The sequence below is a fragment of the Spirosoma oryzicola genome (genome assembly GCF_021233055.1).
Taxonomy (GTDB): Bacteria; Bacteroidota; Bacteroidia; order Cytophagales; family Spirosomataceae; genus Spirosoma; species Spirosoma oryzicola.
In genome coordinates, this window is sequence record NZ_CP089538.1 from 4,071,874 (window position 1) to 4,129,544 (window position 57,671).

At 51.4% G+C, this 57,671-nt stretch carries 46 protein-coding genes and 1 riboswitch (2 of these 47 only partly in view); of the genes, 22 read left to right on the forward strand and 24 right to left on the reverse strand.

Features of this window, described 5'->3' with window-relative positions; genetic code table 11:
- A protein-coding gene (locus LQ777_RS17235; protein WP_232559175.1) for a serine hydrolase domain-containing protein crosses the window boundary here: on the forward strand, positions 1-60 show its final stretch. It extends 2,940 nt beyond the left edge of the window; only the last 60 of its 3,000 coding nucleotides appear in the window; its start codon lies beyond the left edge, outside the window; the stop codon is at positions 58-60.
- A complete protein-coding gene (locus LQ777_RS17240) occupies positions 57-512 on the forward strand; it encodes a DinB family protein (protein WP_232559176.1) in 456 nt (151 codons plus the stop codon). Before LQ777_RS17235 ends, LQ777_RS17240 begins: the two co-directional genes overlap by 4 nt.
- Before the next feature lie 90 nt (positions 513-602).
- Here LQ777_RS17240 and LQ777_RS17245 read toward each other — a convergent pair whose 3' ends face one another.
- Both LQ777_RS17245 and LQ777_RS17250 read right to left on the reverse strand, forming a co-directional pair.
- Entirely contained in the window at positions 603-2,495 is a 1,893-nt protein-coding gene (locus tag LQ777_RS17245) for an amidophosphoribosyltransferase (RefSeq protein WP_232559177.1), read from the reverse strand.
- A gap of 167 nt (positions 2,496-2,662) precedes the next feature.
- Positions 2,663-3,232, reverse strand: a complete 570-nt coding sequence (locus LQ777_RS17250) for a hypothetical protein (RefSeq protein ID WP_232559178.1) — start codon at positions 3,230-3,232, stop codon at positions 2,663-2,665.
- A gap of 217 nt (positions 3,233-3,449) precedes the next feature.
- Between LQ777_RS17250 and lpdA the strand changes: the two genes are divergently transcribed.
- Together lpdA and LQ777_RS17260 are read left to right on the forward strand one after the other, a co-directional pair.
- On the forward strand, positions 3,450-4,850 hold the full coding sequence (lpdA, locus tag LQ777_RS17255; protein ID WP_232559179.1) for a dihydrolipoyl dehydrogenase: 1,401 nt from the start codon (positions 3,450-3,452) through the stop codon (positions 4,848-4,850).
- Positions 4,851-4,941: 91 nt separating this feature from the next.
- Positions 4,942-6,306, forward strand: coding sequence for a M28 family peptidase (locus LQ777_RS17260; protein WP_232559180.1), 1,365 nt, complete (start codon positions 4,942-4,944; stop codon positions 6,304-6,306).
- A 66-nt stretch (positions 6,307-6,372) separates the two neighbouring features.
- Here the strand turns inward: LQ777_RS17260 and LQ777_RS17265 are convergent, their stop codons facing one another.
- The 4 genes from LQ777_RS17265 to LQ777_RS17280 form a co-directional block, all read right to left on the reverse strand.
- Positions 6,373-7,521, reverse strand: a complete 1,149-nt coding sequence (locus tag LQ777_RS17265) for a BamA/TamA family outer membrane protein (protein ID WP_232559181.1) — start codon at positions 7,519-7,521, stop codon at positions 6,373-6,375.
- 128 nt (positions 7,522-7,649) lie between these two features.
- On the reverse strand, positions 7,650-9,320 hold the full coding sequence (locus LQ777_RS17270) for a hypothetical protein (protein WP_232559182.1): 1,671 nt from the start codon (positions 9,318-9,320) through the stop codon (positions 7,650-7,652).
- 76 nt (positions 9,321-9,396) lie between these two features.
- The gene (locus LQ777_RS17275; protein WP_232559183.1) at positions 9,397-9,888 is read right to left on the reverse strand and encodes an NADH-quinone oxidoreductase subunit C; all 492 of its coding nucleotides are present in this window, start codon (positions 9,886-9,888) and stop codon (positions 9,397-9,399) included.
- An 8-nt stretch (positions 9,889-9,896) separates the two neighbouring features.
- Positions 9,897-11,861, reverse strand: coding sequence for a M1 family metallopeptidase (locus LQ777_RS17280; protein ID WP_232559184.1), 1,965 nt, complete (start codon positions 11,859-11,861; stop codon positions 9,897-9,899).
- A 383-nt stretch (positions 11,862-12,244) separates the two neighbouring features.
- Between LQ777_RS17280 and eno the strand changes: the two genes are divergently transcribed.
- From eno to gpmI, 4 genes are all read left to right on the forward strand, one after another.
- Positions 12,245-13,525, forward strand: coding sequence for a phosphopyruvate hydratase (eno, locus tag LQ777_RS17285; RefSeq protein WP_232559185.1), 1,281 nt, complete (start codon positions 12,245-12,247; stop codon positions 13,523-13,525).
- 281 nt (positions 13,526-13,806) lie between these two features.
- Complete coding sequence (locus tag LQ777_RS17290) at positions 13,807-14,118, forward strand: FtsB family cell division protein (protein WP_232559186.1); 312 nt, start codon at positions 13,807-13,809, stop codon at positions 14,116-14,118.
- 71 nt (positions 14,119-14,189) lie between these two features.
- Positions 14,190-14,693 carry a low molecular weight protein-tyrosine-phosphatase gene (locus tag LQ777_RS17295; RefSeq protein WP_232559187.1) on the forward strand — a complete coding sequence of 168 codons (504 nt, stop codon included), beginning with the start codon at positions 14,190-14,192 and terminating at the stop codon, positions 14,691-14,693.
- A gap of 44 nt (positions 14,694-14,737) precedes the next feature.
- Positions 14,738-16,309 (forward strand): 2,3-bisphosphoglycerate-independent phosphoglycerate mutase, encoded by a 1,572-nt coding sequence (gene gpmI, locus LQ777_RS17300; protein WP_232559188.1) that lies wholly within the window; start codon positions 14,738-14,740, stop codon positions 16,307-16,309.
- Between the two features lie 64 nt (positions 16,310-16,373).
- Here gpmI and odhB read toward each other — a convergent pair whose 3' ends face one another.
- The 3 genes from odhB to mce form a co-directional block, all read right to left on the reverse strand.
- Positions 16,374-18,005, reverse strand: a complete 1,632-nt coding sequence (odhB, locus tag LQ777_RS17305) for a 2-oxoglutarate dehydrogenase complex dihydrolipoyllysine-residue succinyltransferase (protein ID WP_232559189.1) — start codon at positions 18,003-18,005, stop codon at positions 16,374-16,376.
- A gap of 92 nt (positions 18,006-18,097) precedes the next feature.
- Complete coding sequence (locus LQ777_RS17310; protein WP_232559190.1) at positions 18,098-20,878, reverse strand: 2-oxoglutarate dehydrogenase E1 component; 2,781 nt, start codon at positions 20,876-20,878, stop codon at positions 18,098-18,100.
- Between the two features lie 230 nt (positions 20,879-21,108).
- Positions 21,109-21,513, reverse strand: coding sequence for a methylmalonyl-CoA epimerase (gene mce, locus LQ777_RS17315; protein ID WP_232559191.1), 405 nt, complete (start codon positions 21,511-21,513; stop codon positions 21,109-21,111).
- A 106-nt stretch (positions 21,514-21,619) separates the two neighbouring features.
- Between mce and LQ777_RS17320 the strand changes: the two genes are divergently transcribed.
- Positions 21,620-21,946: a HesB/IscA family protein gene (locus LQ777_RS17320; protein WP_232559192.1), complete on the forward strand. Its 327-nt coding sequence runs from the start codon at positions 21,620-21,622 to the stop codon at positions 21,944-21,946.
- Between the two features lie 89 nt (positions 21,947-22,035).
- Here the strand turns inward: LQ777_RS17320 and LQ777_RS17325 are convergent, their stop codons facing one another.
- The 6 genes from LQ777_RS17325 to LQ777_RS17350 form a co-directional block, all read right to left on the reverse strand.
- A complete protein-coding gene (locus LQ777_RS17325; RefSeq protein WP_232559193.1) occupies positions 22,036-23,064 on the reverse strand; it encodes a methionine synthase in 1,029 nt (342 codons plus the stop codon).
- Between the two features lie 81 nt (positions 23,065-23,145).
- A complete protein-coding gene (locus LQ777_RS17330; RefSeq protein ID WP_232559194.1) occupies positions 23,146-23,649 on the reverse strand; it encodes a GNAT family N-acetyltransferase in 504 nt (167 codons plus the stop codon).
- A complete protein-coding gene (locus LQ777_RS17335) occupies positions 23,646-24,455 on the reverse strand; it encodes a sugar isomerase domain-containing protein (protein WP_232559195.1) in 810 nt (269 codons plus the stop codon). The genes LQ777_RS17330 and LQ777_RS17335 overlap by 4 nt, the downstream gene beginning before the upstream one ends.
- 18 nt (positions 24,456-24,473) lie before the next feature.
- Positions 24,474-25,364, reverse strand: a complete 891-nt coding sequence (locus LQ777_RS17340) for an ROK family protein (RefSeq protein WP_232559196.1) — start codon at positions 25,362-25,364, stop codon at positions 24,474-24,476.
- Between the two features lie 81 nt (positions 25,365-25,445).
- Positions 25,446-26,228 (reverse strand): SDR family NAD(P)-dependent oxidoreductase, encoded by a 783-nt coding sequence (locus tag LQ777_RS17345; protein ID WP_232559197.1) that lies wholly within the window; start codon positions 26,226-26,228, stop codon positions 25,446-25,448.
- A gap of 231 nt (positions 26,229-26,459) precedes the next feature.
- A complete protein-coding gene (locus LQ777_RS17350) occupies positions 26,460-27,653 on the reverse strand; it encodes a Gfo/Idh/MocA family protein (RefSeq protein ID WP_232559198.1) in 1,194 nt (397 codons plus the stop codon).
- A 71-nt stretch (positions 27,654-27,724) separates the two neighbouring features.
- Here LQ777_RS17350 and pnuC point away from each other — a divergent pair, with 71 nt between their 5' ends.
- The 3 genes from pnuC (at position 27,725) to LQ777_RS17365 (ending at position 29,460) form a co-directional block, all read left to right on the forward strand.
- Positions 27,725-28,405: a nicotinamide riboside transporter PnuC gene (gene pnuC, locus LQ777_RS17355; RefSeq protein WP_232559199.1), complete on the forward strand. Its 681-nt coding sequence runs from the start codon at positions 27,725-27,727 to the stop codon at positions 28,403-28,405.
- 66 nt (positions 28,406-28,471) lie between these two features.
- The gene (locus LQ777_RS17360; protein WP_232559200.1) at positions 28,472-28,885 is read left to right on the forward strand and encodes a lipocalin-like domain-containing protein; all 414 of its coding nucleotides are present in this window, start codon (positions 28,472-28,474) and stop codon (positions 28,883-28,885) included.
- A gap of 266 nt (positions 28,886-29,151) precedes the next feature.
- Positions 29,152-29,460 carry an isoamylase early set domain-containing protein gene (locus tag LQ777_RS17365; protein ID WP_232559201.1) on the forward strand — a complete coding sequence of 103 codons (309 nt, stop codon included), beginning with the start codon at positions 29,152-29,154 and terminating at the stop codon, positions 29,458-29,460.
- Positions 29,461-29,564: 104 nt separating this feature from the next.
- On the opposite strand, the gene LQ777_RS17370 is transcribed toward LQ777_RS17365, so the two are convergent.
- The 4 genes from LQ777_RS17370 to LQ777_RS17385 all read right to left on the reverse strand — a co-directional run bounded on the left by LQ777_RS17370 (position 29,565) and on the right by LQ777_RS17385 (position 36,243).
- Positions 29,565-30,500 (reverse strand): hydroxypyruvate isomerase family protein, encoded by a 936-nt coding sequence (locus tag LQ777_RS17370; protein ID WP_232559202.1) that lies wholly within the window; start codon positions 30,498-30,500, stop codon positions 29,565-29,567.
- A gap of 53 nt (positions 30,501-30,553) precedes the next feature.
- Positions 30,554-33,676: a PVC-type heme-binding CxxCH protein gene (locus LQ777_RS17375; protein WP_232559203.1), complete on the reverse strand. Its 3,123-nt coding sequence runs from the start codon at positions 33,674-33,676 to the stop codon at positions 30,554-30,556.
- A 237-nt stretch (positions 33,677-33,913) separates the two neighbouring features.
- The gene (locus LQ777_RS17380) at positions 33,914-35,626 is read right to left on the reverse strand and encodes a GMC oxidoreductase (RefSeq protein WP_232559204.1); all 1,713 of its coding nucleotides are present in this window, start codon (positions 35,624-35,626) and stop codon (positions 33,914-33,916) included.
- Between the two features lie 86 nt (positions 35,627-35,712).
- Positions 35,713-36,243 carry a gluconate 2-dehydrogenase subunit 3 family protein gene (locus LQ777_RS17385; protein WP_232559205.1) on the reverse strand — a complete coding sequence of 177 codons (531 nt, stop codon included), beginning with the start codon at positions 36,241-36,243 and terminating at the stop codon, positions 35,713-35,715.
- Between the two features lie 259 nt (positions 36,244-36,502).
- On the opposite strand from LQ777_RS17385, the gene LQ777_RS17390 reads away from it, so the two are divergent.
- Positions 36,503-38,092, forward strand: coding sequence for a Na+/H+ antiporter (locus LQ777_RS17390; RefSeq protein ID WP_232559206.1), 1,590 nt, complete (start codon positions 36,503-36,505; stop codon positions 38,090-38,092).
- A gap of 7 nt (positions 38,093-38,099) precedes the next feature.
- On the opposite strand, the gene LQ777_RS17395 is transcribed toward LQ777_RS17390, so the two are convergent.
- The gene (locus LQ777_RS17395) at positions 38,100-39,443 is read right to left on the reverse strand and encodes a D-arabinono-1,4-lactone oxidase (RefSeq protein ID WP_232559207.1); all 1,344 of its coding nucleotides are present in this window, start codon (positions 39,441-39,443) and stop codon (positions 38,100-38,102) included.
- 200 nt (positions 39,444-39,643) lie between these two features.
- Between LQ777_RS17395 and LQ777_RS17400 the strand changes: the two genes are divergently transcribed.
- Positions 39,644-40,129, forward strand: a complete 486-nt coding sequence (locus LQ777_RS17400; RefSeq protein ID WP_232559208.1) for a Cif family virulence factor — start codon at positions 39,644-39,646, stop codon at positions 40,127-40,129.
- A gap of 106 nt (positions 40,130-40,235) precedes the next feature.
- Here LQ777_RS17400 and trxA read toward each other — a convergent pair whose 3' ends face one another.
- Complete coding sequence (gene trxA, locus LQ777_RS17405; RefSeq protein ID WP_232559209.1) at positions 40,236-40,544, reverse strand: thioredoxin; 309 nt, start codon at positions 40,542-40,544, stop codon at positions 40,236-40,238.
- A gap of 104 nt (positions 40,545-40,648) precedes the next feature.
- Between trxA and LQ777_RS17410 the strand changes: the two genes are divergently transcribed.
- Positions 40,649-41,254: a DUF1684 domain-containing protein gene (locus LQ777_RS17410; RefSeq protein WP_232559210.1), complete on the forward strand. Its 606-nt coding sequence runs from the start codon at positions 40,649-40,651 to the stop codon at positions 41,252-41,254.
- 20 nt (positions 41,255-41,274) lie between these two features.
- Here the strand turns inward: LQ777_RS17410 and LQ777_RS17415 are convergent, their stop codons facing one another.
- A complete protein-coding gene (locus LQ777_RS17415; protein ID WP_232559211.1) occupies positions 41,275-42,048 on the reverse strand; it encodes an SDR family oxidoreductase in 774 nt (257 codons plus the stop codon).
- Between the two features lie 248 nt (positions 42,049-42,296).
- Between LQ777_RS17415 and LQ777_RS17420 the strand changes: the two genes are divergently transcribed.
- Entirely contained in the window at positions 42,297-42,635 is a 339-nt protein-coding gene (locus tag LQ777_RS17420; protein ID WP_232559212.1) for a PadR family transcriptional regulator, read from the forward strand.
- Positions 42,632-45,334, forward strand: coding sequence for a permease prefix domain 2-containing transporter (locus LQ777_RS17425; RefSeq protein ID WP_232559213.1), 2,703 nt, complete (start codon positions 42,632-42,634; stop codon positions 45,332-45,334). The genes LQ777_RS17420 and LQ777_RS17425 overlap by 4 nt, the downstream gene beginning before the upstream one ends.
- A gap of 286 nt (positions 45,335-45,620) precedes the next feature.
- On the opposite strand, the gene LQ777_RS17430 is transcribed toward LQ777_RS17425, so the two are convergent.
- A complete protein-coding gene (locus tag LQ777_RS17430; RefSeq protein WP_232559214.1) occupies positions 45,621-47,909 on the reverse strand; it encodes a GH92 family glycosyl hydrolase in 2,289 nt (762 codons plus the stop codon).
- Positions 47,910-48,242: 333 nt separating this feature from the next.
- On the opposite strand from LQ777_RS17430, the gene LQ777_RS17435 reads away from it, so the two are divergent.
- The 5 genes from LQ777_RS17435 to LQ777_RS17455 all read left to right on the forward strand — a co-directional run bounded on the left by LQ777_RS17435 (position 48,243) and on the right by LQ777_RS17455 (position 56,507).
- Positions 48,243-49,880 (forward strand): hypothetical protein, encoded by a 1,638-nt coding sequence (locus LQ777_RS17435; protein ID WP_232559215.1) that lies wholly within the window; start codon positions 48,243-48,245, stop codon positions 49,878-49,880.
- Between the two features lie 105 nt (positions 49,881-49,985).
- The gene (locus LQ777_RS17440; RefSeq protein ID WP_232559216.1) at positions 49,986-51,329 is read left to right on the forward strand and encodes a M16 family metallopeptidase; all 1,344 of its coding nucleotides are present in this window, start codon (positions 49,986-49,988) and stop codon (positions 51,327-51,329) included.
- A gap of 48 nt (positions 51,330-51,377) precedes the next feature.
- On the forward strand, positions 51,378-52,754 hold the full coding sequence (locus LQ777_RS17445) for a M16 family metallopeptidase (RefSeq protein ID WP_232559217.1): 1,377 nt from the start codon (positions 51,378-51,380) through the stop codon (positions 52,752-52,754).
- 106 nt (positions 52,755-52,860) lie between these two features.
- Positions 52,861-53,050, forward strand: a riboswitch (cobalamin riboswitch).
- A gap of 144 nt (positions 53,051-53,194) precedes the next feature.
- On the forward strand, positions 53,195-55,195 hold the full coding sequence (locus LQ777_RS17450) for a TonB-dependent receptor plug domain-containing protein (protein WP_232559218.1): 2,001 nt from the start codon (positions 53,195-53,197) through the stop codon (positions 55,193-55,195).
- 220 nt (positions 55,196-55,415) lie between these two features.
- Positions 55,416-56,507 (forward strand): DUF5074 domain-containing protein, encoded by a 1,092-nt coding sequence (locus LQ777_RS17455; RefSeq protein WP_232559219.1) that lies wholly within the window; start codon positions 55,416-55,418, stop codon positions 56,505-56,507.
- Between the two features lie 27 nt (positions 56,508-56,534).
- Here the strand turns inward: LQ777_RS17455 and LQ777_RS17460 are convergent, their stop codons facing one another.
- Positions 56,535-57,671, reverse strand: partial view of a M20/M25/M40 family metallo-hydrolase gene (locus tag LQ777_RS17460; protein WP_232559220.1) — the 3' portion only. Its footprint extends 456 nt past the window's final position; 1,137 of the gene's 1,593 nt are visible here — the last part of the coding sequence; its start codon lies beyond the right edge, outside the window; it ends in the stop codon at positions 56,535-56,537.

The following is a 57,671-nucleotide window of genomic DNA, read 5'->3' on the forward strand; positions in this document are numbered from 1 at the left end:
AATACGCGAACCAACGTTGTCGAAGCGTTGTATCAGGCGGTGAAACGCGGCATTCAATGAAAAACTACCTCATCCATTTACTGAACTACGAACTCTGGGCAAACCAGCGTATCATCAACGTCCTCGAAGGTCTGGATAATCCGCCAGCGAGAGCCGTCGCCGTGATGGGCCATATTCTATACGCGCAACAGATCTGGTTTGGCCGGTTCACGAAGGAACCAACTTTTGTAGCAATTTGGGAGGATGTTCCGGTTAGCTGGATGGGTGAAACCGCTGAACGACAGCACCGTAAAATGGTTAGCTATCTGAATGCACTTGCCGAACCTGAACTGTTGCAATCGTTTGATTATGTCACGTCGAAGGATGAGCCATTTCACAGCACATTGATTGATATTCTGACGCACATGAGTCATCACGCGGCTTACCATCGCGGGCAGGTGGTTCAACTGATCCGTCCGTTGATAAAAGAAGCACCCGTAACGGACTTTATTGTTTGGGCGAGAGAAGGCTAATCGGCTAAGGCGTTTAATATATTGTAATGACTCCCAAAACAAAAAGAGACACAAGCAGCTTGTGTCTCTTTTTGTTTTGGGAGTTATCGTTTAGTAGGCGCGTACGAGTCGGCCTTCCATAAAATTCACGAATGCTTTGTTTACCACGTTGTTACCACCGGGCGTTGGGTAATTCCCCGTGAAGTACCAATCACCGGAGTGGTTTGGGCAGGCGCGGTGCAGGTTCTCGACCGTTTGGTACACCACCGCTACTTCGGCTTTCAGATCAGCGGGTGTAACGATCTGCGCCACTTTGCGAGACAGTTCTTCGTGCGTGAAAGGTTCGAAGATAGCCTTCACATAGTTCTGCTGCGACGCATTGCCCGACTCGATGGCGGCTACACTTTGCGCGTATACTTCGTCCAGGATATAATCCTGACCCCGTTCGCGGAGAAGTTCGAGTGCCGCCCGGAAGCCAACAAACTCTTTGAACTTCGACATATCGATGCCGTAGCAATCGGGGAAACGAATCTGGGGAGCCGAGGATACAATAATAATCTTTTTAGGGCCGAGCCGGTCCAGCATCCGAAGGATACTTTTCTCCAGCGTTGTTCCCCGCACAATCGAATCGTCAACGACAACTACATTATCGACGCCTTTCCGAATCACTTCGAAGGTAGTATCGTACACATGCGAAACCATATCATCCCGTTGCGAATCGTCGGTGATGAAGGTCCGCATTTTCACGTCTTTAGAAACAAGCTTTTCGACGCGAGGACGGAAAGAAAGTACCCGGTCGAGTTCTTCCTCGAACAGGATTCCGTCCATAATGGCTTTCTTCCGCTGTTTGTACAGGTATTCTTCCAAACCTTCAACCATTCCGAAGAAAGCAGTTTCGGCCGTGTTAGGGATGTAGGAGAAGACCGTATTTTCAAGGTCGTAGTCAATCTCCTCCAAGATCTGCGGAACGAGCAGTTTACCCAATGTTTTGCGCTCGTTGTAGATATCAGGATCAGTAGCACGCGAGAAATAAATCCGTTCGAAGCTGCATGACCGCTTTTCGATAGGCTTCACGAACTGAAGTTCGTTGTACTCGCCGTACTTGTCAATGATGAGTGCGTGACCGGGCTGCACTTCCTTGATTTCGCTGTAATCAGCGTTGAAAGCCGTTTTGATGGCGGGTTTCTCCGAAGCCACCACAATCACTTCGTCATCGGCATAATAGTAAGCAGGCCGGATACCGGCGGGATCGCGGGCAACGAAAGATGCGCCGTAGCCCGTCATACCCACCATCGCATAGCCACCGTCGAAGTCGCGGCAGGAACGATGCAGAACCCGCTGCATGTCAATGTTATCTTCGATGATATCCGACAAATCGGGATTTTCGTAGATGCCTTTGAATCGGTCAAACACCCGCTGGTTTTCTTCATCGAGGAAATGCCCGATTTTTTCCATCACCGTGATCGTATCAACCTTATCCTTCGGATGCTGACCCAGCGAAACGAGTTTGTCGAACAGCTTATCGACATTCGTCATGTTGAAATTCCCCGCTACGACCAGATTCCGGCTACGCCAGTTACTTTGCCGAAGCATCGGGTGACAGTTCTCAATGTCGTTGGCTCCGTGCGTACCGTACCGCAAGTGTCCCATCCAGACCTCACCCGAGAAAGCAACGTTTTCCTGAAGCCATTTGGCGTCTTTTGCCTTGTCGCGGTTGCCTTTGAGGGCTTTACGAAATTTCTTATTAACCTTCTCGAAAATGTCCGTTACAGGTCTCTGATCAACGGAACGGTAGCGACTGATGTAGCGGTGACCCGGTGGTACATCGATTTTGACGTTGGCGATACCAGCGCCATCCTGGCCCCGGTTAACCTGCTTTTCCATCAGCAGATACAGCTTATTGGCGCCGTAGAGGGCCGTACCGTATTTGTCGATGTAATACTGATACGGTTTGCGGAGCCGGATAAGCGCAATTCCGCACTCGTGTTTAATAGCGTCACTCATAACAGAGACCGTTGTAACGGCGAAGACCGCCGTAGCGATTAAGTGTCAAGTTGATGAAAAAGAAACGGACTACCGACTTGTTTCGTTCGGTAACATGACAGAACAAATATAGAAAAAGATGACCGATCCGTTTTTAGCGGAGCCGGAATCCCCCAAAGAATTTGCGGTTACTGAACCTGTCCTTCCACCAAAAACTCATTCTTGTCGAAATAAGGCAGTTTTTGAAACCCAGAGAGCTTGTAGTGCTGAATGCGCCACTGCTGTTTACCATCCAGACCGCTTTCCAGCAACAAATGCCGCTCCGACGCATACAGCGGGTTGCGCGTTTGCAGAACCGCTTCAATACGGCGCGGCTGGTGGGTCAGCGAATCCAGCCGAACGTTTAGTGACCGCACCGTCAGTCGCTCTTCCGATTTTTTTAGGGTGTATTGATACGTCAGCGAATCGGGCCGCGTGATCTGATAACTGCTACGGAGAGCGGGCTTGTTGATGTCGGCCTGCGTGAACAACTCAAGTTCGCGACTCCAGTTCACGTCTTTCGTGTTTTCTGTATCTTGTTTGGCGTTGACCCCTACTAGTTTATGAACAAGCGGTTTTTGGGCGGAGAGGTCGGTGATCTGACGCTTGACAAAACCCAACACGTCGTAGTACACATTCGGTTGATTCTGTTGAACGGAGTCGGTGCAACTGCTGGCAAAGAGGATAAGCAGCAGACAGCCAGAGTAAATAAAACGCATAAATTGATTCGAAACGGCGCCGGACAGAGCGCGCCTTCTGGTACCACCAACACGTTTTTTTGCAAATCGGTTTGGGTAATCGAATTCTGAACCAAATTTGCAGTCATAATGCTTTACTTACAGACGTTGGTTGGCAGCGGTTAGGCGTGGGATTCATTACTTTTACGTCCGATTTCAAACCTATATCATCCAGCATCCAGACATAACAATCATTTTCATGGAATACGATGTTATTTTCATTGGTTCGGGACCCGGTGGCTACACCGGAGCCATTCGTTGTGCCCAACTCGGACTCAAAACAGCCATTATCGAAAAATATCCAACGCTGGGTGGTACTTGCCTGAACGTCGGCTGCATTCCGTCGAAAGCCTTGCTCGACTCATCGGAGCACTACTACAACGCGGCTCATACGTTTGCTGAACACGGCATCAAACTGAATGATTTGCAGGTCGATCTGGCGCAGATGATCAAACGCAAGCAGGAAGTTGTTGACCAGACAACGAAAGGCATTGCGTTCCTGATGAAGAAAAATAAGATCGACGAACTACATGGCGTTGGCTCGTTCGTTGATCCGCACACGATCAAGATTACCAAAGAGGATGGTTCAGAACAAACCATCACCGGCAAAAATATCGTGATTGCGACGGGTTCTAAACCGATGTCGTTCCCGTCGATGCCGCTGGACAAAAAGCGGGTCATTACGTCAACGGAAGCGCTGGCTTTATCCGAAATACCCAAGCATTTGATCGTCATTGGTGCGGGTGTAATCGGTGCCGAGCTGGGTTCGGTCTACGCCCGGATCGGATCGAAAGTATCGTTCGTTGAGTTCGCTGACTCGATGATTCCGACGATGGACAAAACGCTCGGCAAAGAGCTTCAAAAAGTCGTCAAAAAACTAGGGGCTGATTTTTATTTCAACCATAAAGTCACGAAGGTTGAAAACAAAGGCGACGAAGTTCTCGTAAGCATCGACACGCCCAAGGGCGAGCAGATAACCCTTACGGGCGACTACTGCCTGGTTTCGGTTGGCCGGCGTCCGTACACGGATGGTCTGAACCTGGAAGCCGCCGGTGTTAAAGCCGATGAACGCGGTAAAGTTGAGGTAGACAAGTACCTGCGCACTAACGTTCCGCATATCTACGCGCTGGGTGACGTAATTCGCGGAGCGATGCTGGCCCACAAAGCCGAAGAAGAAGGCACGTTCATCGCCGAGGTTATCGTTGGTCAGAAACCGCATATCCACTACCACCTGATTCCGGGCGTGGTGTACACCTGGCCGGAAGTAGCATCGGTTGGCTACACCGAAGACGAAATCAAGAAAGAAGGTATCCCGTACAAAGTAGGTTCGTTCCCGTTCAAAGCACTGGGCCGGGCGCGGGCGAGCATGGACATCGACGGGCTGGTGAAAGTACTGGCGCACAAAGAGACCGACGAGATTCTGGGCGTTCACATGATTGGTGCGCGCGCAGCTGACATGATTGCCGAAGCCGTAACAGCAATGGAATTCCGGGCCTCCGCCGAAGACGTATCCCGGATGTCGCACGCTCACCCAACCTTCACCGAAGCGTTCAAAGAAGCGTGTCTGGCGGCTACGGACAACCGGGCCATCAACATGTAATACTTTAGGACGTAAGGAAACAGGCCCGACTGCTGGAAAGCGGTCGGGCTTTTCTGTATCTTGCCTACTTAACCAATACAACCGCCCAATCATGAAAAAACTCTTTACCGCTCTTTTGAGCGTATCCATTGCGTGTGCCCACGCCCAGACTACCGACTCGGTTGCGGTCCGGCGGATTTATAGCGAAGCCCTTGCCAACGGCAAATCCTACGAGTGGCTGCGCTACCTGACCAAACAGATCGGCCCTCGGCTGAGTGGTTCGGAAGGTGCTCAGAAAGCCGTGGACTGGACCAAGCAGGTGATGGAGCAACAAGGCTTCGACCGGGTCTTTTTGCAGGACGTGATGGTTCCTCACTGGGTCCGGGGTGACAAAGAAGAAGCATTTATCAAAAATGGCAAGCAGAAAACTACGGTACCCATAGCAGCGCTGGGCGGTTCGGTAGCCACCGGGCCTAAGGGCGTCGAAGCGGGTGTGATTGAAGTCAAAAGCTTTCCGGAACTGCGGGCCATGAGTCCTGACAAAGTGAAAGGAAAAATCGTGTTTTTTAATCGCCCGATGGACCCGACCAAGATAAACACCTTCGAAGCGTACGGCGGAGCGGTCGACCAGCGGGCCAACGGCGCTACGGAAGCCGCTAAACTCGGTGCGGTCGGAGCCATTGTCCGGTCGATGACCAACGTTCACGATGATTACCCGCATGTGGGTGGTATGCGCTACGCAACGGGTGTACCCTTAATTCCGACGGCGGCCATCAGCACTAACGGAGCCGACTTACTCAGCAAGTCACTCGCCGAGAACCCGAATCTGACCTTTTATTTCAAACAAAACTGCGAAACCTTGCCCGATGCGAAATCCTACAACGTCGTCGGTGAACTGAAAGGCAGCGAGAAACCCGACGAGATTATTGTTGTAGGTGGTCACCTCGACTCCTGGGATCTGGCCGAAGGGGCTCACGACGATGGTGCCGGTTGTGTACAGTCGATCGAAGTACTACGAATTTTGAAAACGCTGGGCATCAAACCCAAGCGTACCATTCGGGCGGTGATGTTCATGAACGAAGAAAACGGACTACGCGGTGGCGTTCAATACGCCGATCTGGCTAAAAAGAACAATGAAAAGCACATTGCCGCTGTCGAGTCAGACAATGGAGGGTTCACACCACGTGGGTTCGGCATCGTCGGAACACCGGCCCAACGGGAAAAAGTAAATCCCTGGAAACCGTTGCTAGCGCCTTATGGGTTAACCGAAATTGGCGCGGGAAGTGGCGGAGCAGATATTGGACCGCTGGCCCAGTTAGGTACGGTGTTGTTTGGTTTCAAACCGGATTCGCAACGGTATTTCGATTATCACCACACCATGGTCGATCGCTTCGAAACGGTCAGCCAACGTGAACTCGAGCTTGGTGCGGCATCGATGGCTGCTTTGGTTTACCTGTTAGACCAGCACGGCTTGTAATACTCTTTCATGGTTGCGGGCTGTTTGACGCTAACACATTCAGCCCGCAACCACGAAAATCTATTTTTAGAAAGCCTCACCGGTAAGGATATAAAAGCCTACTCCCTCCTGCGTAACCCCTACGTCGGCACGCAGGTACACGTCTTTCTTTTTAAAGAGCAAATACCGAACTCCGGCCCCACCCGTAGGCAGTAATTTATCGAGTCGGATCTGACCCGGCGCTGGACCAACCGTACCAACAGCCGCAAAAACAGCCCCACCGAACCGACGACTGAACGGAAACGGCAACCAGCGGTATTCAAGCTGCGTAGCAGCGTAAGCCTTATCCCGGAAACGACCCGGATAGTATCCTCTCATAATAATCTCACTACCCAGCAGCGCCAGTTGGTTGAACGGCACGGTACCGTTGGCCCACACCCCGTAAGCCTGCCAGGCCAGCACCTGACCGGGCCGTACGGTTTTAAACAAACGTACGTCCATTGAGAGGTTAGAAAACGACAATGAGCTACCCCGCGAACGGTTGTAGTTCAGGTATGCCAGTTCGGCAAAAGCTCCGCGTCGGGCGTTTAACACGTTTGGGCGGCTGTCGTAGACGAATCCCACGCCAAAACCCAGATTTGCGGTTCCTAAACCACCGACGGGTAGTGTATGCGTATTGATTTCCGGCTGGTTGAACTTAACGCTACTTAGACGCTGGTAATCAACCTCAATACCACCAAACAAATTAGGAGCAATCCGACGCATGGCCCGCTCTCGTAACTGAATCGAAAAGGCATCGATGGTAGCTGGATGATCGGGTTTGGTGTCGGGGCCAATGCCGTAGTACAGCAACGGAAAACGTTGAAGCCGCCCCCGCCCCAGAAAGAACCAGCGATCACGGTCTCCGTAGATTGTATGATCGATATTCAGGCCGTACTGCCCACGTAGCGTGACAAAACTAAACGCCTGAATTTCGCTCAGTCGGTTGTGCTTTACGTCGTTGTTGGCGTGATACAGGTACAACGCCGACACCCCAATCTCGACACTGGTTTCGGGCGCATAACTTATGGTTGGATAAAACGAAACGTGCGGATCAGCCGACGAAGTGGTGTCATTGAAAAACCGATTGAATAACCGCTTAACCACAGTTTGAGACCGCGATGGATACGGAATACCGGCTAGTAATGCAGTAAAAAGTAGTAACGTCAACCAATACGTAGCCTGCGATCTGCTCATAAGAATGACACCCAACCTTACTGAACAGCAAGGCGTTGGTTTCTATCAACCAATTCTAGTATTCTTACTCGCGGGAGGCACCAATAGTTTTTAATTAGTAGAAATTCATTAAAACGACTACTAGCGATCTACAGATTTTTAGCGATAACTTTTCGTACTTCGCCAAAATCGGCGGGTAAGGGGGCGTTCCGTTTGTTTATTTTACCGACGCGATTAATCACCGTTGCGGCTAGTTCGCCATCGGGTCGGAGTCGGTCAATGGCGTCGTACAGCTGTGAATCCGTCAGTAACAGGTGATCACCGGAAAGGTTGTACCGTGTCGCGATCTCCGGCCATAACGACTTATCCGCTCCGCTCATGGGCAGGTAGATCAACGCAAAATCGCGGGAGCTGTAGGCGTTACGAAGCCGCTGGGCATCGAGCGCAGCCTGCCGACCCGCTTCGTCACCGGGCGAGAAAAGCAGCAGATAAATAACTTTTCCCCGATTGGCATTAACCACCTGATCGAGCAGATCGGAGCCACTTCTCAAATCGTCACGCGTCGCAAACACACCCGGCGAAATCTCAAGGCTATTGGCGGCTTTTCCCGCTTTGCGTAATGTTTGAATGGCCGCCCGGATGCGGGTGCTGTCTTTTACTTCGAGCCGATACAACTCATCGAGCGACTGGATGAGTGTCGGTTCTTTTATCTGCGGGCGAGCGTAACTGTACAGGAGCTTCGAGAAATCGATTGTTAGACCGGGCAACGAACTCGCCAGCCAGTAAGCAGCCAGGTAATCGACAGCCGCGCCGTCGTAGAGCCGGATACTGCGCTGAATAAGCGTCTCATAATTTACCAGCCGTTGAAGTGTGTCGGGATTCCGCTTCACCAATCCGTCAAAAAAGCGCAGGTCCGACGCACGCGCTGAATTACTCAACGCGTAATCATTAAGCCGGAGTCGTTCATCCGCCGTGATGTTTTTGCCGTAGCGTTCGAGCAAAACAGCCAGCGCCCGGACGGTCAACCCGTTTGAGCGACTGTTACCGGCCTCCGCTGATACCCGTTGGGTAACGTAAGCCGCGAAGCGGTTCATCGCCGATACGCGGGCAGCCGTCAGCAAGCGATCATTAGCCGGACGAAGCGAATCGTTCAGGGCTTTGTCCAGCTCTTCATTATCGTAAGTGGCCTTGTCGTACAAAAAAGCCGCTGCGTTGTAGCGGTCCGCCGACCCGACCCAGCGGGCCAGCAGAGGAAACGGTTTTTCCCGCTGGGCGAAAGCCGAAAGGGGTGCCCGGTAAGCGCTCGTTAGGATTCGATAGGCAGCTTCATCACCCACGCCATTTATTTTGTCAGAGAGCTTTTTACCATCGGGTTTGTTGGCGTAAGTCGCTTCAAACGCTTTGTAACGGGCAAACTGCTGGTTGACCTGCGCATTGACCCCACCGAAGCGAAACGGCACAGCCGCCGTAAACAGCGAATCGGCGTTTAGCTCAATACTCAAATTGCCCGCCGAAGCCAGGAAAGCCGTCGAAATGCGGCCATAGGTAAAGTACATTTCTTCCTGCGTGTAGATCAGCGGCATCGACACGCGAAACGTACCGTCGATATTCAAGGGTGTTGAACGCACCAGTTCGCGACTGGCTTGCAGGATGTTGTTCCGACTAACGGATACCGCTGGCGATTCACGGTACAAGCGAGCCGATAAATTACGGATTCGTCCGGTTACAATCACCGAATCCGTTTGTGCAAACGATAAGGCAGGAAGTAGATAACCCGCCGTTATGAGCAGGCCGTAGAGAAGCCAACACGATTTTTTCATTAGTCAGTACGAACAAGATAAAGCAATAACGAATTGGCCCGGCAAAAGGTCAACGACTGGCGAAAAATAGCAGGCGCTACTTCGTTTTTATACCGTGGTACTGCTCCTCTTCCTGATAATCGGTGCGGAGCGGATGACCTACCCAATCGGTAGGCAGCAGAATTCGGCGCAGATCAGGATGTCCCTCGAATCGAATACCCACTAAATCGAATGCTTCCCGCTCGTGCCAGTCGGCAGTGCGCCAGATCGACACGACGCTCGGCACGGAAGGCAGCTGACTACTCCCCGTATCGCGCGGCACAAAAACTTTCAGCATCAGATTGTGCTCGTAGGGTATAGATGTGAGGTTATAAACGACCTCCATCGTGTTGGCTTGCAAGCCGTTGTCGATGCCCGTAACGCAGGCCAGCAGATCAAAAAAGAGCCGTTCGTCGTCCCGCAGGAACTGGCAGATTGCTACCAGACGGTCAGCCGGAACGGTCAGATAAGGCTGAAGATTTTGGGTATTCGCCTGAATGGCGTCACCAAATTCAGCGGTAAGACTATCGGTTATTTCAAGAAAAGTCATGTTCGCTTCTAAGCCAGCCACGCCAGCCATTGCATCCAGTTTTCGATCCAGAACAAAAATTTCGTAGCAAATTTAGCCGCTGGTGCCGACGATGGTTCCAGCGTCAGGCTATTATTATTCAGGTCGGTGTCCATGTAGATTTTTTGCTTCGGGTCCACCTTAGCCCACAGCACGCGGGCGTTTTCGGTAAGCGTAAACTGACGCTGACGCGCTTTGCCGTCCCAAAACAGCATCATCTCCTTGCCGTTGTCGAAATGGACCAGCACATCAACCGGCATTTTGCCATCGCCGTTCCGCTGAACCGTGACGACGGCCTGGCGCTTTCCGTCGCGCAGGCGGTTTCGCAGGGCGATCAGTTCGTAATCGACTACGTTATCGCCATACAACACCTGGTCAAAAAACCAGTTCATGTCCGGGCCGTATTTTGTACCGAGCCCCTTCAAGACAATTTCGTTAACAATGGTCGTAAAGCTGTCGGCATTCGGATGTTTGAATTTCCAGCGATTGAAATACGTCTGCATGATCTCGTCCATCACCGGGCGACCAACTAACCCTTCCAACGTTTTCAGCCAGGTTGCGGTCTTTGAATACGTTAACACACCGTACTGACCATCGGGCAACTGCCAGGTGTTGCCAAACGACGAGCCGATACCCGGATTTTGCTGGTGTACGTAACTATCGCGCGACCCTTCCAGGTCGCCCTGCTTGTAGCCAAATAAGTCAAACTGCGACGACCGAACCCCGTACGTTTCGTCCATAATTCGGCCCTCGTAATACTGATTAAATCCTTCATCAAGCCAGGCTTCTTCGAACTCGTTCGATGCCAGGAGCTGCATAAAGTACTGGTGTCCAAACTCATGGACAGTCACTAATTCAGGGAAGCGGGCTCCGGCGGGTAAAAACCAGGCCGTTCCGGCGGTAATGAACGTGGGGTACTCCATACCAAACGACCCACTGGCGTGAAGAGGAGGATCAACGATAGTGAGATTGGGAAACGGGTATTTGCCCAGGTGCTTATCGAAATACGCCAAAGCCGCTTTAGCCGCATTCAGATGGCGCTGAGCCTGATGCCGATGTTCCGGTTGCATCACGAGTTCGATCTTGACCTCTCCACCCGATGGCCGCTTCCAACTATCGTTTACGACCTGAAAATGCGGGGAGGCCGTCCAGGCAAAATCAACCACATCTTCGGCATGATACCGAACCGTCTTCAATCCGTTCGGCGTAATTTTCTCGGACTGGAAAAGACCCGTAGCGCTGATCCAGTATTCTTTGGGCATCGTCATGGCTACGTCATAAACGCCATAGTCAGCGTAGAACTCCGAGTGGGCGTGAAACTGGTGACAGTTCCATTGGCCTTGCTTCGCGTAGCGCGTACCCGCCGGTTCGTACACCCCGATTTTGGGAAACCATTGTCCAACCAGAAAAAAATCACGGCTGAACCCCGTTCGGGCAAAGATCTTGGGCAGCTTGGCGCGGAAAGCGATGTCCAGCGTAATTGTCTCACCGGGTCCAACGGGTTTGCTCAGCGGTACCCGGATCACCGTGCGGTCGTCTTTGTTTGGTGATCCGGCATCCCGATCATCCGGCTGAATAAACTGGTAAGCCAGCGATTCCCCTTTTGTCTTCATCGACACGATCTCCGTGTAGCCGTACGGATTCTCTTTCGAATTGCGATCAATTGCGTCGCCCCGGAGCTGACCGCCGGATTCGCGCATAAACGTCGATTTCTCGTTGCGAAAGGCGTTCAGATACAGGTGAAACCGTAACTCACGAATGACATCGTTCGACGGATTTTTCCACGTCAACGTTTCGCGTCCGTCGAGCTTTTTGGTAACCGGGTCCAGTTTTACATCAATCCGGTAATTCGCCAGACGTGGGCTAAGTGGCGTCGCAAAAATAGGTTTTGACGTTTGAGCAAACCCATTTTGCATACTAATCCATACGGCTATAGCGGCTAAAAGTTGTTTCATGGAGCGAATAAGCCTGACTCAGTAACGAAACTCTTTGTCAGACTGTGTAGCGATGGTCAAATATACTGGTTAATTGCTCCCGGTCCTTAAACCCACTTCATGGTCTATCAGCCTTGTCCTAAAAAAGCGGTTGTTGTCGCTGTATTCAACTTCGTGTAACGAATCAATAACGTAAACACCCACTATGACAGGCCGTTAAAACCCGTCAGACAGCCAGGCATCTGCTAAAACCGTGATCATCCGTTCTATATCTGATCGCGTATATAAAAACTTTTCCTCGGTATTTCGTTACTTTGCTGCTGGTTTGCCAATCGGCCTAACGACTTGGTAGTCATGGCCGAAAAAATTGGCTTTTTTGGTGTTAACCCTTCTTATTTTCTGCGATGAGTACCATTCAAAGCATTCATGCCCGACAGATTCTGGATTCACGAGGCAACCCGACCGTTGAGGTAGACGTTCGGACAGAAAACGGATATCTTGGTCGCGCGGCTGTACCATCAGGCGCATCAACTGGCTCTCACGAAGCGGTTGAACTCCGCGACGACGATCCGAAAGTATACGTTGGCAAAGGCGTACTGAAAGCGGTATCGAACGTTAACGATCTTATTTTCCCTGAACTGGTTGGCATTTCGGTTTATGACCAAAGCATGATTGATAAAATTATGCTGGAGCTGGACGGTACGCCAAACAAAGGCCGTTTGGGTGCTAACGCCATTCTGGGTGTATCACTGGCCGTAGCTAAAGCGGCTGCCCAAGAAGCCGGTCTGCCCCTGTACCGCTACATCGGTGGTGTCAGCGCCAACACGCTGCCCGTACCCATGATGAACATCCTGAACGGTGGTTCACATGCCGATAACTCCATTGATTTCCAGGAATTCATGGTTATGCCTGCCAATGCACCCAGCTTCTCGGAAGCACTGCGTTGGGGTACCGAAATATTCCACACGCTGAAGAAAGTGCTGAAAGGCATGGGCTTAGCAACGAACGTGGGTGATGAAGGTGGTTTTGCACCAAACATCAAATCGAACGAAGAAGCGATTCAGACCATTCTGCAAGCCATCGAGAAAGCGGGCTACCGTCCGGGTGAAGACGTTTGGATTGCCATGGATGCTGCTTCGTCGGAGTTCTACAATGCCGAAGAAGGCGTTTACCACTTCAAAAAATCGACTGGCGATAAACTGACTTCGTCAGAAATGGCTGGCTACTGGAAAGAGTGGGTTAACAAATACCCCATTCTGTCTATCGAAGATGGTATGGCCGAAGACGATTGGAACGGCTGGAAAGCGCATACCGACGCGTTGAAAGGTACGAAAACCCAACTCGTTGGCGACGATCTGTTCGTAACTAATGTAACCCGTCTACAGGAAGGTATCGACCAAGGCATTGCCAACGCGATCCTGATCAAGGTTAACCAGATCGGTTCGTTGACCGAAACGATTGACACGGTGAATCTGGCGAAACGCAATTCGTACAAAAACATCATGTCGCACCGTTCGGGCGAAACCGAAGACGCAACCATCGCTGATTTGGCAGTTGCGCTCAACACGGGCCAGATCAAAACGGGTTCGGCGTCGCGTTCGGACCGGATGGCGAAATACAACCAACTGCTTCGCATCGAGGAAGAACTAGGCGAAACCGCTTACTTCCCAGGCAAGAAGTTGTAACGTTTTTTGTGGTGTCGGCGGGGCCACCTAGGCGGGGCCGCCCGTGCGGTCTAAGTACCCGACACTTTTTTACGTTTAAAAATGTCGGGTCATGCGATCCGTATTGTCCGAAACCTCCAGAATGAGTAATGTGCTGCTGGGCGCGTGAAGTGGGCGTGGAGTCGGTTTCTCAAAACCGACCCTTTGCGTCAGCAACCTGTGTCGGTTTTGAGAAACCGACTCCACGCTCACTTCACCTATCTCGGACAATACGGGTCCTTTGACTCGACACCACAAAAGCCATGCTCCAAAGAATCCTCTACTACTTACGCAATTTTTACGTCGCTACTGGTTTGGGATTACTGGTATGGATGACGTTTTTTGATGCCAATGACCTTCCTATGCAGATCCGTAACTGGTGGAAACTGCGCGAGCTGGAAGGAGAAGCGTCGTTTTACCAGACGCAGATTCAGAAAGTACAGACCGAACGGAAGGAAGTGCTGGGCAATGATCGGCTCCGCGAAAAGTACGCGCGGGAAAAGTACCTGATGAAAAAACCCAGCGAAGATATTTTCGTCATCGTAGACGACAAGAATGATCCAATTGAAAAATAGCCCGGTGGCCCGTGCAGGAAGTAAGGAACGTGTTCCGTGTACCGCGCTCACCGCTCTATGCTCCCTAGCCTATGATCAACGTTCTTTTCGTTTGTCTCGGTAACATCTGCCGGTCGCCCGTAGCCGAAGGTGTATTCAGAACATTAGTAGAAGAAAAAGGACTAAGCGACCAAATCCAGTGTGATTCAGCCGGAACCTCCTCGTATCATCTTGGTCAGCTACCCGATCGCCGTACGCGCGAAAATGCTTTAGAACACAATCTGACGCTTACCCATCGGGCCCGACGCCTGACTGGCGAAGATCTGGCTCAGTTCACGCACTTTGTTGCGATGGATGAGCAGAACCTCGAAGCCGTTGAGAAATTACATTACCGCAGCACCGGTCTTCCCAACAACGACACCATTTTTCTGCTGCGCGAGTTTGACCCGGATGTCAGCGACGATCCGAACGTGCCCGATCCTTATTACGAAGGTCCCGACGTTTTTGAAGACGTCTATCAGATCACATTGCGGTGTTGCCGCCAATTACTTTCCTACTTAATACAACAAGATAATCGTCAACTTTTGAGTGAGTAATCGACCGAAAAAATCGCTTGTTCACTCATTGGCTTATTTACATTATGAACAAAAAAGTCATTCTTGTTATCCTCGACGGCTGGGGCATTCCCCTGCGCCCCGAAGTTTCGGCCATTGAAGCGGCTAGTACACCGTTCATGAACTCGCTGTACCCAAAGTACGCACATAGCACTCTAGAAGCGTCGGGGCTGGCCGTTGGTCTGCCCGCCGGACAGATGGGTAACTCGGAAGTAGGACACATGAACCTCGGCGCGGGCCGAATCGTCTATCAGGATCTCGTCAAGGTAAACAAAGCCGTTGATGAACACACGCTGGACAATGAACCCGTACTGGTTGATGCGCTCAACTACGCCCAGACTCAGGGTAAAAAAGTGCACTTCATCGGTCTGGTTTCAGACGGTGGCGTTCATGCGCACATCAACCACGTGAAGGGCTTGTTATCCATTGCTCATGCGCGTGGGCTCACCGACGTGTTTGTTCATGCCTTTACAGACGGACGGGACACCGATCCCAAAGGGGGCGTTGCCTACCTGACGGATTTACAAGCGCACATGACGGCCACCACAGGGCACATTGCCAGCGTTACGGGTCGTTACTACGCGATGGACCGCGACAACCGGTGGGAGCGCGTCAAAGTAGCGTATGATGCGATGGTACTCGGTGTTGGTGTGCCGACCACCGATCCTATCGGCGCATTGCAGGCTTCGTATGATGCCGATGTTACCGATGAATTCGTCAAGCCGATTATTAACACAGATGCCGAAGGTACTCCTCTTGCGGTCATTGAAGAAGGTGACGTAGTGCTTTGTTTCAACTTCCGTACCGACCGGGGACGCGAAATTACCCAGGCCCTGACCCAGAAAGATTTTCCGGAATTGGGCATGAAGAAACTGGCGCTTCATTACATCACCATGACGAACTACGACAGCGAGTTTGAGGGTGTAAAAGTGATTTTCGACAAAGACAATCTGGAAAAAACGCTCGGTGAGGTCATCGCGGATGCGGGTCGCAAACAAATTCGGATTGCCGAAACCGAGAAATACCCGCACGTAACCTTCTTCTTTTCGGGTGGCCGCGAGGAACCCTTTACGGGTGAGAAACGGCTGTTGTGCCCATCGCCCAAAGAAATGACGGTGTACAGCGAAGAGGGTGTAGCCATGACCATTCCGGTGAAAACGTACGACCAGAAGCCTGAAATGGCTGCTTACGATATCCGCGACGCCATCATACCGGAATTACAGAACGAAGAAACGGATTTCGTTTGCCTGAATTTTGCCAACACTGATATGGTCGGCCATACGGGCGTGTTCGAAGCGGTTGTCAAAGCAGCGGAGACAGCTGATGCTTGTGCTCAAGCGGTTACCGAAGCCGCTCTGGAACACGGCTACACAACCATCATCATTGCCGACCACGGTAATGCTGAGTACATGGCTAACGAAGATGGTTCACCCAACACGGCCCACACGACCAATCTGGTTCCTTGTATTTTGGTCGATAAGGATTATCATCCGGTTTTAAATGATGGTAAACTCGCCGATATAGCACCAACGATTCTGCACCTGATGGGTATTCCTCAGCCGCCGGAAATGACGGGTGTTAGCCTGATTAACGAATAATATTTTCGCAAAACGAAAAGCCCCGCTCGACACCGAGCGGGGCTTTTCGTTTTGCATTAGTAGCTTACATATCCAGTAGCAAGCGGGATGGATCTTCGAGGATCTGTTTTACGCGAACCAGGAAGCTTACCGACTCTTTACCATCGATGATGCGGTGATCGTACGACAGTGCTACGTACATGATAGGCCGGATAACGATTTCGCCATTGACGACAACGGGCCGCTCAACAATGTTGTGCATACCCAGAATAGCCGACTGGGGCGCGTTGATGATCGGCGTTGACAGCATGGACCCAAATGTACCGCCATTGGTGATCGTAAACGTACCGCCGGTCATTTGCTCAATAGTCAACTTGTTGTCACGGGCTAAACCTGCCAGACGAACGATTTCTTTCTCGACCTGCGCGAAGCTCATCTGCTCGGCGTTCCGAATGACGGGAACGACAAGGCCCCGGTCGGTTGACACAGCGATGGAAATATCACAGAAATCGTTGTAAACGATGCTGTCTCCGTCGATCTGGGCGTTCACGGCTGGGAAGTCTTTCAACGCTGCGCAGACCGCTTTGGCGAAGAACGACATAAAGCCAAGCCCTACGCCATGCTTCTCCTTGAACTTATCTTTGTATTTGTTCCGCAGGTCCATCACCGGTTTCATGTCTACCTCGTTGAAGGTAGTCAGCATAGCCGTTTCGTTTTTCACGGCTACCAACCGACGGGCAATAGTCCGGCGGAGCGAGGTCATTTTTTCGCGACGCTGATTGCGGCTACCGGCAACCGGAGCACTAGCCGCCGGAGCGGGTGCTGGTGCCGCTGGCTTCGGTGCTGCGGGTTGTGGAGCTGGCTGAGCCGGAGCAGGTGATGCTTTCATTGCATCCTCCTTAGTGATCCGACCACCGACACCCGTTCCTTGTACTTGCTGAGCATTAACGCCTTTCTCGTCCAGAATCTTAGCCGCAGCAGGCGACGGATAATTGGCCGCATAGCCGTTCTGACCGTTGCTGGCAGGCTCTGCGGATTTTTCTTGAGAAGCCGGTTGAGCCGGAGCAGGCTGTGGTGATCCTGCGGGTTGAGCAGCCGCTGTTCCGGTTTCGATTTTAGCGATCAAAGCGCCGATTGCCAGGGTTTCACCCGCCTGGGCAACGATGCGAAGCGTTCCAGCGGCTTCGGCGGGAAGCTCAAACGTAGCTTTGTCCGATTCGAGTTCGCACAGTACTTCGTCGAGGGCTACCTGATCCCCATCTTTCTTACTCCAAGAGGCAATTGTAACTTCCGTAACTGACTCACCAACGGCCGGGACTTTCATTTCGATTACACTACCACCCGTAGCAACAGCAGCCGCAGCAGGTTCAGCCACAGGCTGTAAAGCAGGAGCGGATTCGGCGACCGGTGCCGCCTGTTCAGCGGGTTTCGGCGCTTCGGCTTTGGCGGGTTCGGACGATGGCGATGCAGCAGGAGCACTACCGTCACCGTCGATTGTGCAGATACTGGCACCAATTGGCAGAACGTCTCCTTCCTGCGCTAAGATGTGCAGAATACCATCAGCTTCGGCTGTCAACTCAAATGTAGCTTTGTCGGAATCGAGTCCACACAGAACATCGTCCATTTTTACGTGGTCACCTTCCTTTTTGTACCAGGTGCCAACTGTAACTTCGGTAATGGATTCCCCCACGGGAGGAATTTTCATGTCAACGGCCATTTTTTTCTAGTTTTCAGTCTTGGGTCCTCAGTTTTCAGTTCTTGCAGCAATGATTCACCCAAAAACTGAAAACTAAAAACCGAAAACTTTATTTATTCAAAAGCTCTCCGAACGATATCGGCTTGTTCCTGCGTGTGTATTTTGGGATAACCCGTAGCCGGTGAAGCCGCAGCCTTACGCGAGATGATGGGTAGATTCATCCCTACCCGCAGCAGGTAAGTCCAGTAGCCCATGTTTTCGGGTTCTTCCTGTACCCAGAACACTTCAGCGGATTTATACTGCTCCAAAATAGCGTCCAGTTGCTTTTTAGGCAGCGGAGCCAGTTGCTCGAGTCGAACAATCGCTACGTCGTCACGCTGATCGGCCTGTTGCTTATCGAGCAGATCATAGTAGACTTTACCGGTACATAACAGCACTCGTTTTACTTTTTCGGCCTGTGCATAGTTATCATCGAGCACCTCCTGGAAGCTTCCTTTGGTCAACTCTTCCAGCGGGGAAACACATTTTGGATGACGCAGCAACGACTTAGGCGACATCACCACCAGTGGCTTACGGAACGGCCAAGCCAGTTGCCGACGCAGCAGGTGGAAGAAGTTGGCTGGTGTTGAAATATTGGCAACGACCATGTTGTACTCCGCATAGAGCTGAAGATAACGTTCAGGCCGGGCGTTCGAGTGTTCAGGTCCCTGTCCTTCGTAACCGTGTGGCAAGAGCAACGTTACACCGTTCTCAATGCCCCACTTCGATTCAGCAGCTGCGATAAACTGGTCGATGATCAACTGAGCACCGTTCGAGAAATCCCCGAACTGCGCTTCCCAGATAACCAGCGCGTGCGGGTTCGCCATGGCATAACCATATTCAAAACCCAGTACGCCGTATTCCGACAGCAGTGAGTTGTAGATCTGGAATTTCTGTTGACCGTCCCGGATAAAATCAAGCGATGAATACGACTGGTTCGTTTCCGAATCGTGTAATACTGCATGACGGTGCGAGAATGTACCCCGCTGCACATCCTGACCGCTCAGTCGAACGGGTTTACCATCCAGCAACAGCGACCCGTAAGCCAGCAGTTCGGCGGTGCCCCAGTTCACCATTTTGGTGTCATTGAGCATCGTCTGCCGATCTTTCAGCAGTTTATCAATTTGCTTAAGCGGCTTGAACCCTTCCGGAATTTTGACGAGCGCTTTACCAACTTCCGACAGCACTTCAGGCGAAACACCCGTTTCGGGCGACTGATCAAAATCAGCGGGTTCGCTGAAACGCAGTTCTGCCCAGTCGAGGTCGAGCCGCAGTGGTTTGTACGGAATCTCAGCTTTTTGCTTCACGCGGTCGAGCCGATCCTGCAACTGCTGCTTGAATTCGGTATCCATGCGTTGCGCCAGTTCAGCGTCTACGTCGCCCCGCTCAATCAGCAGGTCTTTGTACAGTTCGCGTGGGTTGGCGTGCTTATCGATGATGTTGTACATCGTCGGCTGCGTAAACTTGGGTTCATCTGATTCGTTATGGCCATACCGACGGTAGCAAACCATGTCGATGAACACGTCCCGATTGAATTTCTCACGGAACTCAACCGCTAGTTTAGCGCAGAAAATAACCGCTTCCGGATTATCGCCATTTACGTGGAAAACCGGTGCGTCGATAATCTTGGCAATGTCCGAGCAATAGATCGATGACCGAGCATCATCGAAGTCGGTTGTAAAGCCAATCTGGTTATTAATGACAAAGTGAACCGTACCACCGGTTTGGTAACCCGGCAGCTTAGCCATTTGCGTAACTTCATAGACGATCCCCTGCCCTGCCACCGCAGCGTCGCCGTGAATCAGGATTGGCATGATCTTTCTGAAGTCACCATTGTATTCTTCGTCGGCCTGCGCCCGCACAAATCCTTCAACTACGGGGTTTACAGCCTCCAGGTGTGACGGGTTCGGTGCAAGTTTTACGCTGATCTGTTTACCCGATTTGGTTTCGATCAGGCTTGAATAACCCAAGTGGTATTTTACGTCGCCGTCGCCGTGAACCTGCTCAGGCACGTTTCCTTCGAAACCGTCAAAGATCGATTCGTAGGATTTACCCAGGATATTGGCCAGCACGTTCAGCCGTCCGCGGTGCGCCATACCGATCATCACTTCTTCCACGCCCATATCGGCGGCTTGACTGATGATGGTATCCAACGCCGGAATGGTCACTTCCCCTCCCTCCAGCGAAAAGCGCTTCTGTCCGAGGTATTTCGTTGCCAGAAAGTTCTCGAAGACGGTCGCTTCATTCAACTTCTCGAAAATACGCTTCTTCTCGTCGTTTGATGGCGTAAAGACCAGCGCTTCTTTTTCGATTTTGTTCCGTAGCCAGTTTTTAACGTCCAGCTCACGGATAAACATGTATTCGAAACCGATATCACCGGCATATACCTTCCGAAGCGATTCCATGATGACCCGTAAAGTAGCGGGTCCAATGCCAAGCAATTTACCTGACTCGAATACCGTATCCAGGTCTGCTTCCGACAAGGCGTAATCGGGCAGATCGACCCGTGGCTGACGGTCTTTGCGCTCTTTGAGCGGGTTGGTTTTGGCTAACAGGTGACCGCGAGACCGGTAGGCTTTGATCAGACTGGCAACCGAAACTTCTTTTTCGGCATGACTTGCATCAACCGGTTTTGTCGAAGCGCCAGCTTGAGCAGCCCCATTACCGTTGGTCGAAGCGCCGTTGGTTTTACCATTGGTTCCTTTGGCATTTTCGCCGTAGGTCAATGAAAATTCGAATCCTTTGAAAAATTGTTGCCAGCTTTCGTCAACTGATTGAGGGTCTTGTTTATAAGACTGATACAGTTGGTCTACGTAAGCCGCGTCGGAATTAGCGATATATGAATACTGGTCCATGACGGGGGCGCGTCGTTGTTTTGACCCGCAAAGGTAAGCTATCAACCAAACACTTGGTCCTAAAATTTTTGGTTTTTATTCTATACCTATACTGGAAACGACGCCCTTATTCCAATAACAGCATTAATTGCGGTTTAGTTGACCCCTCTCTATACCAACGGACCTATGTAAACGGTGTCACCGGATAAAACATCGTGTTTGTAGGTACGAACCGATCGAGTTAAAAATACTTATTTGATTTCCTGACATAATTCGATCAGGACGCCATTTGTCCCTTTGGGATGCAAGAAACAGACTAGTTTGTTGTCGGCTCCAGGCTTGGGCGTCTCGTTTAGCACCGTAAACCCTTCTCGCTGTAAGCGATCCATCTCGGTCCGTATATCGTCAACTTCGAAGGCAATGTGGTGAATACCCTCGCCCTTTTTCTCCAGAAATTTGGCGATTGGACTTGTGGGGTTTATGGCTTCAAGCAGCTCTATTTTTGTCTGATTGACCTGAAAGAATGTGGTTGTCACGCCTTCTGCTTCAACCGTTTCGGATTTATACGGCTGAACGTTCAGCAGTTTGGCAAATAGCGCATTGGACGCGGCAATATCGCGGACCGCAATACCGATGTGTTCGACGTTGGTTAGCATCGTTATGGATCAATTGACAGACTAACGGGGTAAGCAGAACTTTTCCGATTGGCAGAAAGTTAATAGAATAGCATTAATTCGCGTCAAATTCGATTCCATTACGACTATGGTTACTGTCTCAGAAATCGCCAAAGATAAAATCATTGAACTCCGTCAGAAAGACGGCCTCACCGACAGTTACGCAATCCGAGTGGGTGTTCAGGGCGGAGGCTGTTCGGGCCTGATGTACGATCTACAGTTCGACGCTACACAGCAACCAACCGACCATGTCGTTGAAGATAAAGGCATTAAGATTCTGGTCGACCGCAAAAGCCTGCTTTACCTGGCGGGTACCGAACTCGACTTTTCGGACGGTCTGAACGGAAAAGGTTTTCAGTTTAAAAATCCGAATGCGTCACGTACCTGCGGTTGTGGCGAAAGTTTTGCCGTTTAACAGGTTCTGACAGTATCGTTTATTCGAAAGACCGCCTGACCAAGCGGTCTTTTTCGTTTACCCGCTTTCTGTCTACTGCCTTCCGTTCGTTACAGTTCTGATCTGACCATCTTTGCCCCGGCAACCATGTTGGCTAGTTTTTGCTTGGCTGCCCAGCGGGCCGTCTGGCTAAGCCCGCAATCGGGAGCAACGGCCAGTTTTTCGGCGGGTACATAAGGTAAACATTTTCGAATCCGTTCGGCTACGTCGTCGGGCGTTTCGATGTAGTAGCTTTTTACGTCGATCACGCCGACGGCCACATCAACTTTTTCGGCAAACCGTTCGAGCAGATTGACCTCGGCAAAATTCAGGATCGTCATTTCAGAATGAATCTCATCGACGGTCATATCCAGAAAGTCAGGGAGCATGGGCGCGATGGTCTTTTTACCCACCGAACGCCCTTTGTAGTTGCCGAAACAGAGGTGCATCGACAAGCGGGTTTTGCCAACTCCCGGCGCAACGGTCCGATTAAAAATATCGACAAACCGCCGGGTATCTTCGCGGTACGCGTAACACGACATGGACGGCTCATCGACGCAGATTTCCGGGACACCCAGCGCTACCAGATCAGCGATCTCCTTGTTTACCAGAGGTAATAAGGCTTCGGTCACTTCCCACCGGTCTTTGTATAAAGTACCCGGCAATAATCGACCGCTGAGCGTATACGGACCCGGAATCGAAACTTTTAGTCCTTGTCCGTTGGGAGCGATTCGTTTTAACCGCAGGTATTCTTCCACTACGCCCAGTCCGTTGGGAGCCGTCAGCGGTTCCAGAATGTTGTGCTTGCCCCGCTGATCGTGAGCGGGTGGACCAAACCGCCGAAGTTCCGTTTCGTTATTCTGGATACCGTTGATGTAGCCATAGAACGACAGGTTGAAATCGAAGCGGGTTTGCTCACCGTCGGAAATAACGTCCAGGCCAGCCGCCACCTGATCGTGAACGGCAGTCACAACCGCATCGTCAATCATTTCGTTGATGTCCGCAGGACCAAACTGCGCGAGGTGCTGACTGGAAAATTCCAGCCAACCCGGAAACGGCATAGAGCCAACAACCGTAGTTTTGATGGGAACAGGCTGCACGTTGGTAGAGGGTTAGTAAACTGATCAAATCAGGTTAAGGCAAAGCCCTGTTTCATCTACTGTCTGACCGGGTCAGCGTCTTTAGACTATGTATTCCCACCAAAGCATGTTTTCTACCCGGTCGAATAAAGAAAAACCGTTCTTTTCCAGCACCTTCTGCGAAGCTACATTTTCAACGTCGGTATCGGCCACAACGCGATGAACTCCCGGTTGCTGCCCAACCCAGTTGACCAGACCACCCACCATTTCGCTCATGTAGCCGTTTCGCCAAAGCGCCGGGTACGTGCCGTAGCCAATCTCTACCGTGCCCGTTTCATCAGGCTCACCTTTAAATTTCGCTTCGGCCACGAACTGCTGCTTATCACGATCGATTGCCAGCCACATGGTATGGTAAAGCGGGTCGTTCGACGGATCTTTCAGGCGGGGAACGGTGAAGTGTGTGATGATACTCAGCAAAGGCTCAGTCACTTCCCGATGTCCTTTTTTCAGTCCCAACGTCTTTTCCAACTGGTACCGATCAGCAAGGTGCAGTCGAATTTGATCAAGCGTCAGAGGGATAATTGTCAGGCGCGACGTTTCAATCATAAGTCTTGTGTATTCTCTTGGCTAACGTAACTGGGGATGCCCACCTGCTGGTATAGTTTTGCCAGTCGGTGCGCGTGCTCATCGTAGGCCGATTCGAACAGATCAACTGCTCGTTCGGCACCCACTACCACGCCCGCACTAAGCACTTTTGGCGGACGACCGGCCTCCGTTAGCAGTCGCGCAACTTCGGCCTTAAGGCTATTTACCACAACGGCTCCGCCAACTGTACTGCCGGGCGCAACCGGCGTGTCTAATTCGGGTATGGTTAGCATGGCGTCGCCAACGGGTGCGCCTGTATCCAGAATCAGATCGGCGAAGTCCCCTAATTTTTTTCTATCGGCGCGTTTGCTTGTGCTTTGTTCGGAGTGCTCTTTGGTAATCAGCGCCACCACTTTCACACCCTGCCGCTGAAACAGTTCGGCCATTTCGATAGGAACAACGTTACAGCCCGACGACGATATAATCAGAGCGGAATCCTGCCTGGTCAGCGCAAAGTTACGAAGGATACGGTCGGCCAGACCCGGAACGTTTTCCAGGAACATCGCCTGCCGCTGCCCGTTGGCTCCTACGACCAGATTGTGGAACGTTAGCGAGAGTTCGACGATGGGGTTAAAACCGGGAAACGAACCGTATCGAGGCCACATTTCTTCGACCATGATCCGGCTGTGACCTGATCCGAACACATGCACCATTCGGCCCGCCAGAATCGTATCGGCAAACCACTGAGCCGCCTGCTGAATATGGGGAGTCTGGGCTTCGATACTGTCCAGCATCTGGCGGCACTTCGCAATATATTGTTGAGTCATTGATCGGCAGAAATCCAACTAAACTGGTGAAATAGAACGTTGAATGGCAAAACTCGCGGCCCCAATCGCACCCGCCATATCGCCAAATTGGGCAATCTTTAGGGGCGTAGCCTGACCACCGGGCCGCCATTCGTACAAAGTCATAAACTCAGCCAGGGGCCGCATCAAATCCTCTTCAGCTTGCGTAATGCCTCCCCCCAGCACGACCAGGTCTGGCGAGAAACCGTTGATCAGCGAACTCACTCCTATAGCTAGCTTCCGAACAGACGACAGCCATACCCACTGCGCCACGTAATCACCCTGTTTGTACGCTTCCAGCAGTTGATAGGTCGATGTAAACCGACCCATTGACCGCTTCTCGATGGTACAGTTGCCAATGGCATTTTCCAGGCTGCCCGGCATACCCGTTACGTCTGAAACGCTCTCGCCATCGACGGCAATGTGACCAACACTACCCGCCTTCTGAAAATTGCCCTGGTACAAGCGACCATCGATCAGAATACCGCCCCCAACCCCCGTGCCGAGCGTCAGCATCACGACCTGACGATACCCCTTGGCAACCCCGAACCGACTTTCGGCCAGCAATGCCGCGTGAGCATCGTTGACGACGTGAACGTCATCATTCAGAAAACTTCCCCAATGAAAGCCTTCCAGACCACTTAGCCGTCCCGGCATGAACGCGATGTACTGATTGGTTTCGTCGGGCAGCCCCGGCGCTGATAATCCGGTAGCCGTTACGTTGTCCGGGGACAACTTTCGTAAGTCGGCCACGGTTTCGGCAACGGCCTGTTTCCAGTCCTTTTCACCATTGGTCGGATGGTATAGTTGTTTGACGATTTCGCCCGTTTCACTATTCATTAAAACGCCTTTGATCCAGGTACCGCCAAGGTCAATGCCGATTGCGTTCATCTGTCTAAACGATGCTTTAGGTGACGGGTCAATTAGCTTGTTTTTACGTTATTGAATTAGGCGAATTATCTGAATCCAGGTCTAAACCTGACCTTCACTCACGCTCCATCCGCCGTCGACTGTCAGGACCTGTCCGGTAGTAAAAGCCGAATAATCGGACATAAAGTACACAGCGGCTCCGTCCAGGTCGGTAGGCTGACCAATTCGACCGCCATCCAAGGGTTGTTTAGTACGAGTAAAGGACATGATCGCATCGTTGGTCGTTGCCCGCTGCGACATGGGTGTTTCAACTAGCGCCGGAGCCAGTACGTTGACGCGAATGTTGTCGTTGGCGTAATAGGCCGCTACGGATTTTGTAAAGCCAATCACGCCCGATTTTACGGCGGCATACGCGTGCGTAGCAAAATACGTTGGTGACGGACTCGACCCCAGCACAGACCCCATGTTCAGAATCGTGCCGCCCGTACACTGCGCCCGGAACGCCCGAACAGCCGCCTGATTCGACAGCATCAATGAGGTGAGATTGATATTGATGGTATAATTCCAGCCTTCAGGCGTAATCTCGTGAAGCGGCCCGTCGCCGAACCGTCGGCCACTACCGCCCGCTACGTGAAATAAACCGTCGAAGCCACCAAAAATCTGCTGGCAGAGGGCAATGGCTTTGGGAGCCGTTTGCGGATCGGAGGCATCCCCCGACATCGCCAGTCCATTTCCATCAAGTTGTTGCTCGGCAGTAGCACAGCTTTCAGCATTTCGCCCAACGACAACCACCTGCGCTCCCTCGCGCACAAACGCCAAAGCCGCTGACAAACCCATGCCTGTCGTCCCTCCAATCACCACTATCTTTTTCGATTCTAACCACATTCCAATTCCTGATAATTGTTTCGACTAAACTCAACGGATTACGGAGCCAATATAGGGTAATTGGGTTTGTAACTACTGTTTTTTTTGACAGGATTAACAGGATTTACAAGATAGCGAGTCCGAAAACTACGCTCAGTATTATAGCTATCGGGCGAGTTCTACTTTACAATAAAGACGGGCGTATACGCCAAAATCCTGTCAATCCTGTTAATCCTGTCGAAAAACCAATCATTACACAATGTCCCGTTCGCTGATTTTTCCGGTTTGTTTGTCTTTCAGGATTACTTTATGGCGACCGTCGTGGGTAACTTCTTCTTTGATCAGGTAGTACTGCTCGTCGTAATCGACCAGCGTGGTTTGCTGCGTCAGCCCTTCCTGACCACGCCAGACCGGAAGAATTACTTTCTCCCATTGCTTTGTTTCGGCTGACCGATAAGCAGCGTCCAGCACGGCGTTGACGATATAGCCATCGTAGAAGGTTTCGGCGGGTTCACGCCCTTCTTCCTGGGACAGAAACATGTCGGTAAACATATGATTGTAACCCAGATCGTTTACTTCATCGCCCACCGGAAACAACCAGCCCGTAGTCGATTCGGCTTTTTCGGCCACATAATCCGCGCCTTTCCCGGTGGTGAACATCTCAAAGCCCGTTCGCAAAAAGTTATTGATCCAGATCGTGCCTTCGGTACCCATCACTTCGTCGCGCAGGTCCATGCCGCCCCGGAAGGTCCAGCTTACCTCGAACTGGCCGATGGCTCCATTTTCGTATTTCACCAGCGCAATGGCGTGATCCTCGGCATCGATTGGTTTAACCTGCGTGGCAGCCCAGCACATCACTTCCACTGGCTTTACATCCTTACCGATAAAGTTGCGGGCGATTTCAACGCAGTGACATCCCAAATCGAGCATACAACCGCCACCGGCCTGTTCCTTATCCCAGAACCAATCGGAGTGCGGACCGGGGTGCGTTTCGCGCGACTTCGCCCAGAGGATTCGACCCAACGCCCCATTTTTGACGCTGTCTAGCGCTTTCAAAAACTTTGGCGTGTAGCACAGATCTTCGAGATAACCGGCAAAAATACCCGCTTCTTCGACCGTTTGCATCATCCGGAAGGCTTCTTCCGCATTGCGACCCAGGGGTTTTGTACACACCACCGATTTCTTATGTTTTGCACAGAGATTGACCGCCGTCTCGTGAAGATTGTTGGGCAGCGCAATACAGACCATATCGACATCAGGATGTGCAACTACTTCTTCCATATCTGTCGAAGCAAAATCACAGCCGTAATCCTGGGCGAACTTGCTGGCGGTTTCCTCCCGACGAGCGTAGATGGCTACTACCTTGTCGCGGCTGCGTTGTCCGTGAATCGAGTCGGCGTAGAAGCGGCCAATGAAGCCACCACCGAGCATGGCAATACGTTGCATAAATGGGTTCAGGTAAATGGTTAATCCGTACTTTCGCAAAAGGTAAGATCCTCCGCTGATTACTTTGCTCAATGGCCCACTTTTTCGACATCAACACGATTTTTTTTACAATCTGGGGTTACTCCATGAGTTACCTTGAGTTTTTCGGGGCCGTCACGGGCGCTGTAGCCGTCTGGTTATCAGCCCAGGCGAACGTGTGGAGCTGGCCTATCGGAGCCGTTAGCGTCTTTTTATTTTTCTTTCTTTTTTATCAGGTTCAGCTGTACCCTGACATGTTTTTGCAGGTATTTTTCTTTGTAACAAACCTACAGGGTTGGTGGCGCTGGACGCATCCTAAGCAGAATGAAGCAACGAGTAGCCATGAACTACGAATCAGCCGGATACCCACTCGACAGCTCGTTGTCTGGACCCTGTCCGGCCTGGTGGCCACACTAGTCCTTGGCACCTTTGCCAGTAATCTGCACGAATGGTTTCCGGTGCTCTTCAGTAAGCCAAGTGCGTTTCCTTACTTAGATTCGTTTACCACTGTCATGAGCATTGTCGCCACGTTTCTGATGATTGAGAAGCGGGTCGAATGCTGGTACGTTTGGCTTGTCGTGGACGCTATCCTGACGTACATGTATTTCGTAAAAGGCGTCAAATTCGTTGGCGTTGAGTACTTTGTGTTTTGCTTTATCGCGGCCGTGGGTGCCTGGCACTGGACACGCGAGTACCGGAGTTACCCAGCGCAGCGGGTCGTTCAACACCAGTAAGCATCGTCGTTCCAACGGTTACGTACGCGGTCGGGTCTTGCTACCAAACGCTAGATTCATTCATCGATGAAACAGCTCTCAGCAGTACTTCTACTTTTTACGGTTTTAGCCTGCTCGAAGTCAGACCAGGACGTTAAGGCTAACCGACTGGTAGGTACGTGGCAGTTGACCACCTACTGTCGGCCAACGGGTAGCGCTTCCTGTACGGCGGTCAGTGTCCCTACAGACAAGGGGGTTTACATTACGTTCGATAAGGATGGTGGATTCAATGAATTCTACGAAAACACCAAGCCCATTGACTACAGCTTTTTAGGCTGCGGCATGGGTAACTATACCATCGAAGGGGACGACGTTCGAATCATGGCGGTCTGTATGTCATCCATGCAGGGGCGATTAATGAAAATAGTTTCGGTAGCGAATAACCAGCTAATCATTAACCCGTACGGAACCGGCGAATACGTTTTTGTTGAACGACGCTGACCACATTCGCCACGAATGAGTAAACCGATCTATCAGAACGAACTAACGTTTATTATTCGGTAAATGTAGTGTTACCTGCTTCATTAAATCGGCATAAAGTAGTGTCTTACTCGGCGAATTAAATAGCATTTTTTCTAGACATAACTATAAAACTAAAAGCAAACAATGTAATTTTTTGAAGAATATTAGCGCTTAAGAGTTTGATAACTATGATCTTACTTTTTTTTCAATATAATTTTGCACTGTAAATCAAATAATTAACCACTATGGCGATTGCCAAACAATTTCTCAAAAGCAAGCCTATCGCAAAAGTTACGTTTGAGTTGCCGGCTGAGGCTGTCAACGGTGCAAAAACGGTCGCTCTGGCCGGTGAATTCAATGACTGGGACGTCACAACGCAGGTCTTGAAAAAACAAAAAGATGGTTCGTACAAAACCACAGTTGAACTGCCAGTTGGTGGCGAATACCAATATCGCTACGTGTTAGATGGTACAACCTGGACAAACGATTGGGCCGCTGATAAATATGTTGCTAGTGGCGTTGCGGGTGAAGAAAATTCGGTTGTCGTTCTGTAAGCCAGATCAACCCTTCAGTAGCTCAGAAAAGGATATTAAAAGCAAATAACCCGACTAGGTGACCGGGTTATTTGCTTTCTGGTCTGTGAGACCAATCTATGTGCTTACACGGTAAAGCTATCGGATTCTACGTACGCTTTAATTAACGCCACTTCGCCTTCTTTGCCCTTCTGCGATTTGCCGTGTTCCATACCAAAAATAAAGTCCTTCCCGGTTTGTTTTTGCTTTTGGTAGATGTACTTGAACACGTTTTTGTAATTGATTTCGCCCGTTGTTGGCTCGTTCCGGCCGGGGTTATCACCGATCTGAAAATAGCCGATCTCGCTCCAGCACCAGTCGATATGCGGAAGAATATGCCCTTCGTTTTTCTGCATGTGATAAATGTCAAACAGAATTTTGCAGGAAGGACTATTAACCGCCCGGCAGATTTCGTAGGTCTGGTCCGATGTTCGTAAGAACAGATTAGGCGTATCGCTGAGTGGTTCCAGTACCATTGTCACACCAGCCGGAGCCAGAATGTCGGCTCCCCGGCGCAAGGCATCAATCACGTGACCGGTTTGAATACCAATGGGCAGATTCCGTTCGAAGTCACCCGGCACAACGGTCGTGAACTTACCGTTGATGCGCTTGGCGGTCTCTACCGCTTTCCGGCAGCCATTCAGGAAAATGTCGATGTACTCCTGCTTACCGGCGGCCAGCGTGTTTTGTGAGTTACCGCCTTTATCCAGAACAAATACACCCATCGTCATGCCCAGACGCGCCATCTCCTCACCTATCTTGGTTTGTTGCGCCGGGTCACGTCCCATCATGCCGTTATCTTCCAGGGCGGTAAAGCCCATGTCGGCCATAAACTTCAGCTGATCGATAGGGTCTTTTCCGGCGCTGTTTTCAAACATGCCGAAGTGGGGCGCGTATTTGAGCTTGAAAGTATTTTTAGCCAGAAAGTTAGGTTGCGAGTGCCAGTTGGTTGTGAACGCTTCACCGGAAGCGGTAGCACCGGCTAAGCCTACTGTCGATTTTACAAAATTGCGTCGTTGCATAGTTGTTGTAGTCAGAACGGTAATTACGTCGATTTAAGAATCCGTCGCCCCGCTTATTTCTTTTTCAAACTCGTTAAATACGCGACAAGGTCTACTAGTTCCTGCGTGCTCATGGCTTCCTGAAGGCCCGATGGCATCATCGACGCGTCCATTTTTTTCATAGACATCACATCGGCCATTTTGTAATTCTGCACAACACCGCCCGGAAATTTCATCTGCAAATCCGTTTCGGTTTTACTGGAAATAATACCCGACATGGTGCTGCCGTCTTTGAATTTCACCTCCCACCCTTCGAAGCCGAAACTGATCCCAGCGTCGGGGTGTAAGATCGCCAGATATTGACCTTCTTTGGGTAGCTTGGAACCGATCTCGGAAAGTTTAGGCCCGAAATCCATGCCTTCTCCGTTGACCTGATGACAGATTGAGCAGTTGTTTTTGAAGACCATGACGCCTTTTGCGGCATCGCCGTTCATCGCCATCAGTTCGTTCATACCGGGCAATTTTTTACCTTCGGCGCTTTGTCCACCGTCCAGAAAGCTAGCCGCTTGCTGACGAATATTTTTGCGCCAGTCGTTGCTTACCCCTTGTACAGCAGCTTTTTTGTAATCGCCTTTGATGTCTCCTGATTTCAGCAGAGCAACCACCATATCGGCTCCGTCCATGCTGCCGCCCAACGCACGGGTAGCGGTCATTCGCAGTGATGATGGGCGCTTTTCGTCCAGCGCCACCAGTTTAAGAATCTCCAGCGATTCTTTATTACCCACGCGTTGCAAAGCCGTCACCATCTGCGAGGCATCGTCGGCATTGGTGCTGTTGATGCTGTTCCAGATCAACGCACTCCCATTTTGCTTAATCAACTGCCGAACGGCATCCCGGCCCAGTGCATCGTTGTATTTGCTGAGCGCCAGCTGACTTAATTTCGCATTCTCTGAAACGGGTTCGTAGCGCGTCACCAGCTCGATGTATTCAGGCGTTCCGTATACATCCGTCAGCAGCTTGTTCAAAGCACTCGTCGCGACGGGCGAACTTTTCACAAAAGCGGGATCGAGGTGGCGCAGTACCAGCTTGGTCACGTCCATTGAACCGCTATTGGCCTGCAAGATTCCCAGCAAGGCAGCTGATTTTTCGCTCGCGCCCGGATTGAAATCAAACGCCCGGAAATAACGCAACCGCTGATTCAGATCCGTTCCACCGTCGCCGGCCAGTTTAGCCAGCAGGGGCACCGATTCTTTCGTGCGGGCTCGCCACACAATGTCACGGCTCGGCGCATTGGCTAACACGTCATTGCCTTGCTGCTTCATCCAGGCGGTAAAATAACTGTCCCAACTGCCATCGGCTCCGATACCGAGCGCTTCCAAGTACCAGCGGTCTTTGCCATCGTACTTACTCGCCAACTGGGCCCACAGACCCGGCGCTTCGGGCGAAGGCGGTCCGGCGTTCTGGTTCCGGCGAAGCGCAAGGGCACATTCCCGGCGCACCTGTGCATCAGGGTCGTTGACCAGTTGTTTTACGTACGGAATAATGTCTGTTTTGAGTTGGCGGGCCGCCCGTAACGCCGTAATGCGGACATCAGGATTATCACTTTTGAGCGCCGTTTCCAGGTATTTAGATCCTTTGTCCAGTTTACTCAGCAGCCACAAGGCCCGAGCCTGCATCCGGGGATTGGTAGCCGTTTTGTACAATTTTGCCAATGCCTTCTCGGCCTTGGGACCTGACTCGCGCAGTTTCTGCCATCCGGCGTAGCGAATCGACATGTTCGGGCTTTGCAACGCTTCGATAGCGCCATCGATCGTCGAAACGTCAACCTTCGGCATTTTGTACGGCGAGTTGGGCGGAGCTACCCGGTAGACCCGGCCCCGATTCTGATCCCCCGCCTGGTGACCACCGACACCGGGGTCGTACCAGTCAGCAATGATCAGCGAACCATCAGGAGCCACGCATACGTCAGCCGGGCGAAACCACTGATCGCGAGCGCCTTCCAGCACGTTTACGATATCCGCTTTATACCCTGCGCCATCTTTCTGAACCGTGTACGACCGCACCACATTCGGCCCTGCATCGCAGTGAATGATCTGATTCCGAAATACGTCGGGCAGTAAGTTTCCTTCGTAAACGATGATGCCCGTTGGTGAACCCGCACCCGTCTGCAATAGATTCGGGACAACGCCGGGATCGTTGAGGTGCCAGTGCCGCCGGGGGATTTCGGGTTCGATGTTTTCCCGGTTGGCCTGCCAGCCCGCGCCCGTCATTTCGTCGGTGTACCCGTAGTTACCATACTCCATGACGTAATTGATCCGAACGCCTTTGTTACCATCGTCATCGTTGTCCGACTGCCAGAGCGTTCCGTAGGAGTCAACCGCTACTTCGTAGTTGTTCCGGAAGTTTTGACCAAGCAGCTCTACGTTTTTGCCATCGGGATCGCAGCGGAATACCATGCCCTGCTTGAAATTCTGCTTATTGATGGGTTTTCTGGTGGCAATGTCAATGACGGGCTTGCCGTCTTTATCCAACAGCTGTTGGCCTTCGTTACCGAAATTGAAGTACCACTTCCCATCGGGACCAAACACAAATGTGTGCATCCCGTGGTCGTGCTGTTCACCCCCGATTCCGCTGAACAGCAATTCTTTTTTGTCGGCTTTATCATCGCCGTTCTCGTCGGTCAGTACCCACACGTTCGGGCTATCGGCAACGATCACTTTGTTGCCCTGCACCCAAATACCCAGGGGTGACTCGATGCTTGGGTCCTGATAAAACACTTTGGTGATGTCGGCTTTACCGTCGCCGTTCTGGTCTTCCAGAATAACGATCCGGTCGCCTTCCTTGCGCGTCGGATTGCCGTTGATAGCCGGACGGTAGTTGTACGCTTCGCACACCCAAACTCGCCCTTTGGCGTCAACGTCAATATCGGTTGGGTTACTCAGCATCGGTTCGGCGGCAAACAGCGTCGCTTCCAATCCAGAAGCGACGTTCAAACTGCCGACTGCGTATTTGGGATCGTGCTTGTCATCATCGTTGAGCCCGGCAAACAAACGGGTCAGGTAACGCTCCGAAGCGGCATTAAGGTTGGTGTTCTGGTAAGCGCCTACAAGCGTTGCACCGACAACCAGACCAGCGGAAGAAAGGGCTACAGCCCGGCGGGAAAGTCGGGAGCGCTTAGCCGAACGAAAAAGATTCATAAATCAGAACAGGCTAAAAGATTGGGGGGTAAGGCGTAAAAACGGTGATACGCCACTAGCCGATAAAGCAGGCAAGAAAGGTATTTATACCCATACAAAAACAAATTTTATTACGCTGGCTTTACGGATGACACGGCCTCAAAGGCTGGCTTTATCCTCACTACAACGCCTTTTAACCAAAAATCACCGGGTCGTTTGTCGCTGAACCGGTGATTTTTAGGCTAGTATAAAAACGGATTAGATCGTTTTCTTTTTCGACTCTTTCAGGGCAAAGTCAACGGCACGCGCAGTCAGGGCCATGTACGTGAGCGACGGGTTTACGCAGGACGCCGAGGTCATGCAAGCGCCATCGGTGACGAATACGTTTTTAACGGCGTGCATCTGGTTGTTACCATTCAGCACCGACGTTTTCGGATCACGCCCCATCCGAGCGGTTCCCATTTCGTGAATCGCCATACCCAGGTACGAACCCCGGTCGTAGGCTTTCACGTTCTTCACGCCAGCCGATTCGAGCATTTCCTTGGCATCGTTCATCATATCGACGCGCATTTTCTTTTCGTTTTCTTTCAGCTCGGCATCAAAAACGGCCAGCGGCATTCCCCACTTGTCTTTCTCGTTTTTGTCGAGATACATGCGGTTTTCGTAGTACGGCAACGTCTCACCAAAAGCGCCGAGGCCCATTGTCCACGGGCCGGGTTTCGTCAGCTCTTCCTTGTAATCAGCCCCAAAGCTCATTTCGGCAATGTTACGCTGCCAGCCCTGGCGACTGCCGCCCCCCTGGTAGCCGAAGCCGCGCAGGTAATCGCGTTTGTCGTTACCGATGTTGCGGTAACGCGGTACGTAAATACCGTTGGCTCGCCGACCGATGTAATATTTGTCCAGATCGCCTTCCCAGTCGCCGGAAGCCCCCGTACGGAAGTGGTGATCCATCAGGTTATGACCCAACTGTTCGGAGTCGTTACCGAGTCCGTTAGGGAACCGGCTTGACTTGGAGTTCAGCAGAATCGACGTAGTTCCGAGGGTACTGCCGCAGGAAAAAATCAGCTTGGCAAAGTACTCACGGCCCTGTAAGGTCACGGCATCAACGACCCGCACGCCTGTAGCGCGTTTCTGGTTTTCGTCGTACATGATTTCCGTAACAACCGAATCAGGGCGAAGGGTTAGCCGACCGGTTTTAGCCGCGTACGGCAGCGTGCAGGACTGGGTGCTGAAATAAGCGCCGTAGGGACAACCCAATGAGCATTTGTTCCGGTACTGGCACGGAGCACGACCAATGCCCAGCTGCGCCTGACCCGCCTTCGACAGGTTAGCGACCCGACCAATGGTCATTGTCCGACCCGGAAAGTTTTTCTCAATCCGCTTCCGAACTTCCTTTTCCACGCAATACATCTCCATCGGCGGCAAAAAGTCGCTGTCGGGCAGTTGCGGCAGATTAAGCGCTTCCCCCGAAATGCCGACTACTTTTTCGACATATGAGTACCAGGGAGCAACGTCTTTGTAACGGATTGGCCAGTCGACGGCAATCCCGTCTTTGGCGTTGGCTTCAAAATCGATGTCGCTCAGTCGGTACGATTGCCGTCCCCACATAATCGACTTACCCCCAACGATGTTAGGCCGAAACCAGTCGAACCGCTTTACTTCTTTATAGAGCGAATCCGCATCCTTCATCCAATACGTTTCGGTCATCTCGTTGTACGGATAATCGCGCATCAGTTTCGGGTGCGTTTCTTTCTGCTCCGTGGTCAGTCGGCCGTTGTACTTCAGCTGCCAGGGGTCTTTCATGGCGTTTTCGTAGCCCGTTACGTGTTCGAGCTGGTGCCCTTTTTCGAGCATCAGCACCCGCAGGCCCTTTTCGGTCAGTTCTTTAGCGGCCCAACCACCCGTCACACCCGATCCGATGACAATGGCATCGTAGGTCGTTTCTTTTATAGAATCAATATTGAGGTTCATTTTTGACGATGTTTTCAGTCTATAGTTTTGGTTTCTGATGCCGGTTCAAGGGATTGAAACGACACGAAAACCTGAGCTACAGACGGTTATAATGCCCATGTTTTCTGACCGGGTTTTAAAGGCATACAGCCGTTGAACTGTCCGGGAACGGGAAGGTATTCTAACGCTTTGGTAGCACCAATTTCAGAGGTGAAATAGCCGGTAGTGGTCAGTTCCTTCATCCGCAGGAAGAAAGGCTTATCGTCGGTCATGGTCTGTTTCACCATTTCGTTCTTCTGAGCTACATCCAGGTCCGTGAATCCTTTGCCGAATTTTGTTTTGCTAGTAGCGTCCAGCTTGGCTAGTCCGGCGTAGAAATTGTCTTGGTCACTCTTGGGATAACAATCGCGCATGACCCGAACGATGAATTTTTCGGCGCCAGCGGCTTTGGCACCGGGCGTACTCGTAGTCGGGATGATTACATCAGCAACTTCGGCCAGCAGCGCTTCCTGTTCAGCCGTGACGGCCACACTAGGTCCGGTATTGATGACCCGGCCCATAGCGCCCGCAAGCGTGGGTGCCGACAGCAGCCCGCCCATCATCAGGGCCGCTTGCTGTATGGCTTCTCTACGTTTCATAAATAGTCAAGTAAACGTGATTAAAGTGAGTTTCGGTTGTAAAACGAACGGGAGTAGCAGGAAAAATACATTTCTAACCAGCAAATTATCCAATCTTTTTCAAAGAAGGAAAAACGCTGATCAGAAAAGACGGGCACGAAGGAAATATCCTCTATTTGTACAAAAATAGTTGCCATTCCGAGCTGCGGTTTCAGGCATGGGCTAGGTAGTTTTGCCACTTGAACCCAAACACACCGACGAAGCGCCGGGTTGTTAGGTTATGAGTAGTGCAGCATTACTGGTTACATTATTAGCTATTGTTACCGCATTAGCGGCCCTGGCCGAGCGGGTTCGAATTGCCTCTCCGATTGTGCTGGTGTTGGCGGGGATCACCATTAGCCTGATTCCCGGCTTACCGGAAGTCGTGATCAGACCCGACGTTATTATCCTTATTTTCCTGCCGCCTTTGATTTATGCCGCAGCCTGGAATACCTCCTGGGCCGATTTCAAGGCCAATTTCCGTCCTATCTTACTGCTGGCGTTTGGTCTCGTTCTGTTCTCTACGGCGGGCGTAGCCTGGGTCGCTCACACATTTATACCGGGCTTCTCGTGGCCATTGGCTTTTGTGATGGGAGCGACCGTATCGACTACCGACCCTATTGCCGGTACGGCGGTTATCAAACAAATGGGGCTGCCGCGTCGGGTTATTGCCATTCTGGAAGCCGAGAGCCTTGTCAACGACGCCACGGGACTTATTGCGTATCGTTATGCCGTCGTGGCGGTAACGACCGGAAATTTTGTGCTGCTGGAAGCAGGTCAACAGTTCCTTGTCGTTGTTTTAGGCGGTATTCTGATTGGTGTGGCGTTGGCATGGCTCGTCAAGGCTATTCATCAACTGACCAATGACACACCGGTTGTTGAAACCACGCTGACCCTGCTTATGCCCTTTGCAGGCTATATCGTTGCGGAGGAACTGCATGTGTCGGGCGTGCTGGCCGTATTATCATCGGGCTTGTTTCTAACGCTCCGGTCTTCCGAGTTTTTGTCGCGGCAGGCTCATTTACAGATCATCAACATCTGGAACGTTGTCACATTCCTGCTCAATAGTGCCGTATTCGTGTTCATGGGTTTACAACTCCGACGGATCTTGATGACCACGTCCGTCTATTCACCAGGAATGCTTATCGGCTACGGGGCACTGATTAGTCTGGCGGTTATCGTGGCGCGCTTTGTATGGGTATTCCTGGCAAGTTATATCCCTCGGTTATTCGGCAGACACCACGCTCCGCTGTTCAACAACAAACTGCTTACCGTGATAGGCTGGACGGGCATGCGGGGTGTACTCTCGCTGGCAACGGCGCTGGCCCTTCCGCTAACACTGGCAAACAAATCACCATTCCCTCACCGCGACCTTGTTATTTTTTTCACCTGCTGCGTTATCTTTTCTACGCTCGTTCTTCAAGGTATCGCCTTACCTTTTCTGATCCGCTGGCTGAACATTGAACCAGACCAGCGCTCCAAGCAGGATGAAGTCAAACTGCGAATTCGACTGGCAGCCAGCGCTATTGAGCACCTGGAATCGAACTATTCCCTGAGCGACGATATATCCGACGAGGCCCTGGCTTTGCTCAAGCATAAATACGAAACCCGCATCGACCGGCTACGCCTTCAGCAAGACCGCCGACGTCGGCATATCAATGAATCCGAAGTGAAAGAATCGCTTCGGATTCAACAGGAAATTATTCAGGTCGAGCGCGAAATGGTTTCTCAACTCCGCCGGGAAGGTCGCCACGACGACGAAGTACTACGCACGATCCTGTATGAACTGGACCTCGAAGAGTCACGATTGCTGATGGAAACGATGGGCTAATACCGGACTACCCATAAATGGTCGAATCCAGAAACGCGTTTCGAAATTTGCCTTTCGGGTCAAAATCCCGGACCAGCTTTTTGAAATCGTCCAGCTTCTCGTAGCGGGATTGCAGTTTGGCCGCCGATAGCGTAAACAGTTTTCCCCAGTGCGGACGCGCCCCAAACGGCTCCAGCTCTTTTTCGATCATCGGCAGTACCTTACTGACCGACGCCCAATCCTGTTTCCAGGTAAAGTGAATAGCCAGGCTCGGCTGTTTGTAGGCCATACTCATCCACAAGTCGTCGGCGTCGATGGTGCGAAGTTCCGAAATCAGCAGGTGCGGGCTAATGTGGTCGCGGAGCCGCTCGACAGCAAGAATCGCTTCGACGGCATTTTTGTACGGGACAAAGTATTCCGATTGCAGTTCTTTGCCGCTGCTCGGTGTAAAGCCCATTCGGAAGTGGGGTAAACGCTCATACCAAGGACCCGGTACGCCCATCTGTTCGGTACAGTTCTCAGCCGATATTTCGGCAATAGGATGCAGATTTTTGGTAGCCAGCGTAGCACCGAAGAAATCCGGTTTAGCCTTCGCCTGATCATCTTTCTTAGCGCGGCTTTTAATCCACACTTCATTGACGCGCTTTTTCTGCCAGTCGGTAAACAGGCTGACGCTGTAACCACCCGACATGATGGCATCGAAATTTCCGCTCATCTGATCCAGCGGGAGATCGACATACACGTCCTGCCGCATCGTAAAGGTCGGCTGTACGTCGAGCGTCATTTTTGTGACAACCCCCAACGCGCCAAGGTTAACGACAGCCGCCCGAAAGGTGTCGCCGTCTTTCGCGCGTGACAAGGTTCGTACATCGCCATTGGCCAGCACAATTTCCATCGCCGATACCGCCGTTGCCAGATTCCCGTTTTTCACCCCTGAACCATGCGTAGCTGTTGCGCAGGCCCCAGCCACGGAGATGTGCGGTAACGACGCCAGGTTGTGTAACGCGTATCCTTTGCTATCGAGGTACGGCGCTAACTGTCCATACCGCATACTAGCGTCAACCGTTACTGTACGAGCCTCCGTATCCATTGCCAGCACCTTGTCCATCTCCCGGAGCGAGATAAAATTATGGGTGCTATCGGCAATACCGTTGAAGCAGTGACGCGTGCCCAGCACCTTCAATTTGTCGTACTTTTTTACCAGTTCCGACACCTGCTCGATTGATTTGGCAGCGTACAACCGACTGGTGCTGTAGGTATAGTTACCGGCCCAGTTCTTTAACTTTTCGTCCGATACTAGCTGAGCCAGTGGAGAGATGATTGGAGTTGCCATTAAGGCCGAAGATAGTTTAAGAAAGGTTCTTTTTTTCATAGTTACAGGGTTTCGGCTAAACTAATTGAATTAATTGATAGACCAGTCGTCTTCCAGGGAGAGATACAGCCTTGTTCATCTGAAGTCACTCTCTATCAAATGATTATTTAATCCCTATTTAAACTAATAAAAATACCAAAATAAGTTGACTCTAGCCAAATTACTCCATACATTAACCGTTGAATCAACATTTACCGGTCATGAAAACGTTATTCGTAGCAACCGCTTTTTTGTTGAGTATGGCTTCGTACAGTTGGGCTCAGACCGACACGGAAGCAATCAAACGGGTATTGTACAACGAAACCGAAGGGTTTTTCAAGCGCGACAAAGCGAGATGGGCTGCGGCCTGGGCTCATGAGCCTTACGTGAATTTTGCGGCTAATCTATACGGGGGTGACTTTATGCTCATCAAGGGATGGGCTAATTTGGAAAAGCAGTTCGCCAACCAATTCAAGAGTTCAAAAGTCTCGGACAACGTAACGGTGCAGAATGCCAACTATATCATCCATCAAAACGGGAATATGGCTTTAGTCACCTACGATCAGACGCTGCTGGACAGTCACGGTAAGACAACATCGAAAGAGACGCGGGTCGTTGAAAAATTCAACGGCCAATGGAAGATAATCAACGTAATTGCCCTGACCAACCTAAAGAATTTTGGGTTAGCGCAGGCGCAGAAAAAGTGAAGTAAGCAATGTGCTGGTGTCTTCCACAGAGCATGGGTCCAACTTAAAAAGGAAAGAGTCCGGTCGTACACGCACGACCGGACTCTTTCCTTTTTACTTTTTTAGATTAGCTGAACTGTTTAACCAGCCCTTCCAGTGTGTGTAGGGGTTGAACGCCCGACTGCCGCCAAACAATCTTTCCGTCTTTAAACATGATCATGGTCGGGATACTCCGAATCTGATACTGGTTGGCCGCAGCCTGCGCTTTATCGACGTTGATCTTAACGACCCGTACTTTATCGCCAGCGCGGTCGGTGAGTTGCTTCAGGATGGGAGCCTGCTGTTTACAGGGACCGCACCAATCGGCGTAAAAATCGACAAGTACGGGCTTGTCTCCTTTTATGATGTCCTGGAATGTTTCTTTGCTCTGATTCATGGCCTTGTTGCGTATGTTGATTCGATGTGGTTCTTTCGCATAGGAATAACACTGCCCTGTTCGTGGCGGTTCACTGCTATAAACATCGCTTTGCCCGAATAGTTATGCGCTTTACCCTGCTCCTATTATCCGTTTTGCTGACAACCACTGCACTCGCACAACTACCTTACGCAGAAGAAGTTGCCAAATACCGCGAAACGTACAAAAGTGACTTTATAACCTCCTCAAGTAGCCCGCTGAAATCGAAAGACGATCTGTCATTTCTGCGATTCTACGAACCCGATTCGACCTACCGTGTTATCGCTACCATTCAGTTGACGCCTAAAGCGGAGCCGTTCGATATGCCCACCTACAGCGGCAAAACACAACCCCACGTAGCCTACGCCCTGCTATCGTTCACGGTAAACGGCAAACCCCAACAGCTAACGATCTACCGCAATCTGAACTTGCTACGCATGCCGGAATACCGTGATTACCTGTTTCTTCCGTTTAAAGATGCTACGTCCGGCCTATCAACCTACGGCGGAGGCCGCTACCTCGACTTTCGCATGGGCGACATCAAAAACGGGCAGATGACGCTTGACTTCAACAAAGCGTACAATCCGTATTGTGCTTACCGCGAAGGGTACTCCTGCCCGATTCCGCCCAAAAACAATGTTTTGCCGGTAGCCATTGAAGCGGGCGAAAAAACATACGGCAAGGCGCATTAACCTGTTTCTTACTACCGTGCTTAGTAACCCCAGGCCAGTAATCCGCCATCTACGGCAATGACTTGACCAGTGATATAGCCCGATGCGGGCATCGTCAGAAACGAAACGGCGGATGCTACCTCGGCGGGTTCGCCAATCCGGTTCATGGGCGTTCGCTTAAGAATGCCACCTAACTTTTCGGGATTGGTCAGAACCGGCGCGGCTAAGGGCGTATTGATGTACCAGGGCGCAACCGCATTCACCCGAATTCCATCCGACGCCCATTCGACCGCCAAATTGCGCGTCAGTTGCAGCATAGCCGCTTTGGTCATGCCATACAACGAGCCACTACTGGTATGTGTAAGCCCCGACACTGACGATACGAAAACGATTTTTCCACCCGCTTCGGATTCCTTCAGCATCGGGTAAGCCGCCTGACTTAGTTCGTAGGCCGAGCGCAGGTTGGTGTTCAACACATAATCGTACTCGGCAGGACTGTATTCGGCAGTGGGTTTCCGGATATTCGATCCGGCATTGTTGACCAGAATATCCAGCTTACCCCAGGTCGTTTTTACGGATTCAATGATCTGAGCCGCTACGCCCGGCTGACTAACATCGGCCGCAATTCCCTCGACCGTATGGCCTTGCTGCCGGTAATCGTTGATCTGTCTCTGAAGCAATTCATTGTCGCGAGCCACGATAAAAACCGAGGCTCCCAGATCGAGAAACTGACGGACAATAGCCTCGCCGATACCTTTGGTTCCGCCCGTTACGAGCGCACGTTGACCGCTCAACGACCACAGCGTTTGATTCATACAATAGCTTTTTACACGTTTTTCTCGCTAATAAGCGCGAAACTAAACGCCAATTTCCGCAGAACAAAGCTTGTTTTCCGCTTAATTTAAAACAGGTTTATCGACAAGCGCGTCTGTTCGGCTTCGGACTGTTGTGTCCGAATTCGTACAACCGTGTTAATCCGAAAAGCAGTCCATTTTAACCGAAAAAGACTTTTTTAATCCTGGCAAGCCATTTGTTCTACAAAAATTGAATATATCTCAATCGTATGAGAAGATCGTATCTGGGCGAGTTCGAAGAGGTGGTTTTATTGACGGTTGCCGTGCTGGGCGATGGCGCTTATGGCGTGGCGATTACCGATGAGCTTGATCGACAGACCGGGCGCTCGGTAAGCATCAGCGCCGTTCATGCCGCCCTCCATCGGTTGGAAGAAAAAGGGATGCTGTCTTCCCGCATGGGTGATGCCACCGCCGAACGCGGAGGACGTCGTAAACGGCTGTTCGCGGTCACGGCATTAGGTAGCCGGACGCTGCATGACATTCGGGCCACGCGCGACCAGTTGTGGAGTTCCATTGCGCCCAACGCTTTACCGGCTATCAGCCTATGAACGCTAAGAAACGACTAGACAGCCCAGAAAAACCAGTAGCCCCGCCCCGTTGGGCCGACCGGCTGCTCGAATGGTTCTGCGCTCCACATCTGCTGGAAGAAGTGCAGGGCGACTTGCACGAACGCTTTGAGCGCAATCAAACCCAGCTGGGCGAGCGATCCGCCCGGCGGCAGTACGCCAAAGAAGTGCTGAGTTTCCTGAAACCCTTCGCGATCAAACGAAATCCAACGGACTATCCCTCCCCTTTTTTCCTAAATCCTGCCATGCTACGCAACTTTTTCAGAATCGCCTTTCGTAATCTGGTCAAGCACAAAGCCAGTACGCTCATCAACCTGTTTGGCCTGACGCTGGGCGTAACGGCCTGCCTGGTTATCTACCTGATCACCAACTACGAGCTAAGCTACGACACGTTTCATCCCGATAAGGAGCGGATTTACCGGCTTGTTGGCGACGTAAAATATGAAGCGAACGACGAACGGCATCCCGTTGGTTTTGTTCCCAATGCGGTTCCGGCGGCTGTTCGAAACGAGATTGCGGGCGTGGAAACGGTAACCGCTTTTCACAATATCGAAACCGACGTACTGATTCCGAACGGCAGCGAAAAGCCGGTACGCTTCGAAAGCCGCCGGAGCACAGGCAACAATGCGGATATTATCGTTGCTGATCCACAGTACTTTTCTGTTTTCAACTACAAATGGCTCGCTGGCAATCCCCGCACAGCGCTCAATGAACCGTTCAAACTAGTACTATCCGAGCGCAAAGCACGCACCTATTTTGGTGACATTCCCCTCCAGCAGATGCTGGGCAAAGAAGTCATTTACCGGGATTCGATACGGACTAGCGTGGCGGGTATCGTGCAAGACTGGGAGCAGCCAACCGACTTTACGTTTACCGATTTTATTTCGATGGCTACGGTACGGGCCAGTCAGCTAAAGCAGGACATCGACCTCGATCAATGGAACGACAACTGGTCGGCATCACAGGCTTTCGTTAAACTGCCCCAGGGTACAACACCCGCTCAGCTAGCCGCTCAATTTGGACAATTTTCGAAGCGTCACTACGCGAAGGAAATGAAGTTCTGGCCGAGTTTACAGCCACTTTTCGACCTTCATTTCAATGCTAATTATGATGACAACTACTCCCGAAAAGCGCACCTCCCGACCCTATACGGCCTGATGGGTGTTGCGGCTTTCATTCTGATCATTGCGGCTATCAATTTTATCAATCTATCGACGGCACAGTCTGTTCAGCGGTCAAAAGAAATCGGTATTCGCAAAGTCATGGGAAGCAGCCGGAACAGCCTGATCGTTCAGTTTCTGAGCGAAACAGCGCTGCTAACCTGCCTGGCGGTAGTGCTGGCTTTACTGCTTACGAAGCCGATCCTGTCATCGATTCAATCCTTGACGCCAAACGGCTTAACGTACAGTTTATTCAGTCTCAAAACGCTCGCTTTTCTGGTGGCGATGGTGCTGATCACGTCGTTGCTGGCCGGTTTTTATCCGTCCTGGCTCTTATCATCGTACCTGCCAGCGTTGACATTAAAAGGGCAAAACGCCTTGCCCGGTAGCCAGAAAGGGTATTTCCGGAAAGGGCTGATTGTGTTTCAGTTTACGGTGTCGCTGGTTTTCATTATTGCCACGTTGATCGTCGGTCAGCAGCTTGATTTCATGCGCAACAAAGATCTGGGCTTTACCACGAACGCTACGCTTGAAGTACGCACCCTGCGTGATGATAAAAGTCAGGTACTGGCCGAAAAAATTAAACGGTTATCGGGTGTTGATCGGATATCGATGCAATGGTTTTCGCCGATGGGCGGTGCATACATGATGACCAAGCTGAAATATCCCGGAAAAAAGACGGTAGATATGAAGTCTTCGATCAAGGTGGGCGATGCCAATTATATACCGCTCTATCAGTTACGCTTGCTGGCGGGTCGAAATTTTCATCCAGGGGATTCGCTTCGTGAACTGGTCATCAACGCGACTTTTGCCAAAGCTATGGGCTTCAAAAAGCCAGCCGACGCGGTAAACCAACAGCTCCAATTCAACGATAAAATGTATCCTGTCGTTGGCGTTGTCGCCGATTTCCACGAACAGTCATTTCACGAAAAAATCTCCTCGTCTTTTATTGGCTACATCCCCCAACTAGCACGCAATATTGGCGTCAGACTAACGACAAAAGGCAGGCACGCCGACGATTTGAAAGCAACGCTAGCGAGTATTGAACAAGCCTGGAATGAGGTGTACCCAGACAACAAATTCGACTACGCATTTCTTGATGATTCCATTGCCAAACTCTACGAGAAAGAGCAGAAAACTGCTCAACTTGTCAATCTGGCGACGGCCATCGCCATCCTGATTTCCTGCATGGGCTTGTTTGGTCTGGCTACGTTCACCGCCGAACAGCGCACGAAAGAAATTGGCATTCGTAAAGTGCTTGGGGCCAGTGTCGGCAGTATCGTCGGCTTACTGTCGAAAGACTTTTTGAAGCTGGTTATCATTGCCTTGTTTATTGCTTCGCCAGTGGCGTGGTGGGCGATGACAACGTGGTTGCAGGATTTCGCCTACAAGATTGATGTGGCGTGGTGGGTGTTTGCCTTGGCGGGTTTGGCAGTGGTCCTGATTACGCTCCTGACCATCAGCTTCCAGAGCTTAAAAGCCGCCCTGACCAACCCGGTAAAGAGTTTACGAACGGACTAAAAGTCTTGCTCCCCATGCTGAAAGTGGTATCGCTAAGGCCACCCATTTGGTGGTGTCGGCGGGTCCGCCCGCGCGGTTCTCAAAACAGTATTGTCCGAAATCCGTACAATGCATGATGTGGTGGTGTCGGTTTTAAGAAACCGACACAGATTGCTGACGCGAAGTGTCGGTTTTGAGAACCGCGCGGGCGGCCCCGCCGACACCACTATAGAAGGACATCGGATCGAAGCAAATTTAACATTTCGGACAATACTGGTTCGCAAAACCGACACCACTGAAAAATAGGTTATTTCCTGACGGGTTTGTTGGTCATGTAAAACGTCAGTTTACCGCCTTTTAGAATATCAGCGTGCGTAATGCTTGGCTGCGTTAGTGGTTTGCCGTTTAAAAGCACTTTTTGAACGTACACATTTTTGTCGCTCTGGTTGATGGCCTCAACTGTAAACGTCTGACCATTTTCGAGTTGCAATCGGGCACTCTTAACCGATGGACTACCCAAGGCGTATTCGTCTGATCCCGGCGCTACGGGATAAAAACCCATCGACGAGAACATATACCAGGCGCTCATCTGCCCGCAATCGTCGTTACCGCCCAGACCGTCGGGAGTGGGTTTGTACTGCATATTAAGAATCATACGAACGCGCTCCTGCGTTTTCCAGGGTTGGCCCGCCCAGTTGTACAGATAAGCGACGTGGTGCGCCGGTTCGTTGCCGTGAATGTAGCCGCCAATGATGCCTTCGCGCGTAATATCTTCGGTTTCGGCAAAAAACTTGTCGGGCAGGTTCATGGCAAACAACGTATCGAGCCGGGCCGCAAACTTCTTGGGGCCACCCATGTACTGGATCAAAGACGCCGGGTCCTGAGGGACGAAGAAGCTGAAGTTCCATGAATTTCCTTCGATAAACCCTTGCCCGTGCGTACTGAGCACATCAAACTCTTTCTTGAACGACCCATCGGTCAGGCGCGGACGCATGAAGCCAATCGACTTATCGAACACGTTTTGCCAGTTCTGAGCGCGTTTGCGGTAGGTTTCGTACACGTCCTGCCGGTTTAGTTTCTTCGCCATCTGGGCGATACACCAGTCGTCGTAGGCATATTCCAGCGTGTTCGACACCGATGTTCCATTAGCCGACGCCGGAATGTAGCCCTTGTCGATGTAGTCGCCGATTCCTTCGTAATCGCGGTGATTGGAGGTAGCAATGCAGGCATCGAGCGCTTTTTGGGCGTCGCCGTTGAATACGCCTTTGATAACTGCGTCGGCTATTACTGACACGCTGTGGTAGCCGCTCATGCACCAGTTGTCGTTGGCGTAGTGCGACCAGACCGGCAGCATTTTCAACGTGCTCTGATCGTAGTGACTAAGCATAGATTTGACCATGTCATTGTTACGGGCGGGCTGCATAAGATTGAAAAACGGATGCAACGCCCGGTACGTATCCCACAGCGAGAACGTCGTATAATTCGTAAATCCCGCTGCCTGATGAACACCCTGATCCAAGCCTTTGTACTGCCCATTCACGTCCATATACTCCGTCGGATTAATGAAGGTATGGTACAGCGATGTGTAGAAATTCACCTTATCGGTTTCCGACGCGTCAATCTGAATTTTGTTCAGCTCCCGGTTCCAGTCGGCCTGCGCTTTGGCTTTGACCTGCTCGAAATTCCAGTGCGGAACTTCGGCCCGCATATTCGCCAGGGCATTTTCCTGGCTAACTGGCGATAAAGCCATTTTTAGCTTTACCTGCTCGCCTTCTTCCGTGTCGAAGTCGAAATACATCCGAATCCGCTTACCAGCGATGTCCGGAAAATTGCGGGTCTGGTCAAACTTGCGCCAGAAGCCTTTGTAGACCTGCGCTTTGTCCAGATTTTTCTGACCGTAGCTTTTGAACGGCTTCGAGAACGACAAGGCAAAGTACACCGTGCGGGTGCGCGCCCAGCCGTTGGTTTGCCGGTAACCAGTCACCAGTGTGTCGTTCACCACGCGTACGAATGTCCAGACGGTCTTGTCGTCGTAATTGTAGATGCCATGCATTAAATCGAGAATGATGTGCGACTGGTCGGACTTGGGAAACGTGTACTGGTGAAAACCGACCCGGTTCGAAGCGGTCAGCTCGGCCAGAATTTTGTGATCGTCGAGCTTTACTTTGTAGTAGCCTGCTTCGGCCACTTCATTCGCGTGAGAGAAAGCCGAGCGGTAGCCGCTCTTTGGATTCGAGGCCACCCCCGGATTGAGCTGTAAAGCGCCCTGCGTGGGCATAATCAGGAAATCGCCCAGATCGGAATGGCCCGTACCGCTGAAATGCGTGTGGCTGAAACCGACAATCGTTTTGTCTTCGTACTTATAACCAGCGCAGTACTTGTACACATCGCCGTTGTATTTGCCGTTGAGTTCGTAGGATAGCGTATCGGAGTCAGGACTTAGCTGAACAGAGCCGAAGGGAACGGTAGCGCCGGGGAAGGTGTGCCCCATTTTCTCGGTACCGATCAGCGGGTGCACATAAGGAACCAGGTTTTGTTGAGCGTAGGAAACAAGTAAAACGAATTGAAAGAGGATGGTCAGGTTTACTTTAATCATTTTCTGAATGAGTAGAAATAAGGCTAAAAGGTACGAAAAGCTTCGCTAAACCCCTATTCGCATCGCCCATGGAGGTCTATTATCCCGCACCAGCCTGGACCGCTACCAAAGATTATAGCCAGCTGGAAACGATTTATTGCCGGATCTGGCTTATTTAAGTCCAACAAACCGTATTTTTCATACCGTTATTCCTGCGCAGTCGTTAATTATTCGATAAAACATAAACGTGGTACTGCGTACGATCGCTCGTTTCTTACTTGTACGTCCTCTCAATCAACGCCTGGCATACGTATTGATAGCTCATCAACCAGCAGTATTCTTTACCTTTTCCACATGAATCAATCACCTTATCGCCTTCTCATCGTAACCATTTTTATAGGTATTCTTGGACTAGAGGGTTGCAAAGATGCTCCGCTTACATGGCCCACTCCGGGAACTGGCGGTAATCCGGCACCGCCCGCTGTGGTCGTTCCACCCGCTACTGTCGTATCGTCAAGTACCGTTGGTCCTTTTACGTACACGGTCCCGGCTCAGGAAGCCGAGTGGCTGAGCTACAACGGCAACCTGATCAATGGCCGCGCGATTGGAGCTACTACGGTTCAGGAATCGGCCACGCTTCGGCTGGAAGTACGGAAAGAGTACGGCGGATCGATCCAGATCTACGACAAGACGACCAATCAATATTTGGTTAATTTCTTCGATAAAGGGCGCGAATCGGGTTTTGCTTCTTACGCCGGGCCTCGCTCCTTTGCCGATGATTCACCCCGCTGGAAAGGTGTGGGGTACAATCCGTTGCAGGCGGGTGACGATGGTGGCAATTCCTCGCCGGTATTATTTCACGGTCTGATTAATGGGTACATCTACACGAAAACGCAATGCCTTTCCTGGGCGCATCAGGACAAGCGACTGCTGCCTTTCTTTTATGAGCAATGGGTACGGCTCGATGAGAACAAGGTGCATGTAAAAGTGCGTCTGACAAACCAGCGTGGCGACAAAGGTTTTTACAATTTCGAGGAACAGGAGTGGCCGTTTCTGATGATTAACGGAGCCAAGAGCGTTCGGTTTTATAACGGATCGGCTCCGTTCACCAACGCAGCAACGAGCACATCGGACGGTATCGAGCGGGCGCAAACGCAGGGCGGATCGATTATTACGCAACAGATCTCGTCCTTTTACCTGACCGAACCCTGGGAAGCCGTTGAAATTGGCGCAAACCGGCTGATTGGCCTGTATTCACCCGAGATGTACCGGGCAAATTATAACGTTGCGGCAATTCCGGCTCACGATAATTGGGAAGGCGGCAATACCATGACCTATTTGGGCGGGCGGGTTTTCGATCCGCTGGATAGCGACAATACATGGCTGAAAGAATTCACGCTTATCGTGGGTACCGAGGCCCAGATTCGGGAGCATGTGTATGCGCAACCGCGCCTGACTAAACCCGATTTCTGGTTCGACAAGACCAACGGCCGCAATCAGTGGTACGTGTTTGATGGCGGCCACGACCAAAAGCAGCCATTCCGGGTAGACAACTGGACCGTCACCTACGACGGCCACATCGACAACGGGCCGCTGAACGCTCGGGGAACAAAAATTCTTTCGTCGACGGGAAGCTGGCGGGCCAGCGACATTGATACGATCTACATTCGAATGGGTTATAAAGGTCCCGAGCAGCAACTCAACCTGACCTGGCTTCTGAACGGACAGTCGCCCGATGGCATTAATCCGGAGTTTCCTATTCAGAATTCACTTGTGTTTCCGCGCGGAGCACGACCGCACTATGGTCAGGTTTTGCCGATTTCCGTCGTCAACGATGGGCAGATCCGCACGTATCGCATACCCATGCGCCATAGTTTGTGGAAAGATATCGTTCAGCAATTCGAGATTATTCATACACAAGGAACATCGGTGATTGCGCCCGGCGAACAAATTGAGCTGGTATATTTTGGGACGACGAATCCAGACAAGTAAATTCGGGCTTTCCGGCTATATTACACGATGCAACATCAACCGCGCATTGTTGTCTTTTAGCCCGAAAACCGTTTCATTTTACTATTTCATTCGCAAATCATTTCCATGAACAAACGAATCGGGCTGCTGGCCGGACTAACCCTCTCTGTGGGTATCGCGCTGGCACAGAACAAGCCCAAACCGGAGGACGTGCAGACGTTCACGCTCAAGAACGGCATGAAATTCATGGTCCTCGAAGACCACTCTATCCCCAACGCCAACTTCTACACATTCTGGAAAGTCGGTGCCCGCAACGAAGTCCACGGCATCACGGGGCTGTCGCACTTTTTCGAGCACATGATGTTCAACGGGGCAAAAAAATACGGTCCTAAACAGTTCGACCGGGTGATGGAAGCCAACGGCGGTTCGAACAATGCCTACACGACCGAAAACACGACGGTCTATACCGACTGGTTCCAGAGCGGTGCCCTCGAAACCATCTTCGACCTCGAATCCGACCGCATCCGCGACTTAGCGATTGACCCCAAGATGGTGCAGAGCGAACGGGGCGTCGTGCTGTCCGAGCGCAGTACGGGTCTGGAAAACAGCAACTACCGTGTCATCAGCGAACTGGTCAAATCGGTCGCTTTTGTCGAGCATCCGTACATGTTTCCGGTCATTGGTTTCGAATCCGACATCAAAAAGTGGACGCAGGAAGATTTAGAAAAGTATTTTAAAACCTATTACTCGCCCAACAATGCCGTTGCGGTGGTCGTCGGTGATGTGACGGCGGCTCAGGTAAAGAAGCTGGCCGAAAAGTACATCGAGTCGATTCCGGCCCAGAAATTACCCGACAGCCTGCGCACGGTAGAACCGGCCCAAAACGGTGAACGGCGCGTGACAACCTACAAGGACATTGCTACGCCGAACATTCTGATGGCGTACCACACCCCCGAAGCCCGCAACCCCGACTACTACGCGCTTGATTTGCTGAGTGGTGTGTTGAGTTCGGGAAACTCGTCGCGGTTGATTAAATCGCTGGTACTCGATTCGACCATTGCCTCGCGGGCGTCCAGCTACTTTGGCGAGTCGTTCGATCCGAACCTGTTTTCGGTCTACGCCATTGCCGCCAGCAATGTTTCGGCGGAGCAACTGGAAAAATCGGTGCTTAACCAGATCGACAAAGTCATCTCGGAAGGCATTACCGACGTTGAGTTGCAGAAATTGAAAAACCAGAAGCTGATGGAATTCTATCGCACGATGGAAACAATCAACGGTAAAGCCAATTCGCTCGGCACCTATGAGCTGTTTTTCGGCGATTACAAAAAGCTGTACGAAGCACCGGCGCTTTACGAGAAAGTCACCAAAGAAGACATTCAGCGCGTGGCCAAAACGTATCTGACGGCCCGCAACCGCACGGTTGGCTATCTGCTGCCAGAGCCAAAAACCAACCCCGCGAAAAATAACTAACTACGATTATTCATCCCCAATGATTCAAAGACCGACGGGCTTTGTAGTATGAAAAAAATAGTCATAATCATAACCGCCTTGCTTATAGCGGGCGTGTCGCTGGCGCAGACATTCAAAGTGCCACCTTACCAGAAGTTTAAACTCAAAAATGGCTTGACCGTCTACCTGATGGAACAGCGCGAAGTACCGCTGATCAACGTGTCGGTGGTCTTCGACGCGGGCGCTGTGCAGGATGGCAACCGCTACGGCCTAGCCAATATGACCGCTGATGCCTTGTTGTTTGGCAGCTCCAAGTACACCAAAGCGCAGCTGGAAGAAAAAGCGGAATACGTGGGAGCCAGCGTAGACACCTATGGCGGAAAGGAAGTAGCGAAACTAACGGCTTCATTTGCTGTGAAAGATCAGGATCTGCTCTTCGACATTATTCAGGACGTAATCACCAAACCGACGTTCGACAAAGGTGAGTTCGACAAGTATAAACAGCGGCAACTGCTCCAGCTAACGCAGCAAAAAGAAAGTCCGCGTGGGGTTGTCAATTCGTATTTCAACCGGTTCGTATTCGAAAACCACCCGTATGCCAACCCGATTTCGGGAACCCCTTCGTCGGTATCGGCCATTACAGCGAATGACGTTCGGCAGTTTTACCAGAAAAACTACACTGCCGACCGGGCGGCCATCGCGGTTGTGGGTGACTTCAATACGGCTGCCATGAAAAAGCGGATCACCGATTTGTTCGGCAACTGGAAAACAGCCGCGGCTACCTCACCCAAACTAACGGACCCAACGGTTTCGTTCGACAAAAACCGGGTCTTGCTGGTCAACAAAGACGATGCCCGCGAAACGACCTTTTTGATTGGCGGCAAAGGCATCACGCAAAACAATCCCGATTACATTCCGGTCGTGGTAGTCAACACCATTCTGGGCGGTCGGTTTACGTCCTGGCTCAACGACGCGCTACGCGTCAATTCGGGATTGACCTACGGGGCCGGTAGCCGGTTCGGTACGTTCCGCAACAGCGGTACCTTCGCCATTTCGACGTTTACGAAAGTGAGTACCACCACGGAGGCCATTGATATGGCCCTTCAGGTACTGGACAGCCTGCACCGCACGGGTATCGACGAGAAAACGCTGCTTTCGGCTAAAAACTACGTCAAAGCCGATTTCCCGCCCCGATACGAATCCGCCGGTTCGCTGGCCGACCTGCTGACGGATATGTTTAGTCTGGGTTTTGACGAGTCGTTTATCAACAATTTCCAGAAGAATGTCGATGGATTGACGGTAGCGAAAACGCGGCAAATCATCGATCAGTATTTCCCAAAAAACAACCTGCAATTCGTGCTGATCGGCAAAGCGGATACCATCCGCGAAAAGGTCAAGAAGTACGGCACAATCACCGAAAAGGAAATTAAGGCCGACGGCTTTTAAATAACGCGCCCATCTGGTCCCCCCTCGAATACACTGTCCGGTAAATTCGTACCGACACATTGATTCGGGACGGACCGGATGGCCGTCTTACGCGTTTATGGCCTATATTTGTCCGCTCGTTTTAGGTTTGCCCTTCTCGTAAGGGTGATTAAAAGGGAACACCGGTGTAAATCCGGGGCTATTCCCGTAGCTGTAAGTTCTAATTACCAGCTGATAACTAAAAAGCCACTGCCGTTTGGCGGGAAGGCGTTGTCGGTAGAACAAGCCAGAAGACCTGCCTCAAACGAATTCATGATTCGAGCTTTCGGGTAAAAAGCCGGAGATGAAAGACAGTTCGGTTAGGTGGCGCGTCACCTGTGCGGTCACAAACGAGCAACGGTTCGTTTGTCTTTTATTTCAGTTTCCGACAGCTCATTACTTAATCTCATTTTACCTGATTAATGATGAGCAAAATCAGTACGTTTCTTTCGGCGGCTCTGGCCGTATCCTCCCTGTCCGCTCTGGCGCAGGACAATCCACAAGTTCCTTCTTCGAACTCCGTTCAACTGGATGCCGTGACGGTCACGGCCAACAAGATCGAACAAAAGCTTTCCCAAACCGGCAAAGTCGTTACGGTACTGTCTGACTCGGTATTGCAACGCTACGCAACACAATCCGTGAGCGAACTGCTGTCGCGGCAGGCCGGTCTGCAAATCGTCGGTTCGAATGGACCACTCGGCACCAACACCGACATTTTTCTACGGGGAGCCTCAGCCGGTAATACGTTGATTCTGCTGGACGGACTGCCGGTTTATGATCCGTCTGGCGTAGCGAACACCTTCGACCTGAACCTGCTGACCGTGGGCGAGTGCGACCGGATCGAAATCTTACGGGGAGCGCAATCAACCAGTTACGGTTCCGATGCAGTGGCGGGCGTCATCAACATTTTTACGAAGCGCGCGAGCAGCAATGCCGTTGGCCGAAAGCCGTTTGGCGTGAATGCAACGGTTAACTACGGTACGTACAAAACTTTTCGGGGAAGCGTGGGCGTAAGCGGCCAAACCAATAGGCTATCGTACAACGTGCAGTACACGCGGCTGTCGTCGGCGGGTTTCTCGTCGGCCACCGATCCCACCGGCACAAATAATTTTGACAAGGATGGTTACCGGCAGAACGCCTTACTGGCCAATTTCGCGTTTCAACCAACGTCACGGCTTACGCTGAAAGTACAGGGTTTGACGACGGCCTACTCCGCCGACATCGACGCCGGAGCGTTTGCCGATGATAAAGATTTCACGTTCAAGAGCCAGTTCAAGCGGTTAGCGACTGGCTTTGATTACAAACACGCCCAGGGCAAACTGTCGTTTAACTACAGCATCGGTGATAGCCGCCGGATGTTTAAGAACGACTCGACAGCGGTTGAGCCGAACGCATCAGAGATTTACTCGTACCAGCAATACGGAGGGCTGGCTCACTTTGCGGAAGTGTATCACAACCTGAAGCTAGGTTCCTGGGGCGAATTGCTGACTGGTGCGGATTATCGTTTTAGCAACACCGACCAAAGCTACCTGTCGATCAGCCAGTACGGTCCTTACCAGTCGCCATCCATTGGAAAAGATACCGCTCGTGTTGGGCAAGTTGGTGTGTATGCCACGGCCATCCTCACCCCATACCGGGGTCTTTCGGTTGAGCTGGGTGGTCGATTTAACCGGAATTCGTTGTACGGAAACGTGTTTACGTACTCGTTTAACCCGTCTTACCTACTGTCGGATCGGATCAAGATCTTTGCTAACCTGTCGTCGGGATTCCGCGCGCCTTCGCTTTACCAGTTATTCTCGCCGTACGGCAACAAAACACTGCGGCCCGAATACAGCGTCTCCACCGAAGCCGGATTGCAAGTATTCACCAAAAGCCGCACGGCCTGGGTCCGGGCCGTTTATTTCGACCGGCAGATCAAGGACGTTGTATTTTTTGAATCGCTGAACAGCGCACCCTTCGGTCGTTATATCAACTTCGACCGGCAGCACGATCACGGTCTGGAACTGGAAGCACAGGCGGCTATCAACAAACTGACCCTGTCAGGCAACGTAACCTGGCTAACGGGTAAGGTAACGACTGCTAATGCCGGACGCGACACGACCTACAACAACCTGTTTCGGCGACCCAAGACACAGATCAACCTGAGCGTAGGCTATCAGATTATACCGCGCCTGTTCGTTTCCGCCACGATGCGCTCCATTGGTGAGCGTACCGATCGTTTTTATAACGGAGAAACCTTTACAACGGAGAGCGTGACGCTGGCCTCTTATACCACGATTGATCTGTACGCGGAAGGGCAGATTACGCCTAAACTGCGTTTATTCGCTGATGTCCGTAATTTGTTTGACCAAACCTATTACGATGTCTACGGCTATAACACCCGCCGTCGGAATGCGAACATTGGTATTCGCTTTACTTGGTAAGGGGTAAGGCAGTCAAATCGGCTCATTGGTAACGAAGATGATGCATTCAGGCCGGTTGGCAGCAACCAGAGAACAACAACGAGGTCTTTCGCAAACGGGTAACTAACCGGAGTACGCGGAGGGTAATTTCAGGCACAAAAAAAGCGTCAGGGAGCGCGGTATGTCAGCAATAAATCGGTTCTTTGTCTAATAAAATAGCTCAGCCGTAACGTTTATGACCATGCGTACTCTTCTACTCAACAGCCTTAGCCTTGCTTTTCTGACGCTTTTTAGTGAAGCCTGCCACGTTGGAGATGCCCCGCCTTCGCCCTATGAGCGGGGTGCGTACGTTGTCAACGCCGGTTCTCCCTCAGCCAATAACGGGACAATTTCCTTTATCGCTCGCAACACCAATACGGTTACGAACGATGTGTTTACCGCTGCTAATGGACGATCCTTGACCGGCGTTATCAAAGACTATGTAGAGATCGATGGGAAAGGGGTGATTCTGCTCGATAACAACGCTGCGGGTCAGGATAAAGTTGAAGTCGTTGAATCGGGTACGTTTAAATCACTGGTGACGTTCCAATCACCGGACGTAGAAAATCCGCGATTCGTTATTTATGCCGCCCCCAACAAGGCGTATATCAGTTGCTGGGATGCCGTAGGAAGCGGAGGAAACGCCTTTGCTAACCCCGGCTATATCCTGGTGCTGAACCTAGCCTCCCGGACCGTCAGCAAAAAGATACCGGTTCCGAAAGGTGCCGAACGCATGGTACTAGTCGACAAAGAAGTGTTTGTGGGCAGCGCGGGTGGCGAACGGGTACTCACCGTGATCAATACAGACACGGATGAGGTTGTTCAGCCGGGTATCGATGCGGGCGTCAATGCTAATCCAGTCGGCTATGATTTCAATCAAAAGCTGTGGGCCTATGTATCGTCAACCAACGAAATGGTGCGCATCAATCCAGCGACGAAACTAGTCGAAACCCGGCTGCGCGTTGGCAATGGCTCCCGAACGCCCAGCGCCATCACGCTGAGCGCCGACCGAAAGCTTTTTTTCTTTGTCAATTCCTACAACGATAACGGCAGATTGCGGGGCGAAACGTACCGTTTTTCGATCAACGATACGGACATTCAGGCCAGTACACCGTTTATACGCCGTTTCTTCAGTGGACTCAGTACAGACCCCAATGACGCACGCGGATTGATTTATGCCGCTGTGACGCCTTCGAATGATCAACCGGGTTACGTGCTTCGCTACCAGCCCAACGGCGCTCTGGTTGACTCCGTTCGGGTTGGCATTGCCCCCAGCCGTTTCTTCTTCCGGTAACTATCTGGTACGTCTTGAGGGGTAGCGCTAATTCAGCGGTGTTGTCAGAATAGACAGGCAGGTTTTTATACCTGTCCGTAAGTTACCGAGTCGTAAGTTTTCGTTGGGGCTATGCTGGTTGTTGTCCATGTTAACCAGCGGAACGATGACTGCCGGAATGTTCAGCGCCTGAATAAACGGAACAACGGGTACCGTTCCTCCCATGATACGGATGATTACCGGGTCCCTCCTGACCGGATCTTTCCCAAACCCATCGGTCAGTGCTTTTCGCAGCCAGACGCCCATCGGTTCGTTAATATTCGTTCGGAAAGCTGGCGTACCTGCATTGCCTTCGAAGTAAACAAGCTGCGCGTATTTCAATCGTTCTTCGGGTGTAGGTACATGGTCCAGTACGGTAAACCCTTGCTTTTCGATGTGCTTGCGGACCAGTTCGACCATCCGTTTTCCGTCGGTTTCGGGCACCAGCCGAATGTCGAACAGCGCGGTAGCTTCACTCGGCACAATGGTTGCGGCCCCTTTGCCGATCTCAGCGGACTTCATGCCCCGGACATTCAGCGACGGATATTGCAGCGACTCCTGGTAATTACTGCCTACTTTGTCCTCCTGGGTAATCAGCAACGCTTTGTTGATGTCCTGTTCCTTATCCGGCACGGCGGCCATGATCTTTTTTGTTTCATCATCGAACGCGATACCCTCGTAGAAATCCGGAATCAGGACCCTCCCCTGCTCATCTTTCATCGACGTAATCAGCCGGGCGAGCCGAAAGGCCGGATTGGGCGCGTAGTTGCCAAAATGACCGCTGTGCTGAGGGGTAGCAGGTCCGTAGGTCGTAATGGTGAACCCGGCGTTTCCCCGACAGCCGAACGTGAGCGTTGGCAGGTTGGATGAATGCATCGGACCGTCCATGACAATCATGTAATCGGCCCGCAATTTATCTTTATACGTGTCCAGTGCCCCTTTCAATGAAGGTGAGCCTTTCTCTTCCTCCGAATCAATGATGATTTTTACGTTGAAAGGCGGGGTTTTCTTTTGGTCCTGTACAATGTCGAGCGCGTTGAGCATCATAATGATCGGCCCTTTATCATCCGACGTGGACCGACCGAACAGACGCCACTCGTCGTTAACTACTGTCTTAGGTGGATTAGAACTCAATTCTTTATAGTC

Coding starts and splice junctions, on each gene's coding strand:
- mce (WP_232559191.1), bottom strand. CDS start 21,513: ATGCTAACCAACGTCGAACACATCGGTATTGCGGTCCGCGATATTGCC.
- LQ777_RS17395 (WP_232559207.1), bottom strand. CDS start 39,443: ATGAAAAAAAGAACCTTTCTTAAACTATCTTCGGCCTTAATGGCAACT.
- LQ777_RS17295 (WP_232559187.1), top strand. CDS start 14,190: ATGATCAACGTTCTTTTCGTTTGTCTCGGTAACATCTGCCGGTCGCCC.
- LQ777_RS17380 (WP_232559204.1), bottom strand. CDS start 35,626: ATGAACCTCAATATTGATTCTATAAAAGAAACGACCTACGATGCCATT.
- LQ777_RS17275 (WP_232559183.1), bottom strand. CDS start 9,888: ATGACTTTTCTTGAAATAACCGATAGTCTTACCGCTGAATTTGGTGAC.
- pnuC (WP_232559199.1), top strand. CDS start 27,725: ATGGCCCACTTTTTCGACATCAACACGATTTTTTTTACAATCTGGGGT.
- LQ777_RS17245 (WP_232559177.1), bottom strand. CDS start 2,495: ATGAGTGACGCTATTAAACACGAGTGCGGAATTGCGCTTATCCGGCTC.
- LQ777_RS17445 (WP_232559217.1), top strand. CDS start 51,378: ATGAAAAAAATAGTCATAATCATAACCGCCTTGCTTATAGCGGGCGTG.
- LQ777_RS17390 (WP_232559206.1), top strand. CDS start 36,503: ATGAGTAGTGCAGCATTACTGGTTACATTATTAGCTATTGTTACCGCA.
- LQ777_RS17440 (WP_232559216.1), top strand. CDS start 49,986: ATGAACAAACGAATCGGGCTGCTGGCCGGACTAACCCTCTCTGTGGGT.
- LQ777_RS17365 (WP_232559201.1), top strand. CDS start 29,152: ATGGCGATTGCCAAACAATTTCTCAAAAGCAAGCCTATCGCAAAAGTT.
- LQ777_RS17340 (WP_232559196.1), bottom strand. CDS start 25,364: ATGAACGCAATCGGCATTGACCTTGGCGGTACCTGGATCAAAGGCGTT.
- LQ777_RS17280 (WP_232559184.1), bottom strand. CDS start 11,861: ATGAAACAACTTTTAGCCGCTATAGCCGTATGGATTAGTATGCAAAAT.
- LQ777_RS17400 (WP_232559208.1), top strand. CDS start 39,644: ATGAAAACGTTATTCGTAGCAACCGCTTTTTTGTTGAGTATGGCTTCG.
- LQ777_RS17415 (WP_232559211.1), bottom strand. CDS start 42,048: ATGAATCAAACGCTGTGGTCGTTGAGCGGTCAACGTGCGCTCGTAACG.
- LQ777_RS17450 (WP_232559218.1), top strand. CDS start 53,195: ATGATGAGCAAAATCAGTACGTTTCTTTCGGCGGCTCTGGCCGTATCC.
- LQ777_RS17385 (WP_232559205.1), bottom strand. CDS start 36,243: ATGAAACGTAGAGAAGCCATACAGCAAGCGGCCCTGATGATGGGCGGG.
- LQ777_RS17330 (WP_232559194.1), bottom strand. CDS start 23,649: ATGATTGAAACGTCGCGCCTGACAATTATCCCTCTGACGCTTGATCAA.
- LQ777_RS17320 (WP_232559192.1), top strand. CDS start 21,620: ATGGTTACTGTCTCAGAAATCGCCAAAGATAAAATCATTGAACTCCGT.
- gpmI (WP_232559188.1), top strand. CDS start 14,738: ATGAACAAAAAAGTCATTCTTGTTATCCTCGACGGCTGGGGCATTCCC.
- LQ777_RS17455 (WP_232559219.1), top strand. CDS start 55,416: ATGCGTACTCTTCTACTCAACAGCCTTAGCCTTGCTTTTCTGACGCTT.
- LQ777_RS17240 (WP_232559176.1), top strand. CDS start 57: ATGAAAAACTACCTCATCCATTTACTGAACTACGAACTCTGGGCAAAC.
- LQ777_RS17350 (WP_232559198.1), bottom strand. CDS start 27,653: ATGCAACGTATTGCCATGCTCGGTGGTGGCTTCATTGGCCGCTTCTAC.
- LQ777_RS17335 (WP_232559195.1), bottom strand. CDS start 24,455: ATGACTCAACAATATATTGCGAAGTGCCGCCAGATGCTGGACAGTATC.
- LQ777_RS17270 (WP_232559182.1), bottom strand. CDS start 9,320: ATGAAAAAATCGTGTTGGCTTCTCTACGGCCTGCTCATAACGGCGGGT.
- LQ777_RS17430 (WP_232559214.1), bottom strand. CDS start 47,909: ATGATTAAAGTAAACCTGACCATCCTCTTTCAATTCGTTTTACTTGTT.
- LQ777_RS17360 (WP_232559200.1), top strand. CDS start 28,472: ATGAAACAGCTCTCAGCAGTACTTCTACTTTTTACGGTTTTAGCCTGC.
- LQ777_RS17265 (WP_232559181.1), bottom strand. CDS start 7,521: ATGAGCAGATCGCAGGCTACGTATTGGTTGACGTTACTACTTTTTACT.
- LQ777_RS17370 (WP_232559202.1), bottom strand. CDS start 30,500: ATGCAACGACGCAATTTTGTAAAATCGACAGTAGGCTTAGCCGGTGCT.
- lpdA (WP_232559179.1), top strand. CDS start 3,450: ATGGAATACGATGTTATTTTCATTGGTTCGGGACCCGGTGGCTACACC.
- LQ777_RS17420 (WP_232559212.1), top strand. CDS start 42,297: ATGAGAAGATCGTATCTGGGCGAGTTCGAAGAGGTGGTTTTATTGACG.
- LQ777_RS17375 (WP_232559203.1), bottom strand. CDS start 33,676: ATGAATCTTTTTCGTTCGGCTAAGCGCTCCCGACTTTCCCGCCGGGCT.
- LQ777_RS17345 (WP_232559197.1), bottom strand. CDS start 26,228: ATGTGGTTAGAATCGAAAAAGATAGTGGTGATTGGAGGGACGACAGGC.
- LQ777_RS17410 (WP_232559210.1), top strand. CDS start 40,649: ATGCGCTTTACCCTGCTCCTATTATCCGTTTTGCTGACAACCACTGCA.
- LQ777_RS17260 (WP_232559180.1), top strand. CDS start 4,942: ATGAAAAAACTCTTTACCGCTCTTTTGAGCGTATCCATTGCGTGTGCC.
- LQ777_RS17435 (WP_232559215.1), top strand. CDS start 48,243: ATGAATCAATCACCTTATCGCCTTCTCATCGTAACCATTTTTATAGGT.
- LQ777_RS17250 (WP_232559178.1), bottom strand. CDS start 3,232: ATGCGTTTTATTTACTCTGGCTGTCTGCTGCTTATCCTCTTTGCCAGC.
- LQ777_RS17310 (WP_232559190.1), bottom strand. CDS start 20,878: ATGGACCAGTATTCATATATCGCTAATTCCGACGCGGCTTACGTAGAC.
- trxA (WP_232559209.1), bottom strand. CDS start 40,544: ATGAATCAGAGCAAAGAAACATTCCAGGACATCATAAAAGGAGACAAG.
- odhB (WP_232559189.1), bottom strand. CDS start 18,005: ATGGCCGTTGACATGAAAATTCCTCCCGTGGGGGAATCCATTACCGAA.
- LQ777_RS17425 (WP_232559213.1), top strand. CDS start 42,632: ATGAACGCTAAGAAACGACTAGACAGCCCAGAAAAACCAGTAGCCCCG.
- eno (WP_232559185.1), top strand. CDS start 12,245: ATGAGTACCATTCAAAGCATTCATGCCCGACAGATTCTGGATTCACGA.
- LQ777_RS17290 (WP_232559186.1), top strand. CDS start 13,807: ATGCTCCAAAGAATCCTCTACTACTTACGCAATTTTTACGTCGCTACT.